This is a genomic window from Streptomyces javensis (assembly GCF_039525925.1).
GTDB lineage: Bacteria > Actinomycetota > Actinomycetes > Streptomycetales > Streptomycetaceae > Streptomyces > Streptomyces asiaticus.
In genome coordinates, this window is record NZ_BAAAIF010000037.1 from 1 (window position 1) to 56,951 (window position 56,951).

Here is a 56,951-nt window from a genome sequence, read left to right on the forward strand (position 1 = left end):
CCCCGGTCTGGGCGAGGGCGCGGCGGGCCGTCGCTCGCGCGCCCGCAGCGCGCACGGCCGCACCACCGGAGCGCGCCGCCCGCGGGGGACGCTCGCCGCGCTGCATCTGTCGGCGACCGTCCGGGCGGCCGCCCCGCATCAGCTGGCGCGCGGACGGCGCGGGCCCGGGCTGCTGGTGCGCCGGGACGATCTGCGCGAGGCGGTGCGCGAGGGCCGGGAGGGCAACCTCGTGCTGTTCGTGGTGGACGCGTCGGGCTCGATGGCCGCGCGGAAGCGGATGAGCGCGATCAAGGGTGCGGTGCTGTCGCTGCTGCTCGACGCCTACCAGCGGCGGGACAAGGTCGGGCTGATCACCTTCCGGGGTACGGACGCCGAGCTGGCGCTGCCACCCACCTCGTCGGTGGACACGGCCGCCGCACGGCTGGAGCGGCTGCCGACGGGCGGACGTACGCCGCTGGCGGCCGGGCTGCTGAAGGCCCGGGAGGTGCTGCGGGTGGAGCGGCTGCGGGATCCCGCACGCCGTCCGCTGCTGGTCGTGGTGACCGACGGGCGGGCCACGGAGGCGCGGCGGTCCGGCGGTCCCACGCCGGTCGAGCGGGCCGGGCGCGCGGCGCGGATGCTCGCGGGCGACGGGGTCGCCTCGGTGGTCGTGGACTGCGAGTCGGGGCCGGTGCGGCTGGGGCTCGCGGGCGCGCTCGCCCGCGAACTGCGGGGCACCCCGGTGACACTCGACGAGCTGCGCGCGGACAGCGTGACGGCGCTGGTGCGCGATGTACGAACCGTTTCGAACCCTCGGAGGGCCGCCTGATGCCGCAAGGACAACCGACCACCGTGCCGGACGACGGGCTGACCACCCGCCAGCGCCGCAACCGTCCGCTGGTGCTCGTCCACACAGGTCAGGGCAAGGGCAAGTCGACCGCGGCGTTCGGGCTGGCGCTGCGGGCGTGGAACCAGAACTGGCCGGTCGGTGTATTCCAATTTGTAAAGTCCGCGAAATGGCGGGTCGGTGAGGAGCGTGCGCTGCGCGTCCTCGGCGACTCGGGCGAAGGGGGGACCGTCGCATGGCACAAGATGGGCGAGGGCTGGTCGTGGGTCCAGCGCGACATGGCTTCCAGCGAGGAGGCCGCACGCGAGGGCTGGGAGCAGGTCAAGCGCGATCTCGCGGCGGAGACATACCGGCTCTATGTGCTGGACGAGTTCGCGTATCCGATGCACTGGGGCTGGGTGGACCCCGACGAGGTGGTGGCGGTGCTGCGGGACCGGCCCGGGACGCAGCACGTGGTCATCACGGGGCGTAACGCACCGGCGCAGCTGCTGGACTTCGCCGATCTGGTCACCGACATGTCCAAGGTCAAGCATCCGATGGACGCCGGTCAGAAGGGCCAGCGAGGCATCGAGTGGTGAGTGTCCCGCGCCTGGTGATCGCGGCCCCCGCCTCCGGCAGCGGGAAGACGACGGTCACGGCCGGGCTGATGGCCGCCTTCGCGGAGCGCGGTCTGGACGTGTCCCCGCACAAGGTCGGCCCGGACTACATCGACCCTGGCTATCACGCGCTCGCGATCTCCTCGGCCGCCTCTTCGGACGCCTCGGGGGCCGGCCGGTCCCGGACCGGGGGCGCGCGCCCGGGCCGGAATCTGGACGCCTATCTATGCGGTCCGGACCGGATCGCGCCGCTGTTCCTGCATGGGGCGGCGGGCTGCGATCTGGCCCTGGTCGAGGGGGTGATGGGCCTGTTCGACGGGGCGGCCGGGCAGGGCGAGCTGGCCTCGACGGCGCATGTGGCCAAGCTGCTGCGGGCACCGGTGGTGCTGGTGGTGGACGCGTCGTCGCAGTCGCGGTCGGTGGCCGCGCTGGTGCATGGCTTCGCCTCCTGGGACCCCGGGGTGCGGGTCGCGGGGGTGATCCTGAACAAGGTCGCCTCGGACCGTCACGAGGCGATGCTGCGCGAGGCGCTGGAGGGGTGCGGGGTGCCGGTGTTCGGCGCGCTGCGCCGGACGCGGGCGGTGCGGGCCCCGAGCCGCCATCTGGGTCTGGTGCCGGTGGCCGAGCGCCATGCGGAGGCGGTCGATTCGGCGGCCGCGCTGGCGGCGCGGGTGCGGGAGGGCTGCGATCTCGACGGGCTGCTGGCGCTGGCGCGCAGCGCACCGCCGCTGTCCGGGCGGCCCTGGGATCCGGAGGAGGAGATACACCGGGCGATGGCCGCCGTCCCCGGTGCCGGGGGCCCGGGCGACGATGCCGGGGGCCGGGGCCATCGGGCGGCGCGGCCGGTGGTCGCCGTGGCGGGCGGGGCCGCGTTCACCTTCTCGTACGCGGAGCACGCCGAGCTGCTCACGGCGGCGGGGGCGCGGGTCGTCCCCTTCGACCCGCTGCGGGACGAGCGCCTCCCCGAGGGCACCGGCGGCCTGGTGATCGGCGGCGGCTTCCCGGAGGTCTACGCCCCCGAGCTGTCCGCGAACGAGCCGCTGCGCACCGCCGTCGCCGGACTCGCCGCGTCCGGCGCGCCCATCGCCGCCGAATGTGCCGGACTGCTGTATCTGGCGCATTCGCTGGACGGGCAGCCGATGTGCGGGGTGCTGGCCGCGAAGGCACGGATGTCGGAACGTCTGACGCTGGGCTACCGTGAGGCCGTGGCCGTCTCCGACACCTCACTCGCCGCCGCGGGGACACGGGTGCGCGGCCATGAGTTCCACCGCACGACCATCGTGCCCGGAGCGGGGCCGGAGCCCGCCTGGGGGCTCGTCCACCCGGAGCGTCGTACCGAAGGGTTCGCACAGGGAGATGTGCATGCCTCCTATCTGCATGTGCACTGGGCCTCGGTCCCAGGGGCGGCGGCCCGGTTCGTCAACAGATGTGCGTCCCCTGCCGGTTGAGCCGAGGCGGTGAGCTGACGTGGAGGTCATCGGCCGGGGCACGGCGTCTCCCCCACCCGCGGCGCCGCTTGTCGTCGGGGTCGGGGCCGGCCGGGGCGTATCCGCCGGCGAGGTGCTCGGGCTGGTCCAGGCCACCCTGGCGGAGGCGGGCCTTTCCCCGTGCGGCGTCGCCGAGTTGGCCACGGTCGAGGCCAAGGCCGGGGAGGCCGGGCTGCTGACGGCGGCCGAACGGCTGGGGGTGCCGCTGTGCGGATACCCGGCCGAGGCGCTGGCCGCGGTGGAGGTGCCGAACCCGTCCGCGGCGCCGCTCACCGCCGTGGGCACGTCCGGGGTCGCCGAGGCGGCCGCGCTGCTGGCGGCCGGTCCGGGGGGCCAACTGCTCGTCGCCAAGCGGAAGTCCAGGCCACACGGCCGCCCCGGGAAGGCCACCTGCGCCGTCGCCAGGGTCCTTCTGACGGATCTCCGTGACGCCGCGGAGATCCGTCAGAAGGACCCCAGCCGCCCGGTGGCGGTCAAATCCGGGCAGGGCGGGCAGCGAAGACCTGCCGTCGACCGCCCCGACGCAGGTCAGTAACGTCTCGGGGCGGAACAGCCCGCCCCCCGCCGACCGTGACACCCGCACCACCTGCACCAAGGAGACCTCGTGACGACCCCGCCCGCCCTGCTCATCGCAGGAATCGGCACGCGAGACGAAAGGCACGCCGCCGCCTTCCAGGCATTCGTCAGGGAGTTGGCCACACGCCACCCGGACCTGCCCGTGGCGGGTGGCCTCACCGGACCGGGCAGCCATCCGCTGTCCGACGCGGTCACCCGGCTCGTCGGAGAAGGGGTGACCCGCTTCGCGGTCGTCCCGATGACGCTGATCCCCGCGGCTCCCCCGAGAGACGGCATCGCCGCCGCGCTGGCCCAGGAGGCGGAGCGGCACGCCGACGCCTCGTTCACCTCCGCCCGGCCGCTCGGCCCGCACCGCACACTGCTGAGCCTGCTGGAGCGGCGGCTCGACGAGGCGCTGGGCAATCGGCCCCGGCTGCCCTCGGACCGCGCGGAGACGACCGTGCTGCTGGTGGGCGACGGTTCGCCGCTCCCCGAGGCCAACGCCGAGGTGCACCGCGCGGCACGGCTGCTGTGGGAGGGCCGTGGCTTCGCGGGCGTCGAGGTGGCCTTCGCCTCGCTCGCCGCCCCGGATGTGGCCTCCGGCCTGGACCGCTGCGCCAAGCTGGGGGCGCGGCGGGTCGTGGTGCTGCCGTACTTCCTGTTCGAGGGTGACGCCCTGGAGCGGGTTCGGCAGCAGGCGGAGGGCTGGGGACTCGCCCACCCCGAGGTCGAGGTGGTCGCGGCCGATGTCATCGGCCCGGCGCGGGAGTTGGCCGATCTGGTCATGGACCGCTATGAGGAGGTGGCCGACACCAGCGAGCGCGCCGGGTTCAGCGATGACGCCCATGCCTTCGCGCATCCGGATGCCCACGCCGATGTCCGCTGAGCCGTCGGCGAACCCGCCCGCGGAAGGGTCCGCCGCCGATGGTGGGTCCGCCGCCGATGGTGGGTCCGCCGGGTTCGATCTGCGACATCACGGGGACGCGGAGGTGCGGGGTGCCGACGCCGCCCTGACCGACCTCGCGGTCAACGTCCGGGCCGGTACGCCTCCGGAGTGGCTCAAGGCCCATATCGCCGCGTCCCTCGACGGGCTGGCCGCCTATCCGGACGGGCGGGTGGCGCGGGAGGCGGTCGCCGCGCGCCATGGGCTTCCGGTCGGCCGGGTGCTGCTGACCGCGGGCGCCGCGGAGGCGTTCGTCCTGCTCGCCCGCGCCATACCGGCCCGACGGCCGGTGGTGGTGCATCCGCAGTTCACCGAGCCGGAGGCGGCGCTGCGGGACGCGGGGCGCCCGGTGGAGCGCGCGGTCCTCGATGAGCGGGACGGCTTCCGGCTGACCCCGGCGGCCGTGCCGGAGGACGCCGATCTGGTGGTGATCGGCAACCCCACCAACCCCACGTCCGTGCTGCACCCGGCCGATGCCGTGGCCGGGCTCGCCCGGCCGGGGCGGACGCTGGTGGTGGACGAGGCGTTCATGGACGCCGTCCCGGGTGAGTCGGAGTCGCTGGCGGCCCGCACCGATGTGCCGGGGCTCGTGGTGCTCCGCAGCCTCACCAAGACCTGGGGCCTGGCGGGGCTGCGGATCGGCTACGTACTGGCGGAGCCGGACACCATCACGGCGCTGGAGCGGGTCCAGCCACTGTGGCCGGTGTCCAGCCCGGCCCTGGCGGCGGCCGAGGCGTGCTGCACCCCGTCCGCCCTCGCCGAGGCGGCCCGCGCCGCCGACCGCACGGCCGCCGACCGGGCCCATCTGGCCGACCGGCTGGCCGAGTTGGCGGAGTGGGCCGAGGTGCGGGTGTGCGGCCCGGCGGCCGGGCCGTTTCTGCTCATCCGGGTGGCGGGCGCGGCGGCGATCCGCACCCGGCTGCGGGAGCTGGGCTTCGCAGTCCGCCGCGGTGACACCTTTCCGGGCCTCGGCCCGGAGTGGCTCCGGCTCGCCGTCCGCGACCGCGCCACGACGGACCGCTTCATCATCGCCCTGACGAAGGCGATGGCCGACACGGCCGCCTGAGCACTCCGCGGGAAGTTCCGCCGGAAGTGGCACGAGGTGGGGTCGTTCATCCGCGGCTGCGTCGTGGCTGGTCGCGCGGTTCCCCGCGCCCCTTCGGGGCGCAATTCGAACCGCGCCGCACCCGCGCCGCCAGGCTCGGCGCCCCCAGGCTCGGCGTCCACGGCCCGACGTGCACGCCCATGCGCGTGGCCGCCCCGGTCCCGGCACCCGCGCCGGGTGGCGCGGGTGCCGGACTCGACGAACCGGCGTCAGGCGGCGTCGCCGCTGGTGGCGGCGGCTCGACGGCGGCGGGCCAGGACGACGGCGCCGCCGCCCACGGCGAGCAGCAGGGCGCCACCGGCCACCAGGTACGGCGTGGCCGAGCTGCCGCCGGTCTCGGCCAGGTGCTCCGGCTTGGGCTCGGGCTTGGTCTGGGAGCCCACGCTCGGGCTGGGCTCGACCGCCGCGGCCCCGGGCGACTCACAGGTCGCCCGGGCGAGGGTGACCTGCCCCTCGACCTCCGAGACATTCAGCTTGAGCGGGTTCACCGAGACCTTCAGGTTGAGCGCCGTGGCCGCCGCCGTGCGCGAGGTGGTGGCCGTCCGCGACAGGTCGAGCCGGACCTGGCCGAGCGACGGCACATCGACCGTGGTGGTGCCGCTCGTGCGCAGGGTGACCTTCTGACCGAGCACGCTGACGCTGCCGAGCAGGTTGGAGTGGGCGGTCGGCCGCTTCCCGACGGCACACACCGCCTTCGAGGTCACCTGCTCGACCGTGATCAGCGGCACCGCGGCCAGGCCCGGGACATGGACCTGGGCGTTGACGAGGTTGGAGTACCCCTCGGCGCGCTGCTTGTCCGCGGCGGCCCGGGCGGTGGCCACATCGGCCCGCAGGACATTGAACGGCCGGCCCCCGTCCACGCCGTCCACGGTCGCGCTGAGCGCCGTCTTGCTGGCGGTCGCGGGCGCGTGCACATCGTTCAGCACGACCGAGAGCGGAGCGCTGACGGTCTTGTTGAGCAGGGAGACATCGAGATCGGTGCGGAGCACGACCGCACCCGCCTTACCGGTGGTCGCACCGGTGTCGGCCTGCGCGTTCGCCGCGGGCAGCAGCCCCAGGACGGAGACCGCGGCGGCGGCGGTGGCGGCCGCCAGACGGCGGGTGGGCATGCCGAAGTAGGTGTTACTGGAACAGGACACGTGAGTGGACCCCCACAGGAGACATGGAGCCGCCGGCGCCTGCCGCGGGGGACTCCACGGGCGCCGACGGCCTCGACCACGCCATATTTGCGCACTGAGGGTAAACAGGCAGACACATGATGTCCGTTCATCCCAAAGGGTGTGGTTCGCCGCCCAGTTCGAACCACGTTCCCTTCCGGCACCCCTCGCCCCACCCGTCCCCCACCTGTCTCCCGCCCGTATCGGCCCCCGAGGCGCCGTCAGGCCCCCGGCGCAGCGGCAGGCCCCCGAGGCGCCGTCAGGCCCCCGAGGCGCCGTCAGGCCCCCGGCACCGCGGCAGGCCCCCGGCACCGCGTCAGCCGACCACCCGTCCCCGGAGCACCACCCGCCGCGGCGTCGTCAGCACCCGCACATCGGCGCGCGGATCCGCGTCGTAGACGACGAGATCGGCGGAGGCCCCCTCGGTGAGCCCCGGCCGCCCGAGCCAGTCCCGCGCTCCCCAGGTCGCCGCCGAGAGCGCGTCGCGCACCGGGATGCCCGCCTTCACCAGCTCGGCGACCTCCTGCCCGACCAGCCCATGGGCCAGGCCGCCGCCCGCGTCCGTGCCGGTGTAGATCGGGATGCCCGCGTCGTAGGCCGCCCGCACCGTCTCGTACCGGCGCGCGTGCAGCCGCCGCATATGGTCGGCCCAGCGCGGGAACTTCGCCTCGCCGCCCAGCGCCAGCCGGGGGAAGGTGGCGATGTTGACCAGGGTCGGCACGATCGCCACGCCCCGCTCGGCGAACAGCGGGATGGTCTCCTCGGTGAGCCCGGTGGCGTGCTCGATGCAGTCGATCCCCGCCTCGACCAGCGGGGCCAGGCTCTCCTCCGCGAAACAGTGCGCCGTGACCCGCGCGCCCAGCCGGTGCGCCTCCGCGATGGCCTCCTCGACCGCGCCGCGCGGCCAGCAGAGCCCCAGGTCACCGGTCTCCCGGTCGAGCCAGTCGCCGACCAGCTTGACCCAGCCGTCGCCGCGCCGCGCCTCCGCGGCCACATAGGCGACCAGGTCCTCGGGCTCGATCTCATGCGCGTAGTTGCGGATGTAGCGCTTGGTACGGGCGATATGGCGGCCGGCCCGGATGATGCGGGGCAGGTCCTCGCGGTCGTCGATCCAGCGGGTGTCGGCCGGCGATCCGGCGTCCCGCAGCAGCAGCGCCCCGACGTCCCGGTCGGTCAGCGCCTGTTTCTCGCTCGTCGAGTCGTCCACCGCCCCATGGGCGTCGAGTCCGACATGGCAGTGGGCGTCGACGAGGCCGGGCAGTACCCAGCCCTCGATCAGCCGGATGTCCCTGGCCCCGGACGGCCGCTCGAAGGTGATCCTGCCGTCGACCACCCACAGCTCGTCCCGTACGCCCCCGGAAGCGTCGCCGGTGTCCGGTCCGACCAGGACCCGGCCCTTGATGTGGAGCACCGCGCTATCCCTCATGCAACGCACTGTACGAGACCGGAGCAGGGCGTTGACCGGCCAATTCCCATCAGCGGGAACGGCGCCACTCGAACAACACGCAGAGCGCTGCTACGCTCACGCAACCCACCGGACGAGCGGCAGTGAGGAGGTCCTCGTGAGCGCTCCCGCCGATGACGCGGCCGCCTCGGGCACCGCGCGAGCCGTACGGATGGACGCGGCGCGCATGACGGGCCCGCCACGGGAACCGGGGGGCCCGGAGGGCGTCTCCCCGCAGGCGCCCGACGCACCGGAGGGCCCCGACGGCTTACCGGCCGATCCACAGGCCGAGTTCCGGGACTTCTTCGAGCGGCACCACGCCGAGCTGGCCCGCCTCGCCCATCTGCTGCTCGGCAGCTCCGACGGGGCGGACGACCTGGCGGCCGACGCGCTGGTGGCGGTCTGGCACCAGTGGGACCGGGTGCGGGCCGCCGACCACCCGGCCGCGTACGCCCGGGGCGTGGTCGCCAATCTGGCCCGGTCCCGGATCCGCAGCCTGGTGCGCGAGCGGCGCCGCGTGGCGCTCTTCTCCTCGCAGCGCCCCGACCGCGTGGACGACCCGGATGTGTCCGCCGTGGTGGATGTGCAGGCCGCGCTGGTCCGGCTGCCGTTCCGCAAGCGCGCGTGTGTGGTGCTGCGCCACGCCTTCGACCTCTCCGAACGGGAGACGGCTCGTACGCTGGGCATTTCGGTGGGCACGGTCAAGAGCCAGACCTCACGCGGCATCGCCGAGCTGGAGCGGCTGCTCGGCCCACCGGACGGCGGGGACGAGGAGGAACTGTCCGCGGCCGGCGAGGCCGACCGGACGGGACGGACGGTACGAACGCTCCGCGCCGGAAACACGGGCCACACGGGCCACACAGGCCACACGAGCCACACCGGCCCGGCCCGGCACTCTGGCCACATGGGCCACGCCGGGCACGCAGGAGGGGGCAGTTGATGATCGAGCATCGCGAGCGCCCCGAGAGCGGCGACCGCCCCGAGGGCCGCGATGTCGTCGCCGAGCTGCGTACGGCCGCCGTCTCCCATGAGCCGGACCGGATCCGGATGCTGGCCCGGGTCACGGCGGGCATGGCGGCCGACGACCGGCGCCGCGCCGCGCGGACGAGCCCGCGCTGGACCCGGGTGGTGAGCCCGGTCGCCGGGCTGGCCGCGGCGGTCGCCGCGACGGGGATCGCGGTGGTGGCCACGGACGGTGCCGATCGGCCGCAGACGGTGCGCACCTCGAGCGAACCCGCCGCGCCCCCGGCGGGCGCGAGCGCCGGCGCGAACAGCGCGAACACGAACCCGGACCGGCGGCCCGGGGACGAGCCGGACGCCGGGACGCAGAGCGATGCTGAGCGGCACACGCCGAGCGCCTATCCCACCGCGGCCGGTCCAAACCACCTCGCCGAGCCGACCGTGCGGTCCAAGGGCGCCATCAACGCCCATTCCAATCCGTACTGGGCGCAGAGCGACATCACGCTCACCATCGGCAGGCCGCTGACCTCGCTGACGGTGGAGCTGCGGGTGGCGGACACCGGGGGCGTGCGGTCCACCGGGGCCTGGACCTCGCTGCCGACCGGCGATGTGACCACCGCCACCCATGTCGAGGACGGTGTGCTGGTCTACCGCTGGACGCTCCGGAAGGGGGCGACCGTGGCCGCGGGCCGGTATGTCCTCGCGGGGCAGTACAACCACGCCGAGGGCGACCGGGACACCGGGCGGGACGCCTACGCGGCCTCGGGCAACGGCGCCTCGGGGGCCTTCGCGGTGCGGGGCGACTTCCCTCAGTTCACCGTGGGAGATTGAATTCATGGCAGCTTGGCCAGAAATTCTCCGCGTTTTTCCGCTACTGCTTCCACATTCGTCTGCCCGCTTTTCTGATTCCTAAACGCAAAATTTTTCACGGGATCCTGCCACCAAAATTCAAGCGGGTCACCGGCCAGTTACGCACATGTGACAGACTCCACATGCGATCCGCTATGCCCCAGTAACTCCCCCACAAATCACCGCCTTTCGGCGAGCGGCCGCGCGCGCACGCGCTCCCGCGTGATAACACATCGACCCCCCTCCACGTAACCCCCCACCACGATGCATTTTCTGATTCTGCTGGGTAAATTGAATTTGCATGACCGCCGCACAAGCAGACCTAGTCCGTAGCGAATTGGATTTGCCGGAGGGCCTGTCTCTCGACACCCCACGCGTCGAGGACGGAGCCGCGATCTGGCGAATCGCTCGCGACTCCAAAACCCTGGACCTCAACTCCTCCTACAGCTACCTCCTGTGGTGCCGCGACTTCGCCGCCACATCCGTAGTGGCGCGCGACGCCGACGGCGGACCGGTCGGCTTCATCACCGGTTACGTCCGGCCCGAGCGTCCCGAGACCCTGGTCGTCTGGCAGGTCGCCGTCGACCACGCCTGGCGTGGCCACGGACTGGCCGCCACCCTGCTGGACGGGCTGGTCAAGCGGGTCGCCGCGATCGGCGTCCGTGGCATCGAGACGACGATCACCCCGGACAACACCGCCTCGAACCGGCTGTTCACCTCGTTCGCGGAGCGGCACGAAGCCCCGCTCGAGCGTGAGGTGCTCTTCCACGGCGGTCTGTTCCCCGACGGTGCGCATGAGCCCGAGGTGCTCTACCGCATCGGTCCGTTCGGCCCGCGCGGCCCGCGCGCCGACCGGACCTGACCCCGACCTCGATCGACCACCCCCGATCCCCCACTCCCTCCTCACCCCCCTCACACCCCTCTCCCAGGAGAACGCTGTGACCATCACCCCGCCCGCCCTGAGCGTCTTCGAGGCCCTGGAGTCGGAGGTGCGCAGCTACTGCCGCGGTTGGCCTGCTGTCTTCGACCGCGCGCAGGGCAGCCACATGTACGACGAGGACGGCCACACCTACCTCGACTTCTTCGCCGGAGCCGGGTCGCTCAACTACGGCCACAACAACCCGGTGCTGAAACGGGCGCTGATCGACTACATCGAGCGCGACGGCGTCACCCACGGCCTGGACATGTCCACCACGGCCAAGCGCGCCTTCCTCGAGTCGTTCCAGAACAACATCCTGCGACCGCGTGACCTGCCCTACAAGGTCATGTTCCCGGGCCCGACCGGCACCAACGCCGTCGAGGCCGCGCTCAAACTGGCCCGTAAGGTCAAGGGCCGCGAGTCGATCGTCTCCTTCACCAACGCCTTCCACGGCATGTCGCTGGGCTCGCTGGCCGTGACCGGTAACGCCTTCAAGCGCGCCGGTGCGGGCATCCCGCTGGTCCACGGCACCCCGATGCCGTTCGACAACTACTTCGACGGCACGGTCGAGGACTTCCTGTGGTTCGAGCGGCTGCTGGAGGACCAGGGCTCCGGGCTCAACAAGCCCGCCGCCGTGATCGTCGAGACCGTGCAGGGTGAGGGCGGCATCAACGTGGCCCGGCCCGAGTGGCTGCGCGCCCTGGCCGAGCTGTGCGAGCGCCAGGACATGCTGCTGATCGTCGACGACATCCAGATGGGCTGCGGCCGTACCGGCGCCTTCTTCTCCTTCGAGGAGGCGGGCATCACCCCGGACATCGTGACCGTCTCCAAGTCCATCAGCGGTTACGGCATGCCGATGTCGCTCACCCTCTTCAAGCCCGAGCTGGACATCTGGGAGCCCGGCGAGCACAACGGCACGTTCCGCGGCAACAACCCCGCGTTCGTCACCGCCGCCGCCACCCTGGACACCTACTGGGCGGACGGCCAGATGGAGAAGCAGACCCTCGCCCGCGGCGAGCAGGTCGAGCAGGCCCTGCGCGCCATCTGCGAGGAGCAGTCCGGCGTCCACTTCCGCGGCCGTGGCCTGGTGTGGGGCATGGAGTTCGAGGACAAGCCGCGCGCCTCGGCGGTCTGCAAGCGTGCCTTCGAACTCGGTCTGCTGGTCGAGACCTCCGGCCCCGAGAGCGAGGTCGTCAAGCTGCTGCCCGCGCTGACGATCTCCCCCGAAGACCTGGACGAGGGGCTGCGGACCCTCGCCCGCGCGGTCCGCGAGACCGCATAACCCTCCCGCACCGCAGAGAAGAGAAAGGCAAGATCTCACCGTGATCGTCCGATCCTTCAAGGACATCGAGGACACCGAGAGGCACATCAAGTCCAAGTCCGGCACCTGGGAGAGCAAGCGCATCGTGCTCGCCCGGGAGGGCGTCGGCTTCTCGCTCCACGAGACCATCCTCTACGCGGGCACCGAGACGTCGATGTGGTACGCCAACCACATCGAGGCGGTGCTGTGCGTCGAGGGCGAGGCCGAGCTCACCAATGACGAGACCGGTGAGAAGCACTGGATCACGCCCGGCACCATGTACTTGCTGAACGGGCATGAGAAGCACACACTGCGTCCCAAGACGGATTTCCGGTGCGTTTGTGTCTTCAACCCGCCGATCACCGGACGGGAGGACCATGATGAGAACGGCGTATACCCGCTGATCACCGAGACCGAGGAGGCATGATCCGATGACCACGGTCACTGACCTGTACCCGACCCGTGGTGCCGTGGAGGTGGCCACACCACGCGTGGACCCGGTGGTGTGGTCCGAGCCCGGGGCTCCGGGGCCGCTGCAACCGTCCGAGCTGAGCGATTTCGATCGCGACGGCTTTCTGGCGATCGACCAGCTGATCACTCCGGATGAGGTCGCGGTGTACCGCGCCGAACTGGACCGGCTGGTCACCGACCCGGACGTGCGCGCCGATGAACGCTCGATCATCGAGCCGAAGTCCAGGGACGTACGGTCGGTGTTCGAGGTGCATCGGATCAGCGAGGTCTTCGCGAACCTGGTGCGCGACCCGCGGGTAGTGGGTCGCGCACGGCAGATCCTGGGCTCGGACGTCTATGTCCACCAGAGCCGGATCAACGTCAAGCCGGGTTTCGGGGCCTCGGGCTTCTACTGGCACTCGGACTTCGAGACCTGGCATGCCGAGGACGGCCTGCCGAACATGCGGACCGTGTCGGTCTCGATCGCCCTGACCGAGAACTTCGACACCAACGGCGGCCTGATGATCATGCCGGGCTCGCACCGCACCTTCCTCGGCTGTGAAGGAGCCACGCCGAAGGACAACTACAAGCGGTCGCTCCAGATGCAGGACGCCGGCATCCCGTCGAACGAGGCCCTCGCCGGCTTCGCCGACAAGCACGGCATCAAGCTGTTCACCGGCCTGGCCGGGTCGGCGACGTGGTTCGACTGCAACTGCATGCACGGGTCCGGCGACAACATCACGCCGTACTCCCGCAGCAATGTGTTCATCGTGTTCAACAGCGTGGAGAACACGGCGGTCGAGCCGTTCGCCGCACCGATCCGCAGGCCGGAGTTCATCGGCGCGAGGGACTTCACGCCCGTACGGTGATGACGCCGTGGGATGACGTGACGTCCGTGATCTGAGGGAAGCCGGAGTACCCCGGCTTCCCTCAGATTTCTCAGCCGGACAGCTTCTCCAGCAGCCGGTCCACATCGGCCGCGGTGTTGTACAGGTGGAAGGAGGCGCGGAGGTTGCCGGCCCGCGCCGAGACATGCACCTCCGCCTCCGCCAGCCGGGGCGCGGCGTCCCCCAGCCCCGGCACGGAGACGATGGCCGAGCCCGGGGCGGCCACCGGCCGGTGGCCGAGCGCGATGACCCCCTCCCGGAAGCGGTCGGCGAGCGCGCGGTCATGCGCCGCGATGGCCTCGGTGCCCAGCTCCTCGATCAGCGCGAGGGAGTGCCGGGCCGCGACGTAGGCGTACACGCTCGGGCTCTCGTCGAAGCGCCGTGCGGAGTGGGCGAGTTCCCGCACCGGGCCGTAGCAGCTGTCCCAGGGTTGCTCGCCCGCGACCCAGCCCGCGAAGACGGGGGTGAGTTCGCCGAGGTCCTCGGGCACGGTCAGGAAGGCGGCCCCGCGCGGGCACATCAGCCACTTGTAGGCCACGCAGACCGTGTAGTCGTCCTCGGCGGCGCTCACCGGGAACCAGCCGGCCGCCTGGCTGGTGTCCACCAGCGTGCGGGCCCCGTGCGCCCGGGCGGCCTCCCGGATGGCCGGAAGGTCCGCGATCCGCCCGTCCGCCGACTGGACCGCGCTCACGGCCACCAGCGCCGTACCGGGACGCACCGCCTCCGCGATCCCCTCCAGCGGCACGCTGCGCAGCTTGAGGTCGCCGCGCACGGCGAAGGGGTTGACCAGGGAGCTGAAGTCGCCCTCGGCCACCAGGACTTCGGCCCCGGACGGCAGCGAGGTGGCGATCATCCCCGCGTACACGGCGACCGAGCTGCCGGCCGCGACGCGCCGGGCCGGTACGCCGACGAGCCGGGCGTAGACGGCGCGGCTCGCCTCGACCGCCTCGAAGGACACGTCGGCGATGGGCTGTCCGGCGGCCGAGCCCTCGAGGACCTCCCGCACGGCGGCTGCGGAGCGTGCGGGGATCAGACCGCTGGACGCGGTGGTGAGATACGTCGTGTGTGGCGCGAATTCGGCGCCCGCCAGGCTCTCCATGCCCATCAACTATGGGACTGGCGCACCCCGGCGTCCATCGCGTTTCCGTGTCGGATGCCTTCAAGCGATCCTTATACATACCCGCTGACCAGCGGCGATTCTGATGGCGTACGCGGCGCCCGGGCGAACGCCGACGCGAATCGGCCGCCGGACGCGCGGGTCAGATCCGCGGGTCCGGCGGCCGGGCCGTCGTTCCGGGGGTCAGCCGCGCTGCTCCCGGACGCCGTTGATCCGCCGCGGCAGCTCCAGCGGGTTCTCGTCGCGCAGCTCCGGCGGCAGCAGGGCGGCCGGGGTGTCCTGGTACGCGACCGGTCGCAGCCAGCGCTCGATGGCGGTGCCGCCGACCGAGGTGGAGGTGGAGGTGGTGGCCGGGTAGGGGCCGCCGTGGTGCTGGGCCGGGGCGACCGCGACACCGGTCGGCCAGCCGTTGACCAGGACCCGGCCGGCCAGCGGGGTGAGCTCGGCGATCAGCTCACCGGCCCGGCCCTCGGTGCCCTCGCCCTCGGCGGCGGAGAGGTGGACGGTGGCGGTGAGGTTGCCCGGGAGCCGCCCGAGCACCGCCCTGATCTCGTCGTCGCTCTCGTAGCGCGCCACGACGGTCACCGGGCCGAAGCACTCCTCGAGCAGCACATCGTGCGGGCCTCCCTCGACCAGCCGCCGCGCCGGGACGGTCAGGAAGCCCGCGCTGACGGTGTGCTCACCGCCGGAGCCGGGGGTGACCGGGGCCTCCACGTCCGCCAGCTCGACGCGCTCCTTGATCCCGGCGACGAAGTTGTCCCGCATCCGGTGGTCGAGCAGGACCCCGGCGTCGGTGTTGCTGACCGCGTCGGTGAGGGACTTCAGCAGGCCGTCGCCCGCCGGTCCGGCCGGGGCCAGCACAAAGCCGGGCTTGGTGCAGAACTGGCCGACGCCCAGCGTCATGGAGCCCGCGAGCCCGGCGCCGATCTGATCGCCGCGCTCGGCGGCCGCGGCCTCGGTGACCACGACCGGGTTGAGGCTGCCCAGTTCGCCGTGGAAGGGGATCGGCACCGGCCGGGAGGCCGCCGCGTCGTGCAGGGCGCGGCCGCCGCGCACCGAGCCGGTGAACCCGGCGGCGGCGATCAGCGGGTGCTTGACCAGCTCTAGGCCCGCGTCGAAGCCGTGCACCACCGCGATCACATCGGCGGGCACCCCCACCCGCTCGGCGGCGCGACGCAGCGCGGAGGCGGCCACCTCGGAGGTGGCGGGGTGGTCGGGGTGGGCCTTGACGATCACCGGGCAGCCCGCGGCGAGGGCGCTGGCGGTGTCCCCGCCGGGCACGGAGAAGGCGAGCGGGAAGTTGCTGGCGGCGTAGACGGCGACGACGCCGAGCGGCAGCTTGTAGCGGCGCAGATCGGGCCAGGGCGGGGTCTGGGTGGCGTCCGCGTGGTCGATCCGGACGTCCAGGAAGGCGCCCTCGTCCACGATGGTCGCGAACGACCGCAGCTGGTAGGTGGTGCGGGCGAGTTCACCGGTGAGCCGGGCGGGGCCGAGGGCGGTCTCCGCGTCGGCGGCCTCGACCAGCTGGTCACGGGCCTCGTCGAGCAGATCGGCGGCGGTGCGCAGCAGAGCGGCGCGCACCGCGCGGTCGGCCAGGGAGCCGCGGGCGGCGTGCGCCGCGCGCACCACGCGGTCGACCTCCTCCGCCGTGGCTTCGACCGCTACCTGCTCACGCTGCTTTCCGGTTCGGGGGTCGACGCTCCACACTGGTGCTGACACCGCGGATTCCTCCTGCTGTGGTGTTACCGCTGCTTGCGTCACACACATCGACGGTGTTCGATATGCTGAACGCTGTCCCGGGTGATGAATTTCCCCTCGGGACTCTATGGCTGGTCGAACAGAGGGGTCAAGGCGATGTCAGCTGCCGAGACAGGCGGGGCCCAGGTCAAATCGGCAGTACGCACGGTCGAACTGCTGGAGTTCTTCGCCGGGCGGCCCGGGATGCACAGCCTCGCCGCGGTCCAGGAGGCCGTGGGCTATCCCAAGTCGAGCCTCTACATGCTGCTGCGCACCCTGGTGGAGCTCGGCTGGGTGGAGACGGACGCCACCGGCACCCGCTACGGGATCGGAGTGCGCGCCCTGCTCGTCGGCACCTCCTACATCGACGGCGACGAGGTCGTGGCCGCCGCCCGCCCCACCCTGGACCGGCTCTCGGACGACACCACCGAGACCATCCACCTCGCCCGGCTCGACGGCACCAATGTCGTCTATCTCGCCACCCGGCAGTCGCAGCACTATCTGCGCCCCTTCACCCGCGTCGGCCGCCGGCTGCCCGCCCACTCCACCTCGCTGGGCAAGGCGCTGCTGGCCACGTACTCCGACGAGCAGGTGCGCAAGCTGCTGCCGGAGACGCTGAGCCAGCTCACCGAGCACACCATCACCGACCGCGAGAAGCTGATCGAGGAGCTGCACCTCATCCGGGAGCAGGGGTACGCGGTGGACCGCGAGGAGAACACCCTGGGCCTGCGCTGCTTCGGCATCGCCATCCCGTACCGCACCCCCTCGCGCGACGCCATCAGCTGCTCGGTGCCGGTGGCCCGGCTCACCCCCACCCATGAGCAGATGATCAAGGACGCCCTGTTCGACGCCCGGGACCGGCTCACCCTCGCGACGCGCCGCCTCTGACCCAGCCGCCTCTGACCCAGCCGGCTCTGGCCCAGCCGGCTCTGGCCCAGCCGCCTCTGACCCATGGGAGGACGTTCGCCTCCACCGCATGGCGGAGGGGGATCGTCGGGCGGGGTGACGCGCCGCGCCCGCCGCGCCGGAAGGCTGGTGGCCATGGCCCAGACCCACACCGGCACCCGCGCATCTGACCTACGCTGTGCGGATGACCGTCGGATTGCCCCGGTGACCGGGGCGTGGTGGCGGCGGGCGGTCCGAACGGTGGTCGGCCGCCGGACCCAGCTGCGCTGGGTCCATCTGGTGCTCGGCGGCGCCCTGCTGATGCCGTACTACCTGCTGACCACCGTCGTCTTCGCGATGCTGGCCCATGGCGCCGATCCCTTCACCTCGCTGCGGTGGCAGCTGGGCACCTTCGCCTCGGCCCTGCCGCTGGCCGCGCCGACCGCGCTCCTGCCGCTCGTACGCCCCTTGGAGGCCACCGCCGCGCGCTCGCTGTGCGGGCTGCCGGAGTCCGCGGAGCTCGCGGCCGGGCCCGCCGGTTCATGGGACGCGCGCGCCCGCACCGCGCTCTGGTACGCGCTGCACCTGGCCATCGGCGGGCTGGTCAGCGGGCTCTTCCTGTCCCTGCTGCCCGCCTCGGCGCTGCTGGTCGCGCTGCCGTTCACCGACGATTCGTACGCCGACGGGCTGGGCTGGCCGGACGCGTTCGGCTCGACCCCCACCGCGCTGGCGCCGCTGGCCGGGGTGGCGCTGCTGGCCATGCTCATGGGGCTCGCCGCGGCCGCCGGGGCGCTGTTCGCCCGCTGTGCGCCCGCGCTGCTCGGACCGGCCCCCGCCGAGCGGGTCGCCGCCGCCGAGCGGCGCGCCGCCCGGCTGGCCTCCCGCAACCGGATCGCCCATGAGCTGCACGACTCGGTCGGCCATGCGCTGAGCGCGGTGACCCTCCAGGCGAGCGCGGCCCGCAAGGTCCTCGACACCGACCCGGACTTCGCCCGGGAGGCGCTGGCGGCCATCGAGGAGACCACCCGGGACGCGGTCGGCGAACTCGACAGCGTGCTGGGCCTGTTACGGGAAGAGGAGGCCGCACCGGCCACCGCCCCCTCCCCCACCCTGATGGACCTGGACGGGCTGCTCGCCCGCACCCGGGCCGCGGGCGTCGCCGTCGAGCTGACCGCCCCGGGCACGCTGGACCGGCTGCCGCCCGTGGTCTCCCGCGAGGCGTACCGCATCGTCCAGGAGGGGCTCAGCAACGCGCTGCGCCACGCGGGCCGGGTGCCGGTGCGGCTCCGGATCGCCGAGGACCCGAAGAAGGTGGAGATCACGATGGAGAACCCGGTGGACGGAACCACCCGGGCACGGACCGCCGGCGGCGGCCGCGGGCTGCGCGGCATCGCCGAGCGGGTCACCCTGCTGCGCGGCACCTGCGCCTGGGACACCGTGGACGGCGTCTGGCGGCTCACGGTCCGGCTCCCGGTGGAGGCGTCCCGGTGAGCAGCCAGCCGTCCCCCCTGCGCATCGTGCTCGTCGACGACGAGCGGATGGTGCGCACCGCGCTGCGCGCGATCCTCTCCAGCGAACCGGATCTGGAGGTCGTGGGCGAGGCCGGAAGCGGCGCCGAGGCCGTGCCGGTGGTCCGTGAACTGCGCCCGGACGTGGTGCTGATGGACGTGCGGATGCCCGATGTGGACGGCATCCGCGCCACCGAGCGGATCCTGGGCACCGTGCCGGACCCGCCGCGCGTCATCGTGGTGACGACGTTCGAGAACGACAGCCATGTGTACGACGCGCTGCGCGCCGGGGCCAGCGGCTTCCTGCTCAAGCGGGCCCGCGCGGCGGAGCTGGTGCAGGCGGTCCGGGTGGTGGCGCGCAGCGATTCGCTGCTGTTCCCGGCCGCGGTGCGGGCGCTGGCCGCCGAGCACGCCGCCGCCCGCGGCCCGGACCGCGAGACGACGGCGCGGGCGCTGCGCGAGCGGCTCTCCGAGCGGGAGGCCGTGGTGCTGCGGCTGATGACCGACGGGCTGTCCAACTCCGAGATCGCGGCCCGGATGGCGGTGGGCCCGGCCACCGTCAAGACGCATGTGGGGGCGGTGCTCACCAAGCTGGGCGTCCGGGACCGCACCCAGGCGGTGATCGCCGCGTATGAAAGCGGTTTCGTCACACCGGGCTGACAATCCGGCAGCCGGGGTGGTCTGCTGTGACGGGTCGGCCGAACGGGCGGACGAGCAGGAGGAGCAGACGCATGGAGTACGTACGGCTGGGCGCGTCGGGCGTGAAGGTGTCGCGGATCTGCCTGGGCATGATGAGCTACGGCAACCCCGAGCACCGGCCCTGGCAGCTGGACATCGACGACGCGCGGCCGATCGTGCGGCGCGCGGCCGAGGAGGGGGTGACCTTCTTCGACACCGCCGACATGTACTCGGTGGGCCGCAGCGAGGAGATCACCGGTGAGCTGCTGCGGGAGCTCTTCCCCAGCCGCGACGACTACGTCCTGGCCACGAAGGTCTACAACCCGATGGGCGAGGGCCCCAACGACCGCGGTCTGTCCCGCAAGCACATCATGGCGGGCATCGACGCCTCGCTGCGGCGGCTGGGCACCGACCACGTGGACCTCTACCAGATCCACCGCTTCGACCACGAGACGCCGCTCGAGGAGACGATGGAGGCGCTGCACGATGTGGTGAAGGCCGGAAAGGCCCGGTACATCGGCGCGTCCTCCATGTACGCGTGGCAGTTCGCCAAGGCCCAGCACATCGCCGAGGCGCACGGCTGGACCCGGTTCGTCTCGATGCAGAACCACTACAACCTGCTCTACCGCGAGGAGGAGCGGGAGATGAACCCGCTCTGCCTGGACCAGGGCGTGGGCGTCATCCCGTGGAGCCCGCTGGCGCGCGGGCTGCTGGCGGGCACCCGCGACCGGGACCGCACCGGCCAGACGGTCCGGGCGGGCAACGATCCGCTGGTGGAGCGGTGGTACGCGGACGCGGACTTCTCCCGTGGACGCCACCCGCGCGATCGCCGAGGAGCGCGGGGTGTCCCCGGCCCAGGTCGCGCTGGCATGGCTGCTCAGCAGGCCCGCGGTCACCGCGCCGATCGTCGGCGCCACGAAGACCCGCCATCTGGAGGACGCGGTCGCGGCGGTCGGGCTGACGCTCGACGAGAAGGAGGTGGCCCGCCTGGAGGCCCCCTACCGCCCGCGCCCCATCATGGGCCACAGCTGACGGGGCGGGGCGGCTCCCGGGACGGGTTCCACGTCGGAGGCGTCCCGGCTCAGGTGAGCAGCTGCTCCAGGGGGTCGATCGCGAAGTAGACCACGAACAGCGCGGCCGTCCCCCACAGCAGCCAGTGCACCTCCCGCGCCTTGCCCAGCACCGTCTTGATCACGACGTACGAGATGAACCCGGCGCCGATCCCGTTGGAGATGGAGTAGCTGAACGGCATCAGCGCGATGGTGAGGAACGCCGGGACGGCGATGTCGATCCGCTCCCAGTCGATGGACCGCACCTGACTCATCAGCAGGAAGCCGACCGCGATCAGCGCCGGGGCGGCGGCCTGGGCGGGCACCACGGTGGCCAGCGGGGTCAGGAAGAGCGCGAGCCCGAACAGCGCTCCGGTGACCACGCTGGCGAACCCGGTCCGCGCGCCCTCGCCGACCCCGGCCGCGGACTCGATGTAGCTGGTGTTGGACGAGGCGGACGCGGCGCCGCCGAGTGCGGCCGCCGCACCGTCGATGAGCAGCACCCGCCCCAGCCCCGGCACCCTGCCCTCGGCGTCCAGCAGCCCGGCCTCGTTGCTCACCCCGACGACCGTGCCCATGGTGTCGAAGAAGTCGGACAGGATGAGGGTGAAGATCAGCAGGACGATGGTGACCACACCGACCTGCTGGAACGCCCCGAAGAGGCTGAAGGAGCCGAGCAGCCCGAAGTCCGGGGTGTCGACGACGCTGTCGGGGAGGGTGGGCACGGTCAGCCCCCATGCCTCCGGCCGGATGTCGGCGATCTCGTTGATGACGATCGCGAGCACGGTCGAGACGACGATGCTGATCAGCAGGGCGCCCTTGGCCCTGCGCGCCATCAGCGCGATGGTCAGCAGCACCCCCACGCAGAAGACCACCACCGGCCAGCCGGTGAGCCGCCCGTCCGCGCCGAGCTGCACGGGGGTGGAGCCGGTGGGGCCCGGGATACGGGAGACGAACCCGGCGTCGATGAAGCCGATGAAGGCGATGAACAGCCCGATCCCCACGCTGATGGCCTGCTTCAGCGGCTGCGGGATGGCGTGCATCACCGCCTCGCGCAGCCCGGTCACCACCAGCGCGCAGATGATCAGGCCCTCCAGGACCACCAGGCCCATGGCGTCGGCCCAGCTCATCTGCGGGGCGATCTGGAAGGCGACGACCGCGTTGAGCCCGAGGCCCGCGGCGAGGGCGAGCGGAAGATTGCCGCCGATGCCCATCAAAACCGTCATCACGGCGGCCACCAGGGCGGTGGCGGTGGCGAGTTGGGTGCCGGAGAGCTGCTCACCGAACTTGTCCTTCGCCCCGCCCAGGATGATCGGGTTCAGGACGAGGATGTACGCCATCGTGAAGAAGGTGGCGAACCCGCCCCGGACCTCCCGGCCGAGGGTGGAGCCCCGCTCGGATATCCGGAAGTAGCGGTCGAGCAGGGGTAGTCCGGGCAGTGGTGGAGCCGGGGCCTTGTCCGTGGTCTGTCTCGCCATGGTCACGCTCCTCGGGGGACGGCGGGCGGGTCGGCGACGTGCCGGATCAGGGGATTGTGCCCGCCAGGAGCGCGATGCAGGTTTTCCCGGGGTTTCAGTTCATCGGCGAACCGATCTCGGTGCGGTCCATGACCACGAGGAAGCCGGTGAGCGGCAGTGAGCCGTTCGGCCGCCGGGGGCCGAAGGCCGTGGAGGGGTCGGTGGTGACCAGCGGCGGGGTGGTCCGGCCGCCCGGCGCCCAGTTGTTCTCCCGCGAGACGGCGAGGAGGCCGGTGTCGGCGCTGCCGCGGCCGTTGGAGAGCGCGAGGTTGCGGGTCAGCTGGGCGCGGGAGCCGGCGACGGCGTAACCCTTGCCCCAGTTGTCGAAGGAGGTGGTGCGCTGGAGCCGGAGGGTCCCGGTGTTGCCGCCCGCGTCGAAGCCGCTCTTGGTGTTGGCCCAGGCGGCGGAGGACCGTACGACATGGGCGGGCGAGGGCGCGCCCCGGCGGTCGGCGCCGAGCTGGAAGCCGCTGCCGTCGCCCTTGAAGTAGGGAATGTGCCAGCGGTTCTGGCCGTTCCCGAAGGCCCAGGAGTGCTCGATGGTGACGGGGCTCGCCCACATCCACAGGTCGAGGCCGTCGTCGCTGTTGTGGAACAGCCGGGATCCGGTGACCACGTTGCCGGTGCCGGAGCCGTGGGTGATGGCTATGCCGTCGGCTCGCTGGCCGCCGGTGGCGTCGTCGTGGTTGGCGTAGGAGTCGAGGTTCCGGATGAGGTTGCCGTTGGTGTCGTCGCCGCGGAGGGTGAGTCCGGTGTCGCCGTTGCCGTGGGTGCTCAGGTCCTGGAAGACGTTGCGCGCGCAGGAGGTGCAGACCAGGCCGCCGCCCGGGGCGTTCCGCAGTTCGAGCCCCGAGACCGTCCAGTAGTCGGCGGTGAGGGAGACCAGGGAGGAGCCCTGGCCCAGCCGGGAGCCGTCGAGCCGGACCTTCTCCGCCCGGTAGGACCGCAGTCGGACGCGCTCGCGGGGGGTGCCGCTGGTGGAGCTGCGCAGGGTCCTGGAGGGGTAGTACGTGCCGCCGCGGACCTCGATGGTGGTGCCCGCCTTGGCGGTGGAGAACGCCTTCTCCAGGCTTCGGTAGGGGGACTTGAGGGTGCCGGTGTTGCCGTCGCTGCCGTTGGTGGCCACATACAGGGTGGTGGGCACGGCGCTCGCGCCCTCCGGCGAAGCCGTCAGATACACCCCGGCCACGGCAGACGCCACGATCACGGCGCTGCCCAACGGCAGCGTGCGATCCTTGCGTCGGCGGTGACGGCCCCGTTTGCGTCTCAGCCTCATGGCAACTCCTGTTCCGCGTCGAGAGAACGGGCCGGAGGATCCGGACCGGCCCGCTCCATGTCGTAGTTGCCGCCAGTCCAGATTAGGTTGCCGGGCCCCCGAGGATTCTTAGATTACGAAATCCCGATCGCATCGCGATAGCTTGCGACAACACTTGATCATTTTGTGGCCGAGGATGTTCGAACGCGACGGAGGTCGTGTCGGTCTGTTGCCTCATGGGCGATAGACCTTGCCCGGTTCCGGGACGGCCGGGGCCATCAGCTGGGAGACCGTCACCACCGTGTAGCCCTCCTTCTTCAACTTCGCCAGTATCCCCGGCACGGCCGGCACCGTGCCCTTGTAGATGTCGTGCAGCAGGATGATCCCGTCGCGCTTCGTCTGGTCCAGCACCCGCTTCTCGATCAGCGCGGAGTCGTTCGTCTGGTAGTCCTTCGCCGTCACGCTCCACAGCACCTGCGCCACACCCAGCTCACGGCAGATCTTGGAGACCCGCTCGTCCGTACGCCCCTGCGGCGGGCGCATCAGCAGCGGCGTACGGCCGGTGAGCTTCTTGACGGCGGTCTGGACGCGGGTGATCTCCGTACGGACCTCGTCGGAGTCGGTCTTGGTCAGGATCTTGTGCGACCAGGTGTGGTTGGCCAGTTCATGCCCCTCGTCGGCGATACGGCGCACCAGGTCGGGGTGTTTCTCGATGTGCTTCTTGCCGAGCATGAAGAAGGTCGCGTGGGCCTTCTCGCGCTTGAGGATCTTCAGCAGCCGGGGGGTGTTGCCGCTGGGGCCCGCGTCGAAGGTGAGGGCGACGCACTTGGCGACGGCGCAGTCGACGGAGTCGTTCGCGCCGTCCTTGTCGCTCGCCCCGTTCTTGTCGCTCGCCCCGCCCTTGCCGTTCGCTCCGTCGCCCTTCTTGAGCACATCCGGCTTGGAGGCGGCCGGTGTCGAGCGGTCGGCGTCCGACGCCGCGTGCTCCCGGGCGCTGCGCGGCGAGGTGGTGTCGTACGACGCACCGCAGCCGCTGAGGCCCAGCGTCAGGCAGACGGCACCGACGAGACTGACACCCAGCCCGGATATTCGACCTTTTCGCCCCATTGATGCCCCCGAAGTCCTCTTGTGGTCAATAGTGGTCGCCATGCCGCCAACGTCCGCCCAAATGCGTAAAGTTGGCAGCACAAACTCCGAGCACTATACATCGCAGGTATACACGGGGTTCATAGAAAGCTAGCTCTGGTGCTTCTTCCAGTCCGCCTGTGCCGCGTTGAGCTCCTTGGCGACCTTGTCGCAGAACGCCTTGGCGGTCATCCGGCCGAGCAGCACCTTCTGGAAGCTGGGCTCGTTGTCGGCCTTGCTGATGTTGTTCCAGTCCGGGAGGTAGTACGGCAGCTGGACGACCTTGGTCCGCGGATCGTTGAGCGACTCCAGCGCGGCCTTGGTCGGCGGGGCCTTCGCGATCCAGTCGTCGTCCGCGGCGCCGACGTTGGCGGGGATGGCGCCGACGTCCTCGTTCCAGAGGCTGTTCATCTCCGGGGAGGCCGCGAACTCGATGAACTTCCAGGCCGCCGCCTTGTTCTTGCTCGCCTTGAACAGCCCGAGGCCGTCGACCGGGTTGGAGACGATGGTGCGCGCCGCGCCCTGCCGGGACGGCGGCAGCGGTACGCCCGCGATCTTGTCCTTGCCGAGCAGCCGCACGTGGTCCACATAGCTGCCGAGGTTGTGCTGGAGCATCCCGATATCGCCCTGGTCGAACTGCGCGACCATCTTGGCGAAGTCGTTGTTGAGGTCCGCGGCGGGAGTGACCTTCCTGAAGAGGGCGATGTACTTCTCGAGCGCAGCGACGTTCTTCGGGTCGTTGAGGGTGGTCTTGTCGCCGTCCCCGCCGTCCCCGCCGTCCCCGCCGTCCCAGAAGGACGAGATGCCGGACTGGGCGTACATCATGTCCAGCGCCTGGGCGATCGAGCCCGCGCCGCCGCGCAGGGTGAAACCGAACTTGTTACCGCCCTTGTCGGTCAGCTCGTCGGCGGCCTTGTAGAAGTTCTCCCAGCTGTCGGGCGCGGACAGCTTCGCCGCCTTGAAGAGGTCGGTGCGGTACCAGAGGGTGCCCTGGTTGGCGGAGGTCGGGACGGAGTACAGCTCCTTGTCGTCACCTCCGGCCGCGCGGACGCTCTCGACCATGTTCTTGATCAGCTTGCCCTTGAGGGCGCTGTCGCCGATGCGGTCGGTCACGGGGTCGAGGGCGCCCTGGGCGACGAGGTTGGCCAGATACGCGGTGCCCACGCCGCCGACGTCGGGCAGGCTGTCGCCGCCGCTCTGGATGGCGGTGTCGTACTTCGACTGCACGTTGGCGATCGGGATCGGGACGTACTTGACCGTGATGTCGGGGTTCTTGTCCTCGAACTTGGCGATGATCTGCTTCCAGATCTTGGTGCGGGGGCCGCCGTTGTTGTCCCAGAAGGTGATGGTGCCTTTTCCGGAGCCTTCCTTGCCGGATGGCGAGCCGTCGTCTCCGCAGGCGGTGGCTGTCAGGGCGAGGGTGAGGGTTGCGGCCAGGGCGGTTGCGGTGCGCATTGCTCTACGGCGCGTTGGTTGCACGGTGTCGTCTCCTTGTGGGTTTGCTTGCGGGTGGTGGTCGCTTGGGGTCGCGCCGTTGTGGCTGGGGCCCGTGGCCATGTGCGGGTCGGTTGTGCCCACCCGTTCCGCCAGGGGGCACCTCCCAGCGGTAGCTGGGGGAGGAACGATTGCCCACAACCGGTGTTCATACCGCCGCGCCCTTGTCTGAGAGGTGGCTCGCCAGGCGGGCTGCTTCCGGGTGGGGCAGGCGTGCGTCGGCTATCGCGGTGACGATGCGGCGGGTGACCGTGTCGGCGGGGGCTATGGGCAGGGGGCGCTGCCAGGTGAGGGCCGAGCCGACGCCCGGGTGGTCGCCGGTGCGGACCCACCACGGGTCGGCCCGGGTGTCGCCGGTCGCGCCGACGAAGACCAGCGTCCAGTCGTCGGTGGCCAGCGCCAGCCAGTCCGCGGGGCGTCCGTGCACCGCCGCCTCGCCCTCGCCGTCGGCACTGAAGACGTGCGCGGGCTCGGGGCGCCGGGGGACGCGCCAGAAGAAACCGCCGCCCGCGTGACCCGCCCCGCCCAGGGCGATCTCCTCGCCCGTCACATTGGTGAGGGCGGAGGTGAAGTCCAGTGCCCAGCACTCCGTTCCGAGGGACCGCACGGCCACCGTGCGCCGCTCCAGCAGCAGTTGCCGCCCACCGGCCGTCCACGACAGCTCTTCCACGAATCCGTCGGGATCGCGCAGCAGCCAGCTGAGGTGACGCTGGTTCCATCCGGCCGCCTCCGGGATGGCCATGGACACCCCGAGGTGGGCCGGGTCCTCGGCGGGCCGCAGCCCGGTGACGGTGACGCCGCCGAGGGTGCGCACGGGGTGCAGATACGGGCGCGGCGCGACCGTGCCCGGCAGTTCGGGGCGGTGCACATAGGTCCCGACGACCCGGTGTTCATGGCGCAGCAGCGTGCACGGGGGACGGCGGGTGAGGGAAGGAGTCAGGGGGGTGGTGGGGGTCAGAGGGTTGGAGGGGGTCAGGGGTGTCATGGGTGCGGGACCTCCGTGGGGGGAGCGGCCCAGGGGGCGCGCAGTTCGGAGTACAGGGCGAGGCGCTCGGCGCCGGCGGTGACCAGTCGGTCGATGCCGGTCACCACGCGCCGCTCGGCCGCTCGCGCGGTGACGCCCGCACCGGGCTCGGTGCGCCAGGCGTCGGCGGGCAGCGGGACCGGGGCGGGGGCGGTGCGGACCGCCTCGACGACGCGCATGAACGCGCCGGTGCGATCCGGGGGAACGAGCAGTTCGGTGCCGTCGCGCAGCCGCGCGACGAGGTTGTCCAGCAGATCGGTGCGCGCGTGGCCGGTGGTCTCGGGCGGCGCCCCGTCGCGTTCGACACGGATCCGGTCCAGCTTGTACCAGAAGGTGATCCGGCCCCGGTCGCCGTGAACGACCACGTAGGGCTCACCGGGCTCCTCCGCGCACAGGGTGACGGCAGCGGCCACGGTGGTGCCGTGGCCGGTGCGGATCCGTACGCAGGAGGTGTCGTCGGCCTCGATGGCATTGGCCCGGTACAGCTCCAGCTCGATACCGGCCACGTTCTCGGCCCGGTCGGCGTCGGCGAGGTGCAGGGCGGTGGCCACCGCGTGGGCGAGGGGGTTGGTGAGGACGCCGTCCACGACGTCACGGCCGTCGAGGGTGCGGTGTCCGGCCCACCGGGCGCGGGTGTAGTAGTCCTCGTCGCGGGCCCATGCCCCGGCCGCGCCGATGCCGCGGATCGCCCCTATGCGGCCGTCGGCGACGAGTTTCCGGATGGCGGGCAGGGCGTGGGAGCCGAGCGACTGGAAGCCGATCTGGCAGACGGTTCCGTATCGGCGTAACCCTTCGCTCAACCGGGTGAATTCGGCGTACGAGGGTGTGGGCGGCTTCTCCAGCAGAAGGTGCGCACCGCGTTCGGCGGCGGCGAGGGCGAGGTCGGCGTGGGTGTGGATCGGGGTGCAGATGACGGCGATCCGGGCGCCGGTGCGGGTCACGAGCGCGGCGAGGTCGGCGGACTGCTCGGGCTCGCCGAGTCCGTCGCCCAGCTCCTCCCGGGTGAGCGGCGCCATGTCGCACACCCCGGCGAGGCGGACCTTTCCCTCGGCGGTCAGCCGGCGGATGTTGTCCAGATGCCAGCGCCCATGCCCGCGGGCGCCCGCCAGGACGACCGGTATCGGTTCCTTCGGTTCCGGGGCCGTGCCCATGCTCGGACCTCCTCGTCCGTTGTTCCGTCGACCGGAGCGGTCAGCCCTTGACCGCCCCCGCGCTGAAGCCGGTGATCAGCCACTTCTGGATGAAGGCGAAGACGATGACCACGGGCACCGCGGCGATCACCCCGCCCGCCGCGAGCGCGCCCAGGTCGACGCTGTCCGCTCCGATGAGGGTGTTCAGGCCGACCGGGATGGTCTGTTTGTCCTGGGAGCTGAGGAACATCAGCGCGAACAGGAAGTGGTTCCAGCTGTGCACGAAGGCGAAGGAGCCGACCGCGATCAGCCCGGGGCGCAGCAGCGGCAGTACCACCGCGCAGAAGGCCCGGAAGCGGCCGCAGCCGTCCACCCATGCCTGTTCTTCCAGTGACACCGGCACGTTCTTGATGAAGCCGCTGATGAGGATGATCGACAGGGGCAGTTGGAAGACCGTCTCCGCGATGACCACGCTCCCCAGCGAGTTGATCATCTGAAGGTTCTTGAAGATCTCGAAGAGCGGCACCAGCATCAGCGCGCCCGGGATGAACTGCGACGCCAGCAGCGCCAGCATGAAGCCCTTTTTGATCCGGAACTCGAAGCGGGCGAGGGCATAGCCCCCGGCCAGCGCGACCGCCGTCGTCATCACCAGTGAGGCAACGCCGACGATCATGCTGTTCTGGAAGAAGATCCCGAAGCTGCGCTCGTTCCACACCTTCTGGAAGTGCGCACCGGTGACCGGCCAGGGCACCAGCGCGTTCGAGCCCGCGGGGCGCAGCGCGAACAGCAGCATCCAGTAGAAGGGGACGAGGGTGAACAGCAGGTACAGGCCCAGCGGCAGATAGATCTGCCAGCGCGGTACGCCCCGGTCGGATCCGCGCCGGCGCCTTCCGCGGGCGGTGGGCGGCGGGGCGGCCGCGGCGGCGGGCAGGGTGCCCTGCTCGGCGAGTGCGGCGGTCACTTGGCCTCGCCTCCGAACTTGCTCAGGCGCAGATAGAGGATCGAGCAGAAGAGGAGGATCACGAAGGCGACGGTGGTCAGCGCGGAGGCGTAGCCGAAGTCATGGCCGTTGATCCCGGTGTTGGCGACGTACAGCGGAAGGGTGGTGGTCTGCCCGGCCGGTCCGCCGCCGGTGAGGGTGTAGAGCAGATCGACGTTGTTGAACTCCCAGACGCCGCGCAGCAGCGTGGAGAGGATGATCGCGTCCTTCAGATGCGGCAGGGTGATGTGGCGGAACCGCCGCGCCCGGCCCGCGCCGTCGACCGAGGCCGCCTCGTAGAGCTCCCTGGGGATGGACTGGAGGTCGGCGAGGAGCAGGATCGCGAAGAACGGGACGCCGCGCCAGAGTTCGGCGACGACGGCGGCCCAGAAGACGGTCCCGGTGTCCGAGAGCACCGAGGTGCCGTAGGTGCCGATGCCCGCGTCCGCGAGATAGCGGCTGATGCCGGTCGAGGGGTTGTAGAGCAGCATCCAGATGGTGGTGGTCAGCACGCCGGACACGGCCCAGGGCGAGAAGACCAGGGCGCGGGCGAGGCCGCGACCGAGGAAGGTCTGGTTCACCAGCAGGGCGAGCGCGAGGCCGAGCAGGAGTTGCGACAGCACCTCGGTGACGACCCATTTGCCGCTGAAGACGAGCGTGTCCCAGAACTGCGGGTCGTCGGTGAGGATCCGGGTGAAGTTGTCCAGGCCCGCGTAGCCGTTCCGCCAGGGCTTGGTGACGTTGTAGTTCCGCAGGCTGTAGTAGAGGACGCTGAGCATCGGATAGGCGATGAAGCCCAGCATCAGCAGCCCGGCGGGGGCGATCAGCAGATACGGGAGGCGGCGGGCCGGTCCTCCCGTACGGGCCGGTCCTCCCCTACGGCGCCGGGTGACCCGGGGTGGTTTCGCCACGGCGTGGGCCATGACTGCTTCTCCGTTCTCAGGGGTGCGGGGTCTGGTGAAGCGCTTACCGAATGTCGTTCGGTATCTCGTGCAAAAAAATTCGCTCAGCCCGCGTAGGGTTCGGGCACCGCCCCCGGGCGGGCCAGGAACCGGAAGTCGCAGCCGGTGTCGGCCTGGGTCATCTGCTCCTGGTAGAGCGCGCCGTAGCCGCGCTCGTAACGGGGCGGCGGGGCCGTCCAACGCGCCCGGCGCCGTTCCAGCTCGGCGTCGTCCACCTCGAGCCGCAGCACCCGCGCCGCGACGTCGAGGGTGATCGGATCGCCGTCGCGGACGAGGGCGAGCGGGCCGCCGACATACGACTCGGGCGCGATGTGCAGCACACAGGCCCCGTAACTGGTGCCACTCATCCGGGCGTCGGAGATCCGCACCATGTCCCGCACCCCCTGCTTCAGCAGATGGTCGGGGATCGGCAGCATCCCGTACTCGGGCATTCCGGGGCCGCCCAGCGGACCCGCGTTGCGCAGCACCAGCACGCTGTCCTCGGTGATGCCGAGACCGGGGTCGTTGATGGTGGCCTGCATCGTCCGGTAGTCGTCGAAGACCACGGCCGGGCCGGTGTGCTTCAGCAACCGGGGCTCGGCCGCGATGTGCTTGATGACGGCGCCGTCGGGGCACAGATTGCCGCGCAGCACCGCCACTCCGCCCTCCTCGGCCAGCGGGCGGTCGCGAGGACGGATCACCTCGGGGTTGTGCACCAGGGCGCCGTCGAGCTGTTCGCGCAGTGTGGAGTGGGCGACGGTGGGGCGGTCCAGGTGGAGGACGTCCGTCAGCCGGGAGAGGAAGCCCGGGAGCCCGCCCGCGAAGTGGAAGTCCTCCATCAAGTACCGGCCGCCGGGCCGCAGATCGGCCAGCACGGGGACGGTACGGGCGATCCGGTCGAAGTCGTCGAGGGTGAGCCGCACCCCGGACCGGCCCGCCATCGCGATCAGATGGATCACCGCGTTGGTGGAGCCGCCGAGCGCGAGCACGGTCGCGACCGCGTCCTCGTACGCCTCCCGGGTGAGGAGCTCCGAGAGCCTGAGGTCCTGCTGGACCAGCTCGACCACGCGTAATCCGGAGGCGGCGGCCATCCGGTCGTGCCCGGAGTCCACGGCCGGGATGGACGAGGCGCCGGGCACGGTCACGCCCAGCGCCTCGGCGGCGGCCGTCAGCGTGGAGGCGGTGCCCATCGTCATGCAGTGGCCGGGCGAACGGGCCAGCCCCCGCTCCAGCTCGGAGATCTCGCAGTCGCCGATCAGCCCGGCCCGCTTGTCGTCCCAGTACTTCCACATGTCGGTGCCCGAACCCAGCACCTCGTCGCGCCAGTGGCCGGGCAGCATCGGCCCGGCCGGGACGAAGACCGCCGGGAGGTCGGCGCTGGCCGCGCCCATCAGCAGCGCCGGGGTGGACTTGTCGCAGCCGCCCAGCAGCACGGCGCCGTCGACCGGGTACGAGCGGAGCAGCTCCTCGGTCTCCATGGCGAGGAGGTTGCGGTAGAGCATGGGGGTTGGCTTCTGGAAGGTCTCGGAGAGCGTGGAGACCGGGAACTCCAGCGGGAAGCCGCCCGCCTGCCAGACCCCGCGCTTGACCGCCTGGGCGCGGTCGCGCAGGTGCACATGGCAGGGGTTGATGTCGCTCCAGGTGTTGAGGATCGCGATGACCGGCTTGCCCAGGTGCTCCTCGGGGAGATAGCCGAGCTGGCGGGTGCGGGCCCGGTGGCTGAAGGAGCGCAGGCCGTCGGTGCCGTACCACTGGTGGCTGCGCAGCTCGTCGGGGCCCTTGCGCGGTCGCCGTCCCGTACTCACACCGACCACCCCTCGACGATCGCGGCGACTTCCGCGCGCCTCGGCTCGGGCAGCGGCTTGCTCGGGGCGCGGACGTCGCGCCGGCACAGACCCATCGCGGCCAGCGCTTCCTTGACCACCGTGACGTTGTTGGCGGACTGCCGCTCGGCCCTGAGGTCCTCGAACCGCCGGATCTGCTCCCACACCTTCATCGCGCCCGGATAGTCCCCCGCGCGCAGCGCGCCCAGCATGTTGAGCGAGACGTTGGGGGCGACGTTGGCCAGGCCCGAGGTGAAGCCGGTGGCGCCGACCGCCCAGTACGAGGGCGCGTACAGCTCGGCGAGCCCGGCCACCCAGACGAACCGGTCAAGACCCGCGTCGCGCGCCACGGCGGCGAAGCGGGTGGCGTCGTGGACCGCGTACTTGACCCCGATGACATTGGGGCACGCCTCGCCGAGCCGGGCGATCGCCGCGCCCTCGATGAGCGGATTGCGCAGATACGGCACCACGCCCAGGTCGGGGACGGCCTCGGCGATGGTGCGGTGGTAGTCGATCCAGCCGTCCTGGGCGACGTACGGATGCACCGGCTGGTGGACCATCACCATGTCGGCCCCGGCGGCGCGGGCATGGCGGGCGGCCTCGACCGCGGTGGCCGCGTCATGGCCGACCCCGACGAGCACGGCGGCCCGCCCGGCGGCCTCCTCGACGGTCAGCTCGGTGACCAGCCGCCGCTCTTCGAGGGTGAGGGCGTAGAACTCCCCGGTGTTGCCGTTCGGGGTGACGGCCTTGACCCCGCCGTCGAGGAGCCGGCGGAGCAGGGCCCGGTAGGCGGCGCGGTCCACGGCACCCTCGGCGTCGTACGGGGTCACCGGGATCGCCACGACGTCCGCGAGCGCCGTCCTCAGCGGTGAGTAGTCCATACGAACCCTTTCTCTCGATGTACGGCATCGGGACGAGCTGTTCGGATGGTGCTGCGCGCTGCGTGCTGGGTGCTGAGTGCTGGATGCTGCGTGCTGGATGCTGAGTGCTGCGTGCTGGGGTCGGCGGCCGGGGCGCCGGGGGCTACTCCCCGTCCGGGAAGGCGCGCCGGACGAAGGAGGCGATGTGCTCGTGCAGTGCGCGGGCCGCGCCGTCGGCGTCGCCGTCGAGCGCGCGGGCGAGGATCTCCCGGTGCTCTCGGGCCTCCTGCTCCCAGGAGGGCACCGCCTGCCAGGCGATGGCGGACACCAGCGCGGCCTGGTCGCGCAGTTCGTCGAGCATCCCGGTCAGCAGGGGATTGCCGCAGGGCAGATAGAGCGCCCGGTGGAAGTCGCGGTTGGCGAGTGACCGCCCGGCCGGATCGGCGGCCGCGTCCGACCGCTCCAGCGCGGCTCCGGCGGCCTCCAGCCCGGCCCGCGCCGCCACGGTCCGGCGCAGCGCCTCGGGCTCCAGGAGCAGCCGCACGTCGTAGACGGCGTGCGCCATCGCGGTGTCCACGGTCCTGACCGTGGCCCCCTTGTACTCGCTCATCACCACGAGCCCCCGCCCCGCGAGCGTCTTGAGCGCCTCCCGCACCGGCGTCTTGGACACCCCGAACTGCGCGGCCAGCTCGGCCTCCACCAACGCCTGCCCGGGCCGCAGCCCGCCGGTGAGAATCGCGTGCTTGACCGCCTCCAGCACGTACTGGGTGCGGGAGGGGATCGGGCTCGGGGCGATGTCCATGGATGCTCTCAGATCTCACATATCGCGTCTCATATATGACATACGAAGTACGACGCGATGAAATTAGGGCGGCCCCAGGGGTTCGTCAACGGTTCTGACAAAAACTGGCCGAGGGTGCCAACGCGGGCCGCGTTCCGCCCTTACGCCCGTTCGGGAGCGTCCGCCGGGTGGCGGTGTTGGGTGATGGCTTCCGGGAGGGCGGGTTCGCGCAGGGGGCGGAGGAGGAGGCAGCCGAGGGCGGGGAGGGCTATCAGGGGGGACAGGGCGGTTTGGAGGGTGGTGGCGTCGGCCAGGGCGCCGATGAGGGGGCTGGCCAGGCCGCCGACGCTGACGGTCAGGCCCAGGGTGACCCCGCTGGCGGTGCCCACGCGGCGGGGCAGGTAGTCCTGGCCGAGGGTGACGTGGAGGGAGAACGGGACGTAGAGCCCGGCCGAGGCGAGGGCCACGCAGAGGTAGAGCGCCGGGCCGGGGACGAGGACGACGCCCGCGACGGCGAGGACGGTCAGGGCGTACGACCACCGGACGACCGGGACGCGGCCGTGGCGGGCGGCGAGCCTTCCGCCGGCCACCGTGCCCACCGCGCCGCCGGCGTAGAGCACGAACAGTGCGACGGTACCGGCCAGTTCGCCGCCGCCCGCGCGCTCGCGCACATACAGGGAGATGAACGCGCTCAGCCCGACGAAGACGATCGAGCGGCACATGATGGCGCCGGACAGCCGGAGGAAGGAAGGCCAGTCGTCCCGCCCCTCTCCCCCGCGGCTCGCCCGCGCGGGCCCGGCCACCGCGCCCGGGGCCCTGAGCGCCCGTAGCGCGGCCGCGCAGAGGGCGGCTCCGGCGACGGCGGGGAGGGCCAGCAGCGGGGAGGCGCGCAGACCGCCGGTGGCGATCACGGCGGCGACCGCGAGCGGCGCGGCGGCGAAGCCGATGTTGCCGCCGAGGGAGAACCAGCTCATCGCGGTGTGGCTGCCCCGGCTGGCGAGCCGGGCCACCCGCGCGGACTCGGGGTGGTACGCGGCCACGCCGATCCCGGAGACGGCGACCACCGCCAGGGTCGCCGGGTAGGAGCCGGTGACCCCGCTCAGCGCCACCCCCGCGCCACCCACCAGCGTGCTCACCGGCAGCAGCCACGGCATGGCCCACCGGTCGGTGAGCGCCCCGAACAGCGGCTGTACGACGGACGACAGCAGCGAGGCGGCCAGTACGACGCCGGAGGCGGCGGCGTAGCCGTAGGCCCGTTCCGAGACGAGGAACGGCACCAGCGCGGCCACCGCTCCCTGGTAGATGTCCACGCAGGCGTGTCCCAGGGACATCAGCGCGATGGGCCCGCGGTGTGCGGTGGTGGTGGTCCGTTTCGTCGACACCCTTCGATCGTGGCGATGCCACCGGGTGTCGCGCTTCCGATAATCCGCCGGGCCGTCCCGGAAACCCGCCATCGGCCGACGGGTCCCCGGGCCGTCCTCAGCTCAGCCCAGCTCGGCCAGGGCGGTGCGGACGGCCGCCAGGTCCTGGTCCGAGGCCAGACCGGCGTGGTACAGCCGGAGTTCGTCCGCGCCCAGCTCCACCGCGTGGGCCGCGTCCCGGGCCAGCGTCGCCGGGCTGCCACCCATCCCCGCCACCACCGTGAAGTTGGCGGCGAGCACGGTCCGTTCGGTCCGGTACGGGACGAACGGCGGCAGGACGCCGGAGCGCGCCGCCTCGCCCCCCGTGCACGGCAGTACGACCCCGTCGGCCTGGGCCAGCACATCCGCCGGGTCCACGCCCACGTTGGCGCCGAGCCGGTGCGGGGCCGGGTCGGCGTGCAGCAGGACCTGGAAGTCCCCGTCCGCCGCAGCCCTTACGGCGGCCACGGCCTCGTCCCGCAGACCGCTGGCGATCCGGTCGCGCCAGGCCGCGAAGAGCGCGGCGTGGTCGGCGCCGAGCAACTTCTCCACCTCGGCCCACTCCCCCGCGCGGTCACCGCCGTCCGCGGTCGTCTCGCCCGCCCACACCGGCCGCAGGGCGCGCACGACGAGCTCGCGCAGCTCCTCGGGGTCGGCGCCGAGCTCGGCGTAGCCCGCCTCGCAGCTCTCGCAGAAGCACAGCGACATCAAGTACTGGCCGGCGCCGCCGAGCGGCACCCCGCCGATCTTGTCGTGGGCGTGCAGATGGGCCAGCCCGTACCAGCCGCAGGACTCCAGCTCGGTGCCGCGGGCGCCGGGCCGTACGGCGGCCTCGGCGGCCAGGTCCACCAGATAGGCGCGCACCTCGGGGCGGGCGATGCACGGCGCCCATGGGTAGCGGTCGCCATAGGCGTTGCGCACCGTGATCCGCGGATGCTCCTCGCCCAGCCGGGTGTTGTGCGCGAGCACCACCCAGGCGTGGACCTCGAGACCGGCGTCGGCCAGCGCGGCGGCCGCCTCCCCGTACGGATCGTCGCCGGGCACCCACGACTGCTCGTACGGCCGCAGCTCGCGCCCCTGCCAGCGCTCCGCGCTCGGCGGGTAGAGCACGGCCGCGTGGCGGGCGGTGACGATGCGGTGGCCGGGGTGGCGCGGGGTCAGGGCCCGGGTGGAGTGGTAGGCGGAGGCCAGCGTCACCTGCTGGACGCCGAGGTCGGCGATGCGGCGGGCGGCGTCCGGGTCCCCGACGACGTCCCAGGGGTAGACGAAGGCGGAAGCCTTCACCGCGCCTCCCCGTCCCCGTTCCCGTCCTTGTCCGCGTCCCCTTCGCCGTCCCCGACCAGCGCCATGCCGCGCTCGATCAGCTCGGCCAGCTCCTTGACGTGGGCGGGGCTGGGCTCGCTCAGCGGCGGCCGCACCTCGCCGACGTCCAGCCCGCGCAGCCGGACCCCCGCCTTGACCAGCGACACCGCATAGCCGCGGCCCTGGTTGCGGAGCTCGACCAGCGGCCGGTAGAAGCCGTCGAGCAGCTTGTTGACGGTCTCGTCGTCGCCCGTCATCAGCGCCTTGTGGAAGGCCAGGGCGACCTCGGGGACGAAGCAGAAGACCGCGGAGGAGTAGAGCGTCACGCCGATGCCGCGGTAGGCGAGGCCGGTCAGCTCGGCGGTCGGCAGCCCGTTGAAGTAGCGGAAGCCCTCGTCGGGGGCGTCGGCCCGCACCGCGCTCACCACGCGCTGCATCAGGTCGAGGTCGCCGATGCCGTCCTTGAGGCCGATGATGCCGGGCACCTTGGCGAGCCGGGCCACGGAGTCCGGGGCCAGGACGGCGTTGTCCCGCTGGTAGACGATGATGTCGAGGTCGGTCGCGCCCGCGAGGGCGCTGTAGTGGCGGATCAGCCCCTCCTGATCGGCCACGACCAGATAGGGCGGCATGGCGAGCAGCCCGTCCGCACCTGCCCGCTCGGCCAGCTTGGCGTACTGGATCGCCAGCGCGGTCCCGTACCCGGCGCCCGCGACCACCGGCACCCGCCCGGCGGCCTCCTCCACGGCGACCGCGACGCAGTCGTGGAACTCCTCGGGCGTCAGGGCGTGGAACTCGCCCGTGCCGCAGCACGCGAAGACGGCGCCCGCCCCCGCCTCGATCCCGGCACGGACGTGCGCGCGGTAGATCTCCAGGTCCAGGGCGCCATCGGGACCGTAGGCGGTCACGGGGAAGAACAGCAGTCCGTCAAGGCGCTCGGCGAGTGAAGCTGAGGTCACGGGCTTCTCCCTGTCGTGTACACCGACCCGCCGTCACCCACCGACGCAGTGTGCACGTTTCTGATCGTCATCTACATTCGTGAACGAGTTCACCGTAAGGCAGCCATCGGCCGCCGGTCAAGGGCGCCAACCGGGTGACACCACTCACCCGACGGTGAATTCACCGGCATCACGTCACCCTTGACGGCCCATGCGTCGATCCTTACGGTGTCCATGAATCTGAACCACATACATGAATAAAAACCGCCTTACGGAGGCTTCGCCCATGCCCGCTCCCCGCACCGTCCTCCTCACCGGCGCCGCCGGCGGCATGGGCACCCTGATGCGCGAGCTGCTGCCGCCGTACGGATACCAGCTGCGGCTGCTCGACCAGCTCCCCATCGAGGGCGAGCCGGACGCGATCACCGCGGATCTGTCCGACCGGGACGCCCTGCGCGAGGCCGTGCGGGGCGTTGACGCGATCATCCATCTCGCGGGTATCTCCCTGGAAGCCCCGTTCGAGAAGATCCTGCGCGCCAATATCGAGGGCACGTACAACGTGTACGAGGCGGCGCGCGAGGCGGGCGTCCGCCGGATCGTCTTCGCCTCCAGCAACCACGCCGTGGGCTTCACCCCGCGCCCGGTGGGGGACGACCCGCTCATCCCGCTCGACACCCCCCGCCGCCCCGACACCTACTACGGGCTGTCCAAGGCGTTCGGCGAGGACCTGGCCTCGTTCTACTGGGACAAGTACGGCATCGAGACGGTCGCCATCCGCATCGGCTCCTGCTTCCCCGAGCCGACGACGGTCCGCATGCTGTCCATCTGGATGAGCCCGGCGGACGGCGCCCGGCTGCTCCACGCCGCCCTCACGGCGGAGAACGTGGGCTATGTGACGGTCTACGGCAGCTCGGCCAACACCCGCCTGTGGTGGGACCTCTCCTCGGCCCGCGCCCTGGGGTACGAGCCGAGGGACGACTCCGAGCCGTACGCCGCGAAGCTGATCGCCGAACAGGGCGAACTGGAGCCGGGCAACCCCGACCACGAGTACCTCGGCGGCGCGTTCTGCACCAACCCGCCCATCTGGCCGCGTTGAGGTTTTCGGGCGGGCTCGTGTGCGCAGGGGCGCCGCTTACCGAGGCGAGGTGGCTTTCGAGCATGGGTCCGGAGGTGGGGGGCGGGGCGCCGCCGCAGGCCGCCGGGCCGGTGGGCGGCTCGGCGACGCGGGAGGAGCGGCTCTCTGTCCGGAGTGCGGACCGGTGATACCCGGGGCGGCCCCTCCGGGCACCCCTTCACAAAACGCTTGATCTGAAGCAACTAATTTGTCAAGCAATTCCGAGAGGGGTACCCGCCCCCGGGCCGTCCAGAGGACGGTCCGGCCCCGACGTCCGATCGACCCGCCGGTCCGGCAACGACCCCGGCTGCCGAACACCGGAGCCGCCACCGGGCCCCACCGGCCCGGCGCCCGGCGGCCATGGCAGGGCCCCCACCCGCCGACCCATGCTCAAATGCGCCGAAGGCGCGAAACGGCGCCGCACCCGACCGAGCCGAGCAACCCAAGCCGCTCACCCCGCCCTCTTGGCCCACTCCTCCACCGTCGTGACCTCGGCCTGGCGGGGGAACACCTTCTCGGTGAGCACCCGGTGGACCTCCTCGTCGGAGTCGGCGCAGCCGTCGGCCAGCACGGTGAGCCGATAGTCGAGGTCGGCGGCCTGGCGCAGGGTGGAGAGGACGACGCCACTGGTCGCAATGCCGCTCAGGACGAGGTGCGTGATCCCACGGGCCCGCAGGACCATCTCCAGGTCGCTGCCCGCGAAGGCGCTGACCCGCTTCTTGGTGATCACGATCTCGTCGGTCCGGGCCGCGATGTCCGGATGGATGGCGGCGTTCGGATCCTCGGGGGTGAAGGCGCCCGCCGGAAGGGCGCTGAATGACGCGTTGCGGTCAGAGACCTCCGGGTGCCCGGACCGGAAGCCGACCACGATGTGCAGGACAGGGATCCCGGCGGTACGGGCCGCCTCCACCGCGCCCACGAGACGCGGCAGATACCCGGAGCCCGCGATCCGGCTCACGATGCCCTCTTGGACGTCCATCACGAGCAGGGCCGTCTTGTTCGCGTTCATGTTCATGTTCATGTTCACGAAGCCTTTCGCTGCGTCGATTGCTGCGCGGAAGAGGAATCGTCGGACTCGATACGGCCCAGCGAGCGGTCCATGAGCGTCAGCGCCAGACACAGACCGGTGATGGCGAGCATGAACCAGGCCAGGCCGTGCAGCCCGCCGGTGTCGGCGCGGGCGCCGAAGAAGGCACCGTTGGCGCTGGAGGCGACGATCGCGCCGAGGTAGAAGAAGGTGCGGAGCAGCCCCGCCGAGGAGCCCATCCGCTCCGGATCGGCCTGGTGGTACACCGAGTTCTGTAGGGCGAGGTTGATCAGCCCCTGCGGTACGCCGAAGACGAGCCCCACGACGACCAGCAGCCAGATCGCGCTGTGCGGCTGGAGCGGGAGCAGCAGGACGCAGCCGACGATCTGCCCCACGGCCCCCACCAGCAGCTTGCCGCGCACGGCGGCGCGGCGGCCGGTGGCGCCGGACACCGCGATGCCGGTCAGGAACAGCGGCAGTTGGGCGAGCCCCGCCTGGGAGGCCGTCAGCCCCCGGCCGTCCTGGAGCCACTGGGTGTAGCCGTACAGAAAGACGTACGAGACGACGGAGACGAGGAGCGCGCGGGCGTAGGTGAGCAGCAGGGGCGGATTTCCGCCGAACACCCGCAGATCGATGAACGGCTCCGCCGCCCGCAGCTCCCGCACCGTGAACCCGGCCGCCGCCACCGCCATCAGCACCGGCAGGTACCACCGGTCGGCCCGCGGCTCCATCAGGAACAGCAGCAGCGAGACGAGCATCGCGGCGAACAGCCCCATGCCGATCAGATCCAGCCGGACGCGCTCGCCGGTGCGTTCCGCCAGGGGCCGCTCCTTCGGCAGCCGCCGTACGCCGAGGATCAGACCGGCCGCCGCCAGCGGGATGTTGACGGCGAACGTGCTGCGCCAGCCGCCCAGCCCGATCAGCAGTCCGCCCAGGGGCGGTCCGATGACCGCGATGGTCTGACTGGCGACCGCGAGCGTGGCGAGGATCCCGGCGGGGCTCTCCTGGCCGGTCCGCCGGGCCTCCCCGCGGATGAGGTACATCGCGGCCGGATAGCCCGCGCAGGTGCCGAACCCGAGCACCACCCGCGCGACGATCAGCGTCCCCAGGTTGGGGGCGAGCAGACCGATCAGCCCCGCGATACCGGTCAGGGCCGCCCCGGCGAGGAAGAGTCGGCGCGGCCCGTAGAGGTCGATCAGCCGGCCCATGACCGGCTGGCCTATCGAGGTGGCCAGATAGAGCGCGGAGACCAGCCAGGCCGTCTGTGCCGGCGGCGCCCCGAACGCGGCGCCGATCGGCACCAACGACACCGAGATGATCGAGGAGTTGACGGGGTTCAGTACCGAACCCAGCACCATCGGGGCGAGCAGCCGCCGGTCGAAGGCGCTCCCCGTGTCCGCCCTGCCCTTCCGTCGCGTCAGCCGCTCGATCATGCGCGGCTGAGCCGGTCCAGCAGGGCCAGCGCCTTGAGGATGGTCTTCCGTTCCGCTTCCGTATAGCCGCTCTCCAGCGTCCGGGCGAGCCATTCCTCGCCCGCCCGCCGCTTGTCGTCCAGGAACGCGCTGCCGGTCTCGCTCACCGAGACCAGCTGCCGCCGCCCGTCAGCGGGATCGGGGCGCCGCTGGATCAGCCCGCGCTCGTCCAGTACGGCGAGCGTGGCCGCCATCGACTGCGGCCGTACGCGCTCGGCCGCCGCCAGCGCGCTGGCCGAGGCGGGGCCCTCCTTGCTGAGCCTGCTGAGCGCGGACGTCTGCGAGGGGGTGAGTTCCTCGAGGTCGTACGACTCCTTGATCCGCCGCCGCAGCCGGCCGACCACCACTCGGATCTCATGCGCGGCGCGCACGGCGGACACGGACATGTCGCCAGGGGTCTCTGCCATGCCCCGCACGATATTTCCTTCAGCCCAAACTGTCCAGTTCAAACTGAACAGTCTGGGCTGTCTACCTACCCGGCGAAGGCGTCGAAGTGCGGGTCGTCCCCGCCCGGGTCAGGCCGCCCGGGCCCGCTCCAGCGCCCGTTCGGCCAGCTCACGCGCGGTGCCGACCGGATCGGCGACCACCGAGAGACCGTTCAGCACCGTGGCCCCCTCGTGGAGCAGCAGCAGCTCGTCCGCCAGACCGTCGGGGGCCGCCGCGCCCGCCTCCTCGCACAGCTGCCGCAGATAGCCCCGCAGCCAGTGCTTCTGGTCGGCGATCACCTGCCGGGCCGGATGACCGGGGTCCGGCAGTTCGGCCGCCGCGTTGACGAAGCCGCAGCCACGCGGGTTCTCGCGGCGCACCCACTCCGCGAGCGCGTCGAACGTGGCCAGGGCGCGCTCCGCCGGGGGCGACTTCTCGACCTCGGCGGTGAGCCACGCCCGCCACCGCTCATCGCGCTCCCGCAGATACGCGGCGACCAGCGTCTCCTTGGAGCCGAAGCGGTCGTACAGCGTCTTCTTGGTGACTCCGGCGCGCTTGGCGATCAGATCCACGCCGACCGCGTGGATTCCCTGCCCGTAGAACAGCTCGGCGGCGGTGTCGAGAATGCGGCGCCCTGCGGGGGTGAGCACGTCTCCGCGCGCTTCCATGCCCTGATCGCCTCCTGGGGTTGACGGAGGGGTATACCGATCTGTTTATTCTAGTGGGTGAAGGAGTAAACAGACCGGTATACCCGGCGTCGATTCGCAGTCCCGACCAGATAGCCCAGACCAGAGCGAGGACCCCATGCCCGTCAGCGCCGCCGTCACCGCCATCGGCCTCGTCGTGATGTGGAGCTCCGGCTTCATCGGAGCCGAGCTCGGCACGCGGGAGGCCGCCGCCGACACCCTGCTGATGTGGCGCTTCCTCGTGGCGGCCGCGGTCCTGGGCGGCGCCTGGGCGCTGCTGAGGCGCCGCAGGCCGCGCCCGCGCGCGATCGCCGAGCAGGCGGTGATCGGAGCGCTTTCACAGGGCGGCTATCTCGGCGGGATCGTCTGGTCGGTCGGGCTCGGCGTGCCGTCCGGCACCGCCGCGCTGATCGCCGCGTTGCAGCCGCTCGCGGCGGGCGCGCTGGCCGGGCGGCTGCTCGGGGAGACGGTCAGCCCGCGGCAGTGGGCGGGGCTGGCCATCGGCCTCGGCGGGGTCGCGCTCGTCGTCCAGGGCGATCTGTCGACGGGTCCGACCGCCCCGGCCTGGGCGTACGGGCTGCCCTTCGCCGCGATGGCGGCGCTGCTGACCGCGAGCTTCCTGGAGCGCAGGGTGCGGGCGCCGCTCGACCCCATGGACGCCATACCGCTGCACTGCCTGGTGAGCGCCGTCCTGTTCACCGGGGTCGCCGTGGCCGGAGGCCATGCCGCGCCCCCGGCGGGCGGGGGCTTCTGGGCCGCCGTGGCCTGGACGGTGCTGCTCTCCACGGTCGGCGGCTACGGCTTCTACTGGCTGAGCCTGCGCCGCAACGGCGTCACCCGCACCAGCGCGCTGATCTACCTCACGCCCCCGACCACGCTGGTGTGGGCCTACGCGATGTTCGGGGACGCGCCGGGGTGGACGGCCGTCGCGGGCATGGCGGTGTGCGTGATCGGGGTGGTGGCGGCCACCGCGCGCCGCCGTCCCGATCGGTCGGCGCGGCTCGCGGAGGATCCAGTCCGTGATCGAACGGTGCGGCGGGTGCCGGCCGAATAGCTCGCGGGCCCGGCGCGCCCGCCGTACGCCGAACCGGGCCGGCCGCGGCGGGGCGGGGCGGGACAGGTCATGGGAGAAGCCACTCCGCAGGTCAAGGAACCGTAAAGCGGGGACGTTCGTTACCCCGGGCATGACCGCTATGACACCCGGCTCGAACCTCCCCCTCCCCGTCGCGCGCGTGGCGGTTGACGTCACCGCTCCGGTGCGGCTCGACGTATCGGGCCTGCTGCTCACCGCCAACGGCAAAGTGCGTTCCGACGACGACTTCGTCTTCTACAACCAGCCCACCGGACCGGGTGTGACCCACCGCGCCGGAACGGCGGGCGCGGGCGACACCATCACGGTGGACACCGCCGCCGTCCCCGCCGACATCGAGAAGATCGTGGTGACCGCGAGCCTGGACGCGCCCGGGGCGACGTTCGCGGGCACCGAGCCGACCGCCACCGTGCGCGGCGCGGACGACGGTGCGGCGATCGCCACCTTCACCCCGCCGCGGCTGGGCAACGAGACCGCGCTGGTGGTCGTGGAGGTGTACCGGCGCAATGGGGCGTGGAAGGTGCGCGCGGTCGGGCAGGGGTACGCCAACGGTCTGGCGGGCATCGCCACCGACTTCGGCGTGACGGTCGAGGAGCCCGCCGCCCCGGCCGCCCCCACCACCCCCACCGCTCAGACGCCGCCCCCGCCGAGCGGCCCGCCCGCCGGTTTCCAGCCCCCGCCGCCCATGCCGTCCGCTCCCCCGGCCGCGGCGCCCGCCGCCGCGGCGGCCCCGGCCACCGGGAAGATCAACCTGGACAAGGGCCGGGTCAGCCTCCAGAAGAACCAGACGGTGTCCCTGGTCAAGGGCGGCCGCCCGGTGCTCAGCTCGGTGCGGATGGGCCTGGGCTGGGAGCCCGCCTTCCGCGGCAAGGACATCGACCTGGACGCGTCCGTGATCGCCTTCGGTGTCGACCGTAAGAAGATCGACGCCTGCTTCTTCGGCAAGCTGGCCATCCTCAACGGCGCCATCCAGCACTCCGGCGACAACCTCACCGGAGAGGGCGGGGGCGACGACGAGTCCATCACCGTCCACCTCGGCGGCCTTCCGCCCGAGGTCACCGGCCTGGTCTTCACGGTCAACTCCTTCTCCGGCCAGAAGTTCACCGATGTGGCCAAGGCGTACTGCCGCCTCCTCGACGCCCAGACCGGCGAGGAGCTGGTCCGCTTCGACCTCACCCACGCCGAGCCGCGCACGGGCGTGATGATGGCGAAGATGATCAAGCAGTTCTCGGGTGAGTGGGAGATGACCGCGATGGGCGAGTACGTGGACTCGCGCACCGTCCGAGGCATGGCCAAGCCCGCCGGCAAGGCCCTGTGAGCCGACCCGCCGCCACACGCCGGGGCCGTCAGCGCGGCGCGGGCGCTCCCGCGACGCCGCGGACGCCCGGGGCGGCATCGCCCGACAGCCCCGCCACGCGGGCCAGGCGGCGGTAGGAGTCCAGCAGGGCCTCGCGGTCGTAGGTGCTCGTCGTGACCAGCACCTCGTCGGCGTCGCTGCGCTCGATCAGCTCGTCGAGCGCGGCGGCGACCTCGTCCTCCGTGCCGTACAGCTGGCCGCGCAGACCGCGTTCGTAGAAGCCGCGCTCCTTCTCCGTCATCTCCCGGGTCTCGATCTCCGAGGCCGGGGCCAGGGGCGGGAAGACGCCATGGGTGCGGGAGTGGGCCATCGCCCATGCCTCGGGGAGCAGCAGCCGACGGGCCTCCTCCGTAGTGTCGGCGACCGCGACATTGCCCGAGACGACGACGTACGGGGCGGAGGACCACGCCGAGGGGCGGAAGCCCGCGCGGTAGCGGTCGATCGCGCGCAGCATCTCGTCCCGGCCGCGCGGATCGCCGATGACCAGGGACAGTCCGGCCCGCGCCGCCAGGTCCGCACCGGCGCCGGTGGCCAGCACGAAGACGGGCGGCCGCAGCCCCTCCGCCGGGTGGGCGTGGACCTGGGGGTGGGCGCTCTGCTCACCGGTGAACCAGCCGAGCAGCTCGTCCAGTTGGGCGCCGAAGTCCCGCGCGGCGTCCTTCTCGGCGCCCAGGGCGCGGCGGATGCCGTCGGTGAAGCCGACGGAGCGGCCCAGGCCCATGTCGATCCGGCCCGGGAAGAGGGATTCGAGCACCCCGAACTGCTCGGCCACGACCAGCGGGCGGTGGTTCGGCAGCATCACACCGCCCGTGCCCACGCGGATGCGGACCGTCGCCGCCGCGACGGCGGACGCGAGCACCGTGGGCGCCGAACCGGCCACGCCGGGCACGCTGTGGTGCTCGGAGACCCAGAAGCGGTGGTAGCCGAGCGCCTCGGCCCGCTGCGCGAACCGTACGGTGTCGCGCAGCGCCTGCGACCGCTCCCGCCCCTGGCGGGTGCGGGAGCGGTCCAGGATGGAGAAGGGGGTGGTGCGCAGGCGTGAGGTCACGCTCACGTCAACGCATGCCCCGGCCGGGACGATTCCCCCCGGGCCATGGGCCTCAGCGCTGGCGGCGCCAGGGACCGGTGATCGCGAGCATGATGCCCGGCACCTGGATGTTGGCGTACAGCGTCGAGCCGTCGGGCGAGAAGACCACACCGGTGAACTCGCTGAACTCCGGCTCCTCCGCACTGCCGATGTTCAGGTCGTTGCGCGCGATCGGGTACGTCCGGCCGTCCTCGGTGGCGCCGAAGAGGTGCTGGATGCCCTCGCCGTCCTCCGCGATCACCAGACCGCCGTACGGCGAGACCGTGATGTTGTCCGGGCCGTCGAAGGAGCCGTCCTTCGACGGGTCGGGGTTGACGCCCAGCAGCACCTTGAGGGTGAGGGTGCGGCGCTTGGGGTCGTAGAACCAGACCTGGCCGTCGTGCTGGACCGGGCTCTCGTCACGGGCGTACGAGGAGACGATGTACGCGCCGCCGTCCGCCCACCACATGCCCTCCAGCTTGCGGGCGCGGGTGATCTCGCCGTCCTTGAACTGCTTGCGCACCGACACCGACTTCGCGTCGCGGTCCGGCACCGGCTCCCAGTCCACGCCGTAGACCGTGCCGGTCTTGGTGGCGCGGGACAGGTCGTCCACGAAGTTGCCGCCCGAGTCGTAGCACTTGGGCGCCTGGAGCACGCCCGCGTCGTCCTTGAGCGTGTCGAGCCTGCCGCGGCCGTGCTCGAAGCCGTGCGGCGGGACCCAGCGGTAGAGGAGGCCGTTCGGTCCGGAGGCGTCCTCGGTGAGGTAGAGGTGGCCGCGTTTGGGGTCCACGACGACGGCCTCGTGGGCGTACCGGCCCAGGGCCTTGATCGGCTTCGGGTTCCGGTTGGCCTTGCGGTCGTGCGGGTCGACCTCGAAGACGTAGCCGTGGTCCTTGGTCATGCCTTTCTGGCCGGCCTTGTCCTCGGTCTCCTCGCAGGTCAGCCAGGTACCCCAGGGGGTGCGGCCACCGGCGCAGTTGGTCGAGGTGCCCGCGATGCCGACCCACTCGGTGACGTGGTCGCCGTGCTTGGCGACCTCGACGACGGTGCAGCCGCCGGAGGCCGCCGGGTCGTAGACCAGGCCCTCGGTCAGCGGGACCGGGTGCGGCCAGTTGGCGCGGGGGCCACCCAGCTCGTGATTGTTGACCAGCAGCGTCGCACCGCGCGAGCCCTCGAAGGTGGCGGTGCCGTCGTGGTTGGACGGAGTGGACTCTCCGGACTCCAGCTTCGTCTCACCGGTACGTGTAATGATCTTGTAGCGGAAGCCCTCGGGGAGGGCCAGGATGCCCTTCGGGTCCGCGATGAGCGGACCGTAGCCGAGCGGGGAGCCGCCGTGCCCGTGGTGGCCCTCGATGCCCGCGACGCCCTCCTCGGTCGCCTCGGCGGCGAGCGCGCCGGGTGCGGTGGCGAGCACCCCCGCACTTCCGACCAGGGCGAACCCGGCCCCGGTGTACGCGGAACGCCGCGCGAAGTCTCTTCGGCTGAGCGACATGTCATCTCCCGAACGCAGGATGGTGTCCTCCGGACTGCGGCCATACGTTCCCGTCCCCGACCGAACATCAGTTGAACGGCACGCGACATCAACGGACGAATGGCCGCCGGTCCCCTATACGGCGCGCAAAGCGTTACGGCTCTACGCAACGCTCGGCTCCCCGGCCGCCGGACGCAACGCGCCCCTCACGGCGCGCCCCCGAGACGGCGCGGGCCCCGGGGTCCAGGGGCGATGCCCCTGGTATCGGGAAGAGGGGAGGAGGGGAGCAGCCCGCCGCAGGCGTCACCCCCGGCCGGGGTGCGGTTATGCCCTTGAGCGGGCCTTGAAGGCGGCCTTGCGGGCCTCCTTGGCGGCCTTCTTGTCAGGGTGCAGGCGCCCCATCGCCTCCAGCACGTCCGCCGTCGCCGGGTGGTCCACCCGCCAGGCCGAGTCGAAGAAACTCCCCGACTGGTCCACCAGGCCCCGCACCAGATCGCGCAGTTCCGCCGAGTCGCCCTCGGAGGCGAGCTGGGCCGCGAGGGTGTCCACGGTGAGCCAGAAGACCATCTCCTCCGACGGCTCCGGCACGCCCACCACCCCGTGCTCGGCCAGCCAGACCCGGGCCAGCCCGCCCAGGTGGCGGTCGTCGAGCACCTCGCGCAGGGCGGGCTCGGCCTCGGCCCCGACCAGCGAGAGGGTCTGCTGGCAGGTGAGGCGGCGCAGCGGCGCGTCCTCGTCGTCGCCCCGGGCGGCGGCCAGCAGCTCGCGGGCGGCCTCCTCGGGCGTACGGCGGGCCAGCCACTGCTCGGCCTCGGCCCGCGCGGCGGGCTCGGGGTGGCCGGGGAGGGCGTCCAGCAGGATCTCGGCGCCCTGGTCGGCCAGGTCGCCGACGGCCGGGGCGGCGATGCCCGCCTCGAGCATCCGGGCCCGTACCGCGTAGACGCCGAGTGGGGTGAGCCGGACCATGCCGTAGCGGGAGACGTCCTCGTCCTCGAGCTCCTGGACCGTCTCGGGCTCCTGGATCAGGCCCTCGCCGTCGACCTCCTGGATCAGCGCCTCGTCCACCGGCTGGTACTCGACGAGGCCGGTCGGGGCGAGCAGCCGGAACTGGTCGTCCAGCCGCACCATCGCCTCGGAGACCTCTTCGAGGACGTCGTCGGTGGGCTCGTCCATGTCCTCGGGGACGATCATGGAGGCGGCGAGCGCGGGCAGCGGTACGGGGGCCGTGGCGGCCTCCTCGTCCAGGGCGGTCAGCAGATAGAGGTTGCCCAGCACCCCGTCGAGGAACTCGGCCTCCTCCTCCGGGTTCCAGTCGAGCGCGTCGAGGTCGAGCTCACCGCTCTCACCGATCTGGGCGGCGATGTCGCTCAGATCGGGGGCGGCGGCGTCGGCCAGCACCGTCTCGAAACCGTCGAGCCAGATGTCCAGGATGTCGCGCGGGCCGCCCTCGGTGATCAGCCGCAGCTCCTCGCCGCTGGTCGCGACGGCGGAGAACTCGTCCTCACCCGTCGCCTCACCGTCCGCGTCCGCACCGGCGTCCTCGCCGTCGGCCCCCGCCGGCTCCTCGATCTCGACCAGCCCGGTGTCCACCGCCAGCTGCCACGCCTGCGCCGCGTACAGCGGCCCGTCCTCGTCCCCCGCGAGCTCCAGCAGCTCGGTCGCCTCCCGCAGCTCGCCCTCCGGCAGCGCCCCGCCCGACGCCACCGGCTTCCCGTGCTCGGCCCAGCGGGCGAGCCGGACCGCGCGGGCGAGCAGCGGTGCGGCGAGTGCGTCCCGCGCGAGTTCCGCGTCGGTGCGAAGCCGCACGGGCGGCATGGTGGGGCGCTCTTCTGGCATGGGCGGACGTCACTCCTCGAGGGCACGGAAGTCGCGGGCGCGGAGGTCGCGGGCGCGAATGCGGGGCTATGCGGCTGTGGGGCTGTGGGGCTGTGGGGCTGTGGGGCCATGGGTCCACGGGACCGTGAAGCCATGGGGGTACGGCGATGCGGGGTGTACCGGCGCGGGTGCGCGGATACGGCCCGGACCCCAGCGTAGACCGAACGGGACGGCACTTTCGTCCCGATGTGGTCCGCGCCCCGTCCCGCGCCCCCTCCCGCACCACATCCCGCTGCCCCCGTTCATGTTTCCGTCCCGCTTCCGCCATGCCCGGGCCACCCGTCCTCCCTTGACAACTTCCGTGGCGAGGAAAGAGATTGACGCGCGTAGAGGCGTATTCCTCGCCGTTCACTCCTTTCCGGAGGCCACCACCATGTCCCTTCGCGCCCCGCGCGGACCCGTCGCCCTCACCGCCGTCGCCGCCGCCCTCGCGGCCGGGCTGCTCGCGGTGGACTCGCCGGCCTCCGCCGCCGAGATCCGCATCCATGACATCCAGGGCAGCACCCGGATATCCCCGCTCGCCGGACAGCAGGTGAGCGACGTGCCCGGTACGGTCACGGCGATACGCGCCTTCGGCTCCTCGCGCGGCTTCTGGATCCAGGACACCCGGCCCGACAAGGACGCGGCCACCAGCGAGGCGATCTTCGTCTTCACCGGGTCGACCACGCCCTCGGTCGCCGTGGGCGACTCGGTGCTGGTCTCCGGAACGGTGTCCGAGTACTACCCGGGCGGCAAGGACGCCGGCGGGCAGTCGCTCACCGAGCTCTCCAAGGCGACCTGGACGGTCCGGTCCTCCGGCAACGCGCTGCCCGCCGCCTACCGGCTCAACCCCTCCACGATCCCCGACCGCTACACCCCGGACGCCGGCGGCGACTCCATCGAGGGGCTGACGCTGCGGCCGCGCTCGTACGCCCTGGACCGCTACGAGTCGCTGGAGGGCATGCGGGTCTCGGTCGAGAACGCCCCCGTGGTCGGCGCGACCAACACCTACAAGGAGCTGTGGGTCACCGCCGAGCCCCACCACCAGCGCACCGCGCGCGGCGGCGCCCTCTACGGCTCGTACCGCGACCCGAACGCGGGCCGGGTGAAGGTGGTCTCGCTGCTGCCCTACGCCCAGCACCCCTTCCCCGTGGCGGACGTCGGCGACGCGCTGACCGGCACCACGGCCGGGCCGATGGACTACGACAACTTCGGCGGCTACACGATCGCGGCCACCGCGATGGGCGAGCTGGCCGACCACGGTCCGCAGCGGGAGACCACCCGCAAGCAGAAGGCGGACGAACTCTCCATCGCCACCTACAACGTGGAGAACCTCTCCCCCAAGACCGCCCAGTCGAAGTTCGACCGGCTGGCCACCGGTCTTGTGGAGCACCTCGCCTCGCCGGACATCGTCGCCCTGGAGGAGGTCCAGGACGACAACGGCGCGACGAACGACTCGGTGGTCGGCGCCGAGGCCACGCTGAAGAAGCTCACCGACGCGATCAAGGCGGCGGGCGGCCCCGCGTACGAGTGGCGGCAGATCAACCCGGTGGACGACCAGGACGGCGGCGAGCCGGGCGGCAACATCCGCGTGGCGTTCCTCTACAACCCCGAGCGGGTCTCCTTCACCGACATCCCGGGCGGCGACTCCACCACCCCGGTGAAGGTCGAGAAGAAGGGCGGCAGGGCCACGCTGTCGGCCTCCCCCGGCCGTATCGACCCGGCGAACGGCGTCTGGAAGGACAGCCGCAAGCCGCTGGTCGGGCAGTTCTCCTTCCGGGGCCGCCCGGTGTTCGTGGTCGCGAACCACTTCAACTCCAAGGGCGGCGACCAAGGCCTGGACAGCCGCTTCCAGCCCCCGGCCCGCTCCTCGGAGACCCAGCGCACCGGGCAGGCCACGGCGGTCAACACCTTCGTCAAGGCGCTGCTGAACGCCGACCCGAAGGCGTCGGTGGTCGTCGCGGGCGACCTCAACGACTACCAGTTCTCGCCCGCGCTGGCCGACCTCACCAAGGGCGGTGTGCTGACGGACCTGGTGACCCGGCTGCCGAAGGACGAGCGCTACGGCTATGTCTACAACGGCAATTCACAGGTGCTGGACCACATCCTGACCAGCCGCGCGCTGCGCCGTGCCGACTACGACATCGTGCACATCAACGCCGAGTTCTCGGACCAGTCCAGCGACCACGACCCGCAGGTGGTACGAGTGCGCCCCTGAGCGGAACACTCCCGGTGCGGGGGCCGCTGCCCCCGCACCGGGCGACGCATCCCAATGGGCGCGCCAACCTCAGTTGTGGCTGTGGAGCGCCTCGTTCAGCCCGCCCCAGGAGCCGGTCCGGGGCAGCGCCTCGACCGTGCCGGTGATGGAGTTGCGGCGGAAGAGCAGGTTGTTGACGCCGGAGAGCTCCAGGGCCTTGGCGATCTTGCCGTCCGGGAGCGTGACGCGGGTGCCCGCCGTCACATACAGCCCCGCCTCGACGATGCAGTCGTCGCCGAGCGAGATGCCCAGGCCCGCCTCGGCACCGAGCAGGCAGCGCTCGCCGATGGTGATCGTCTGCTTGCCGCCGCCGGAGAGGGTGCCCATGATCGAGGCGCCACCGCCGACGTCGGAGCCGTCGCCGACCACGACGCCCGCGCTGATCCGGCCCTCGACCATGGAGGTGCCGAGCGTCCCGGCGTTGAAGTTGACGAAGCCCTCGTGCATGACCGTGGTCCCGGGGGCGAGGTGGGCGCCGAGCCGGACCCGGTCGGCGTCGCCGATGCGGACGCCGGCGGGGACGACGTAGTCGGTCATTCGGGGGAACTTGTCGACACTGGTCACCGACAGCTGCGACCCCTCGGCGCGGGCGGCGAGCCGGGCCCGCTCCACCTGGTCGGCGGCGACCGGGCCGAGCGAGGTCCAGGCGACGTTGGCCAGCAGGCCGAACTGGCCGTCCAGGCTCAGGCCGTGCGGCTTGACCAGGCGGTGGCTGAGCAGATGGAGCCGCAGGTAGACGTCGTGCGCGTCCTGCGGCTTCTCGTCGAGCGAGGCGATGACCGTGCGGACGGCGACGACCTCGACGCCGCGCCGGGGGTCCGGTCCGACCGCCTTGAGGGCGGTCTCGCCCAGCAGCCGCGCGGTGCGCTCCGCGTCGAGCCGCTCGGTTCCGGCCGGACCGGGCTCTGCGGTCAGCTCGGGGGCCGGGAACCAGGTGTCCAGGACGGTGCCGTCCTCGGTGAGGGTGGCGAGACCGGCGGCGACGGCGCCGGTGGGGGCGGTGGTGGATGCATCGGTCATGGTCAGAACGCTAACCGGAGCCGGGCCCGGGAGGCGAACCGGTCTCAGCGACCGACATCGCCTCACCGGACGGCCGCCCCGGCCCACCCGGTCCCCCGGTCCGCCTGGTCCCCCGGTCCACCGATCCGCCCGGCCCCCGGTCCGCCTGGTCCCCCGGTCCACCGTCCGCCCCAGCCCACCCCGGTCCGGGCCTCAGGGCCGCTGCCCCTCCTTGTCCACCAGCGCCCGGTCCACCAGCGCATGCGTGCTGAGCACATCGCCGGCCTTCCAGCCATCCTTGTCATCGTCGTCCGGCTCGGCGTCGTAGCCCGCGATGCCCCGCTCCCCGAGCGGATCGAAGGTCCGGGGCTCGTACAGCAGTTGGAACTCCGAGAAGCCCTTCTTCCGCACGGTGCCGAGGCCGATCGCCACCGCCTTACGTCCGAGGTTGTCCGTCACCTCGGCGGCCGTGATCCCAGGAACGGTCGCCATCGCCCTGAGGACCCTGGCCCGCCCCTCGGGATCGGTCGGGAACGCCTGGCTCAGAACGCCGAGCAGCCGGAAGTCGTACTGGGCCAGGGTCTCGGAGTCCGGACGGCCCTCCTCCAGCGTGCGGACCTTCTTCTTCACCCGCGCCGGGTCGTCCGGCAGCGAGCGCAGCAGGCGGTACTCCTTCCGGGCCGAGTACGAGGGGTCGTCGTACGCCTTCCAGGACTCGGACTCCTGCGGCTTCGGCCCTCCGTCGATCCGGCCCGCCTCCACGAGCCTGGTGTAGATCCACTGGCCGTCCCGGGGCGCGGGGACGGGCGTCTGCTCCACGATGTCCGCCGCCCACCGCAGCAGCTTCGCCGCGTCACCGACGCTCTTTCCGTCCGCGACACTTCCCAGCTCGGCGGTCGCGGTGTAGCCGGGCCGCGCGCCGGGGTCCGACACCCGGGCGCCCCCGGTCCCTCCCCCCACGACGTCGGTGACCAGCAGGGCGGCCACCGTCAGCGTCGCGGCGGCACCGACGGCGGCGAGCCGCCAGTCGGCGCGGAAGCGACGCCGGCGGACCGTGCCGGTGGCGGCCTCATGGAGCCTGACGCGCCCGGGAGCAAGCCGGGCCCGGTCGGGGCGGGGGGCGTCGGCGCGCAGCGTGCGCACCGGGCCCAGGTCCTGCTGGAGATCATCCATAGCTGGCCACCTCCGTGGCATCGCTGACGACGGTGGGATCGTTACCGAGGGCGGACCGCACCTTGCGGCGCGCGCGGTTGAGCCTGGAGCGGACGGTTCCGACAGGGATGCCGAGGGCCTCCGCGACCTCCTGGTAGCTGAGGTCGGCCCAGGCGACGAGGAGCAGGACGTGCCGGTCGCGGGCGGACAGCCCGGCGAGGGCGGTGGCGAGCGGCCGGCGGGTGGCCTCGGCCGCCATCCGGCTGTCGGCGCGTTCGACCCAGGACTCGGCGACCGGGTCGGTGCCGGTGCGGGCCAGCGCGCGCAGCGCTCTCACCTCGGCGCGGCGGTGCTTGCCGATGAGGTTGGCGGCGATGCCGTACAGCCAGGGCCTGGCGGTGGCACGCCCCTGGTCGTAGCGGGCCCGGCCGCGGAAGGCGATCAGAAAGGTCTCGGCCGTGATGTCGTCGGCGGCGCCGTCGCCGAGGCGGCGGGCGGCGTAGCGGTGGATGTCCGGGGCGTACCGGTCGTAGAGCAGCGCGAAGATCTCGGGCTGCCCAAGCGACTGCGCCACGACCGCCGCGTCGTCGTCCGGTGTGGTGTCCGGGGCACGGTGCGACGGTGGATCGGGGTCGGTCACAGGGTCTCCGTATCCGTTGCGTCAAGGTGCGGGGATCGATGTGTCACCCCCTGTTCCCCGCTGGCGGGATACGGGTTCACGGGCCGCCGCGTCAGCCGGTCACCAGCCGCTCGAGCGCCGCCCGCACCTGGGCCCGGTCGTACGGGAGGTCCGCCAGCAGCACCTGGAGCGTCAGCCCGTCGATCAGGGCCACCACCGCCCGCGCCGTGGCCACGTCGGGCACCAGTCGCCCCAGCATCCGGGCCATCTCGTCCAGGCACTCGGCGGCGAGCGGCCGCAGCCCCTCATGGCGCAGGGCGGCGAAGTACAGCTCGTACTCCAACTCCATCCGCGCCCGGTCGCCCGTGAGCTGCTCCTCCAGCCACCGGGCCAGCTCGTCCGCGGGCGGCGCGGCCGGATCGACGCCCTCCACCCAGCGCCGCACCTCCGCCAGCCACTCCGCGTTGATCTGGCGGAGCGCCGCGATCAGCAGATCGTCGAGGGTCGCGAAGTGGTAGGTCGTCGAGCCCAGCGGCACATCGGCCGCGGCGGCCACGGCCCGGTGGCCGAGCCCCCCGATGCCGCGCTCGCGGACCACGGCGACCGCGGCATCGATGATCCGCTGCCGCCGCTCGGGGTCGTACCGGCGGCCCATCAGTGGGCGCCGTTCAGATTGAGCACCACCACCCCGGCGATGACCAGCAGCACGCCCAGCACCTTCGCGGCGGTCATCGCCTCCCCCAGGAAGAGCATGCCGATCGCGGCGATGACGGCGGTCCCGGCCCCGGACCATATGGCGTAGGCGGTGCTGACGGAGATGGACTTGAGCGTGTGCGCGAGCAGCACGAAGGACAGCAGATAGCCCGCGGCCGTGGCCAGCGAGGGCCAGAGTCTGCTGAAGCCCTCGCTGTACTTCATCGAGGTGGTCGCCAGGATCTCGGCCAGGATGGCCCCGGAGAGCGTCACATATGCCATGCGTACAAGCGTACACAACGATGCGTACGAGCGTACACAACCACCCCGCGCCGGGGTTACGGACATGCGAGCGGCCCCCGTGCCGAAGCACGGGGGCCGCTCGGAAAAGCGCGGGAGGCGTCAGACGTTGAAGCCGAGCGCGCGCAGCTGCTCACGCCCATCGTCGGTGATCTTGTCCGGGCCCCACGGCGGCATCCAGACCCAGTTGATCCGCAGCTCGTTGACGATGCCGTCGGTCGCGGACTTGGCCTGGTCCTCGATGACATCGGTCAGCGGACAGGCCGCCGAGGTGAGCGTCATGTCGATGGTGGCGATATTGCCGTCGTCGACATGGATGCCGTAGACCAGACCGAGGTTGACCACGTCGATGCCCAGCTCGGGGTCCACGACGTCGTACAGGGCCTCGCGGACCTCTTCCTCGCTGGCGGGCTTGGTGGTGGTGGCGGCGTTCTCAGTCATGCGGTCTTCCCTCCGGCGGTCTCGCCCAGTGCCTGCGCCGTGGCGTCCTTCCACGCCATCCAGCTCAGCAGGGCGCATTTCACCCGGGCCGGGTACTTGGAGACACCGGCGAACGCGATCGCGTCCTCCAGCACCTCCTCCATGGCGTCGTCCGGCTCGGCCTTGCCCTTGGACTGCATCAGCTCCAGGAAGGTCTCCTGGATCCTGCGGGCCTCGGCCAGCTCCTTGCCCACCAGCAGCTCGTTGAGCACCGAGGCGCTGGCCTGGCTGATGGAACAGCCCTGCCCCTCGTAGCTCACGTCCTCGATGGTGTCACCGTCAAGCCGCACCCGGAGCGTGATCTCGTCACCGCAAGTGGGATTGACGTGGTGTACCTCTGCGTCGCCGTTCCTCAGCCCCCGGCCATGGGGGTTCTTGTAGTGGTCCAGGATCACGTCCTGGTACATCGAATCCAGCTTCACGCGGCACGCCCCTACCCGAAGAAGTTCCGTACGTGCTCCAGGCCCTCGACCAAGGCGTCGACCTCGGCCGGCGTGGAGTACAGATAGAACGACGCTCGGGTGGTCGCCGGAATTCCGTAGCGCAGGCATACGGGGCGGGCGCAGTGGTGACCGACCCGGACCGCGATCCCCTGCTCGTCCAGCACCTGACCCACATCGTGGGGGTGGATGTCACCGAGCGTGAAGGAGATCGTGGCACCGCGCTCCTCGGCCGTGGTGGGGCCGATGATGCGCAGGTCCGGCACCTCCAGGAGCCTGCCGACCGCGTAGTGCGTCAGGGCGTGCTCATGGCGGGTGATGTTGTCCATGCCGATCGAGGTGAGGTAGTCCACGGCCGCGCCGAGGCCGACGGCCTGGGCGATCGGGGGGGTACCGGCCTCGAACTTGTGCGGCGCCGGGGCGTAGGTGGACGAGTTCATCGAGACGGTCTCGATCATCTCGCCGCCGCCGAGGAACGGAGGCAGGTCCTCCAGCAGCTCCTGGCGGCCCCACAGCACCCCGATACCGGTCGGGCCGCACATCTTGTGGCCGGTGAAGGCCACGAAGTCGGCCTGGAGCGCCTGCACGTCCAGCAGCATGTGCGGGGCGGCCTGGGAGGCGTCGATCACCACGAGGGCGCCGACGTCCTGGGCGCGGCGGACGATCGCCTCGACCGGGTTGACCGTGCCGAGGATGTTGGAGACCAGCACGAACGAGACGACCTTGGTCTTCTCGGTGATGATCTGCTCTATCTCCGACAGGTCGAGGCGGCCGTCCTCGGTGAGGCCGAACCACTTCAGCTTCGCGCCGGTGCGCTGCGAGAGCAGCTGCCACGGAACGATGTTGGAGTGGTGCTCCATCTCGGTGATGACGATCTCGGTGTCCTGGTCCACCCGGTAGGGCTCATCGGCCCAGCCGAGCATGTTGGCCACCAGGTTCAGCGACTCCGACGCGTTCTTGGTGAAGATCACCTCGTCGCGGCTGGGAGCGTTGATGAAGGCGGCGACCTTGTCGCGGGCGCCCTCGTACAGCGCCGTGGCCTCCTCCGCGAGCACATGGACGCCCCGGTGCACATTGGCGTTGGAGCGCTCGTAGTAGTCGTTCAGCACGTCCAGCACCTGGCGCGGCTTCTGCGAGGTCGCCGCGTTGTCCAGGTAGACGAGCCGCTGGCCGTCGTGGACGACCCGGTCCAGGATCGGGAAGTCCTTGCGGATCGCCTCGGTGTCGAGGAGGCCCGGCAACTGTGTCACTCGGACGCGCCTCCCTTCACGTACTCCTCGTAGCCCTCTTCCTCCAGCTTGTCGGCGAGCTCGGGACCGCCGGACTCGGCGATCCGGCCCGCCGCGAAGACGTGGACGTGGTCGGGCTTGATGTACCGCAGGATGCGGGTGTAGTGGGTGATCAGCAGGGTGCCCACCTGGCCGGACTCG

The 56,951-nt window shown here is 71.9% G+C and carries 52 protein-coding genes and 2 pseudogenes (1 of these 54 running past the window's edge); 20 read left to right on the forward strand and 34 right to left on the reverse strand.

Features of this window, described 5'->3' with window-relative positions; genetic code table 11:
• The 6 genes from ABD329_RS28155 to cobC all read left to right on the forward strand — a co-directional run.
• A partial coding sequence (locus ABD329_RS28155; RefSeq protein ID WP_344317094.1) for a vWA domain-containing protein occupies positions 1-808 on the forward strand: 808 nt, incomplete at its 5' end.
• Positions 808-1,404: a cob(I)yrinic acid a,c-diamide adenosyltransferase gene (gene cobO / locus ABD329_RS28160; protein WP_198282186.1), complete on the forward strand. Its 597-nt coding sequence runs from the start codon at positions 808-810 to the stop codon at positions 1,402-1,404. The genes ABD329_RS28155 and cobO, both read left to right, overlap by 1 nt.
• Positions 1,398-2,870: a cobyrinic acid a,c-diamide synthase CobB gene (locus tag ABD329_RS28165; protein WP_344317096.1), complete on the forward strand. Its 1,473-nt coding sequence runs from the start codon at positions 1,398-1,400 to the stop codon at positions 2,868-2,870. Before cobO ends, ABD329_RS28165 begins: the two co-directional genes overlap by 7 nt.
• Before the next feature lie 19 nt (positions 2,871-2,889).
• Positions 2,890-3,444 (forward strand): cobalamin biosynthesis protein, encoded by a 555-nt coding sequence (locus tag ABD329_RS28170; RefSeq protein WP_198281513.1) that lies wholly within the window; start codon positions 2,890-2,892, stop codon positions 3,442-3,444.
• Positions 3,445-3,513: 69 nt separating this feature from the next.
• Complete coding sequence (locus ABD329_RS28175; RefSeq protein WP_198281512.1) at positions 3,514-4,350, forward strand: sirohydrochlorin chelatase; 837 nt, start codon at positions 3,514-3,516, stop codon at positions 4,348-4,350.
• Positions 4,340-5,473 carry an Rv2231c family histidinol phosphate aminotransferase CobC gene (gene cobC, locus ABD329_RS28180; protein ID WP_198281511.1) on the forward strand — a complete coding sequence of 378 codons (1,134 nt, stop codon included), beginning with the start codon at positions 4,340-4,342 and terminating at the stop codon, positions 5,471-5,473. The genes ABD329_RS28175 and cobC overlap by 11 nt, the downstream gene beginning before the upstream one ends.
• A 248-nt stretch (positions 5,474-5,721) precedes the next feature.
• On the opposite strand, the gene ABD329_RS28185 is transcribed toward cobC, so the two are convergent.
• Positions 5,722-6,621 carry an SCO1860 family LAETG-anchored protein gene (locus tag ABD329_RS28185; RefSeq protein ID WP_198281514.1) on the reverse strand — a complete coding sequence of 300 codons (900 nt, stop codon included), beginning with the start codon at positions 6,619-6,621 and terminating at the stop codon, positions 5,722-5,724.
• 364 nt (positions 6,622-6,985) lie between these two features.
• Complete coding sequence (locus ABD329_RS28190; protein WP_198281757.1) at positions 6,986-8,095, reverse strand: amidohydrolase family protein; 1,110 nt, start codon at positions 8,093-8,095, stop codon at positions 6,986-6,988.
• 205 nt (positions 8,096-8,300) lie between these two features.
• Here ABD329_RS28190 and ABD329_RS28195 point away from each other — a divergent pair.
• The 6 genes and pseudogenes from ABD329_RS28195 to thpD all read left to right on the forward strand — a co-directional run.
• Positions 8,301-8,909, forward strand: a pseudogene (locus ABD329_RS28195) (SigE family RNA polymerase sigma factor); the annotation flags it as partial.
• Positions 8,910-9,052: 143 nt separating this feature from the next.
• The gene (locus ABD329_RS28200; protein ID WP_198281759.1) at positions 9,053-9,904 is read left to right on the forward strand and encodes a hypothetical protein; all 852 of its coding nucleotides are present in this window, start codon (positions 9,053-9,055) and stop codon (positions 9,902-9,904) included.
• A gap of 319 nt (positions 9,905-10,223) precedes the next feature.
• Positions 10,224-10,784, forward strand: a complete 561-nt coding sequence (gene ectA / locus ABD329_RS28205; protein ID WP_198281760.1) for a diaminobutyrate acetyltransferase — start codon at positions 10,224-10,226, stop codon at positions 10,782-10,784.
• Between the two features lie 76 nt (positions 10,785-10,860).
• On the forward strand, positions 10,861-12,123 hold the full coding sequence (gene ectB / locus ABD329_RS28210) for a diaminobutyrate--2-oxoglutarate transaminase (RefSeq protein WP_198279561.1): 1,263 nt from the start codon (positions 10,861-10,863) through the stop codon (positions 12,121-12,123).
• A gap of 40 nt (positions 12,124-12,163) precedes the next feature.
• Positions 12,164-12,568: an ectoine synthase gene (locus ABD329_RS28215; protein ID WP_198279560.1), complete on the forward strand. Its 405-nt coding sequence runs from the start codon at positions 12,164-12,166 to the stop codon at positions 12,566-12,568.
• A gap of 4 nt (positions 12,569-12,572) precedes the next feature.
• Positions 12,573-13,460, forward strand: coding sequence for an ectoine hydroxylase (thpD, locus tag ABD329_RS28220; protein WP_198279559.1), 888 nt, complete (start codon positions 12,573-12,575; stop codon positions 13,458-13,460).
• A gap of 70 nt (positions 13,461-13,530) precedes the next feature.
• Here the strand turns inward: thpD and ABD329_RS28225 are convergent, their stop codons facing one another.
• The gene (locus tag ABD329_RS28225) at positions 13,531-14,577 is read right to left on the reverse strand and encodes an aminotransferase class V-fold PLP-dependent enzyme (protein ID WP_198279558.1); all 1,047 of its coding nucleotides are present in this window, start codon (positions 14,575-14,577) and stop codon (positions 13,531-13,533) included.
• Between the two features lie 201 nt (positions 14,578-14,778).
• Positions 14,779-16,314 carry an aldehyde dehydrogenase (NADP(+)) gene (locus tag ABD329_RS28230; RefSeq protein ID WP_344317097.1) on the reverse strand — a complete coding sequence of 512 codons (1,536 nt, stop codon included), beginning with the start codon at positions 16,312-16,314 and terminating at the stop codon, positions 14,779-14,781.
• 135 nt (positions 16,315-16,449) lie between these two features.
• Between ABD329_RS28230 and ABD329_RS28235 the strand changes: the two genes are divergently transcribed.
• From ABD329_RS28235 to ABD329_RS28250, 4 genes and pseudogenes are all read left to right on the forward strand, one after another.
• Positions 16,450-17,220 (forward strand): IclR family transcriptional regulator, encoded by a 771-nt coding sequence (locus ABD329_RS28235; RefSeq protein WP_020872266.1) that lies wholly within the window; start codon positions 16,450-16,452, stop codon positions 17,218-17,220.
• Between the two features lie 222 nt (positions 17,221-17,442).
• On the forward strand, positions 17,443-18,708 hold the full coding sequence (locus tag ABD329_RS28240) for a sensor histidine kinase (RefSeq protein ID WP_344317098.1): 1,266 nt from the start codon (positions 17,443-17,445) through the stop codon (positions 18,706-18,708).
• Positions 18,705-19,385 (forward strand): response regulator transcription factor, encoded by a 681-nt coding sequence (locus ABD329_RS28245; protein WP_309142836.1) that lies wholly within the window; start codon positions 18,705-18,707, stop codon positions 19,383-19,385. The genes ABD329_RS28240 and ABD329_RS28245 overlap by 4 nt, the downstream gene beginning before the upstream one ends.
• A gap of 71 nt (positions 19,386-19,456) precedes the next feature.
• Positions 19,457-20,435: pseudogene (locus tag ABD329_RS28250) on the forward strand (aldo/keto reductase).
• A gap of 49 nt (positions 20,436-20,484) precedes the next feature.
• Here ABD329_RS28250 and ABD329_RS28255 read toward each other — a convergent pair.
• The 14 genes from ABD329_RS28255 to ABD329_RS28320 all read right to left on the reverse strand — a co-directional run bounded on the left by ABD329_RS28255 (position 20,485) and on the right by ABD329_RS28320 (position 37,039).
• Positions 20,485-21,930: an NCS2 family permease gene (locus ABD329_RS28255; RefSeq protein ID WP_344317099.1), complete on the reverse strand. Its 1,446-nt coding sequence runs from the start codon at positions 21,928-21,930 to the stop codon at positions 20,485-20,487.
• Between the two features lie 94 nt (positions 21,931-22,024).
• Positions 22,025-23,245, reverse strand: a complete 1,221-nt coding sequence (locus ABD329_RS28260; RefSeq protein ID WP_198281032.1) for a right-handed parallel beta-helix repeat-containing protein — start codon at positions 23,243-23,245, stop codon at positions 22,025-22,027.
• A gap of 213 nt (positions 23,246-23,458) precedes the next feature.
• Positions 23,459-24,331 carry a polysaccharide deacetylase family protein gene (locus ABD329_RS28265; protein ID WP_198281034.1) on the reverse strand — a complete coding sequence of 291 codons (873 nt, stop codon included), beginning with the start codon at positions 24,329-24,331 and terminating at the stop codon, positions 23,459-23,461.
• A 129-nt stretch (positions 24,332-24,460) separates the two neighbouring features.
• Complete coding sequence (locus ABD329_RS28270) at positions 24,461-25,804, reverse strand: ABC transporter substrate-binding protein (protein ID WP_198281033.1); 1,344 nt, start codon at positions 25,802-25,804, stop codon at positions 24,461-24,463.
• A gap of 187 nt (positions 25,805-25,991) precedes the next feature.
• A complete protein-coding gene (locus ABD329_RS28275) occupies positions 25,992-26,828 on the reverse strand; it encodes a DUF6807 family protein (protein ID WP_344317100.1) in 837 nt (278 codons plus the stop codon).
• The gene (locus tag ABD329_RS28280) at positions 26,825-28,018 is read right to left on the reverse strand and encodes a Gfo/Idh/MocA family protein (RefSeq protein ID WP_344317101.1); all 1,194 of its coding nucleotides are present in this window, start codon (positions 28,016-28,018) and stop codon (positions 26,825-26,827) included. The genes ABD329_RS28275 and ABD329_RS28280 overlap by 4 nt, the downstream gene beginning before the upstream one ends.
• Before the next feature lie 40 nt (positions 28,019-28,058).
• Complete coding sequence (locus tag ABD329_RS28285) at positions 28,059-28,958, reverse strand: carbohydrate ABC transporter permease (protein WP_344317102.1); 900 nt, start codon at positions 28,956-28,958, stop codon at positions 28,059-28,061.
• A complete protein-coding gene (locus ABD329_RS28290; protein ID WP_344317104.1) occupies positions 28,955-29,899 on the reverse strand; it encodes a carbohydrate ABC transporter permease in 945 nt (314 codons plus the stop codon). The genes ABD329_RS28285 and ABD329_RS28290 overlap by 4 nt, the downstream gene beginning before the upstream one ends.
• 83 nt (positions 29,900-29,982) lie before the next feature.
• The gene (araD, locus tag ABD329_RS28295; protein ID WP_344317105.1) at positions 29,983-31,722 is read right to left on the reverse strand and encodes an L-arabinonate dehydratase; all 1,740 of its coding nucleotides are present in this window, start codon (positions 31,720-31,722) and stop codon (positions 29,983-29,985) included.
• Positions 31,719-32,621 (reverse strand): dihydrodipicolinate synthase family protein, encoded by a 903-nt coding sequence (locus ABD329_RS28300; RefSeq protein WP_344317107.1) that lies wholly within the window; start codon positions 32,619-32,621, stop codon positions 31,719-31,721. The genes araD and ABD329_RS28300 overlap by 4 nt, the downstream gene beginning before the upstream one ends.
• A 142-nt stretch (positions 32,622-32,763) precedes the next feature.
• A complete protein-coding gene (locus tag ABD329_RS28305) occupies positions 32,764-33,402 on the reverse strand; it encodes a GntR family transcriptional regulator (protein ID WP_344317108.1) in 639 nt (212 codons plus the stop codon).
• A 140-nt stretch (positions 33,403-33,542) separates the two neighbouring features.
• Entirely contained in the window at positions 33,543-34,712 is a 1,170-nt protein-coding gene (locus ABD329_RS28310; protein WP_344317114.1) for an MFS transporter, read from the reverse strand.
• A 153-nt stretch (positions 34,713-34,865) separates the two neighbouring features.
• Complete coding sequence (locus tag ABD329_RS28315; protein ID WP_198281564.1) at positions 34,866-36,065, reverse strand: hypothetical protein; 1,200 nt, start codon at positions 36,063-36,065, stop codon at positions 34,866-34,868.
• Positions 36,062-37,039, reverse strand: coding sequence for a 5-dehydro-4-deoxyglucarate dehydratase (locus tag ABD329_RS28320; protein ID WP_198281563.1), 978 nt, complete (start codon positions 37,037-37,039; stop codon positions 36,062-36,064). Before ABD329_RS28320 ends, ABD329_RS28315 begins: the two co-directional genes overlap by 4 nt.
• A gap of 265 nt (positions 37,040-37,304) precedes the next feature.
• Between ABD329_RS28320 and ABD329_RS28325 the strand changes: the two genes are divergently transcribed.
• A complete protein-coding gene (locus ABD329_RS28325; RefSeq protein ID WP_198281562.1) occupies positions 37,305-38,114 on the forward strand; it encodes an NAD-dependent epimerase/dehydratase family protein in 810 nt (269 codons plus the stop codon).
• A gap of 469 nt (positions 38,115-38,583) precedes the next feature.
• Here the strand turns inward: ABD329_RS28325 and ABD329_RS28330 are convergent, their stop codons facing one another.
• From ABD329_RS28330 to ABD329_RS28345, 4 genes are all read right to left on the reverse strand, one after another.
• A complete protein-coding gene (locus ABD329_RS28330; RefSeq protein ID WP_425574392.1) occupies positions 38,584-39,141 on the reverse strand; it encodes a cysteine hydrolase family protein in 558 nt (185 codons plus the stop codon).
• Between the two features lie 14 nt (positions 39,142-39,155).
• Positions 39,156-40,592, reverse strand: coding sequence for an MFS transporter (locus ABD329_RS28335; RefSeq protein ID WP_198281257.1), 1,437 nt, complete (start codon positions 40,590-40,592; stop codon positions 39,156-39,158).
• Entirely contained in the window at positions 40,589-41,017 is a 429-nt protein-coding gene (locus ABD329_RS28340; RefSeq protein ID WP_198281258.1) for a MarR family winged helix-turn-helix transcriptional regulator, read from the reverse strand. Before ABD329_RS28340 ends, ABD329_RS28335 begins: the two co-directional genes overlap by 4 nt.
• 129 nt (positions 41,018-41,146) lie before the next feature.
• Positions 41,147-41,725 (reverse strand): TetR/AcrR family transcriptional regulator, encoded by a 579-nt coding sequence (locus tag ABD329_RS28345; RefSeq protein ID WP_198281256.1) that lies wholly within the window; start codon positions 41,723-41,725, stop codon positions 41,147-41,149.
• A gap of 136 nt (positions 41,726-41,861) precedes the next feature.
• On the opposite strand from ABD329_RS28345, the gene ABD329_RS28350 reads away from it, so the two are divergent.
• Entirely contained in the window at positions 41,862-42,797 is a 936-nt protein-coding gene (locus ABD329_RS28350; RefSeq protein ID WP_198281255.1) for a DMT family transporter, read from the forward strand.
• Positions 42,798-42,936: 139 nt separating this feature from the next.
• Positions 42,937-44,151, forward strand: coding sequence for a TerD family protein (locus ABD329_RS28355; RefSeq protein ID WP_344317115.1), 1,215 nt, complete (start codon positions 42,937-42,939; stop codon positions 44,149-44,151).
• A 28-nt stretch (positions 44,152-44,179) separates the two neighbouring features.
• On the opposite strand, the gene ABD329_RS28360 is transcribed toward ABD329_RS28355, so the two are convergent.
• From ABD329_RS28360 to ABD329_RS28370, 3 genes are all read right to left on the reverse strand, one after another.
• Positions 44,180-45,238: an LLM class flavin-dependent oxidoreductase gene (locus tag ABD329_RS28360; protein WP_198281277.1), complete on the reverse strand. Its 1,059-nt coding sequence runs from the start codon at positions 45,236-45,238 to the stop codon at positions 44,180-44,182.
• A gap of 52 nt (positions 45,239-45,290) precedes the next feature.
• A complete protein-coding gene (locus ABD329_RS28365; protein WP_198281278.1) occupies positions 45,291-46,748 on the reverse strand; it encodes an alkaline phosphatase PhoX in 1,458 nt (485 codons plus the stop codon).
• Between the two features lie 303 nt (positions 46,749-47,051).
• Complete coding sequence (locus ABD329_RS28370) at positions 47,052-48,563, reverse strand: hypothetical protein (RefSeq protein ID WP_198281279.1); 1,512 nt, start codon at positions 48,561-48,563, stop codon at positions 47,052-47,054.
• 412 nt (positions 48,564-48,975) lie between these two features.
• Between ABD329_RS28370 and ABD329_RS28375 the strand changes: the two genes are divergently transcribed.
• Complete coding sequence (locus tag ABD329_RS28375; protein WP_198281984.1) at positions 48,976-50,799, forward strand: endonuclease/exonuclease/phosphatase family protein; 1,824 nt, start codon at positions 48,976-48,978, stop codon at positions 50,797-50,799.
• A 69-nt stretch (positions 50,800-50,868) separates the two neighbouring features.
• On the opposite strand, the gene dapD is transcribed toward ABD329_RS28375, so the two are convergent.
• From dapD to sufC, 9 genes are all read right to left on the reverse strand, one after another.
• The gene (gene dapD / locus ABD329_RS28380) at positions 50,869-51,858 is read right to left on the reverse strand and encodes a 2,3,4,5-tetrahydropyridine-2,6-dicarboxylate N-succinyltransferase (protein ID WP_198281983.1); all 990 of its coding nucleotides are present in this window, start codon (positions 51,856-51,858) and stop codon (positions 50,869-50,871) included.
• Positions 51,859-52,050: 192 nt separating this feature from the next.
• The gene (locus ABD329_RS28385; protein ID WP_198276404.1) at positions 52,051-53,010 is read right to left on the reverse strand and encodes a hypothetical protein; all 960 of its coding nucleotides are present in this window, start codon (positions 53,008-53,010) and stop codon (positions 52,051-52,053) included.
• Positions 53,003-53,629, reverse strand: a complete 627-nt coding sequence (locus tag ABD329_RS28390) for an RNA polymerase sigma factor (RefSeq protein ID WP_198276405.1) — start codon at positions 53,627-53,629, stop codon at positions 53,003-53,005. Before ABD329_RS28390 ends, ABD329_RS28385 begins: the two co-directional genes overlap by 8 nt.
• Positions 53,630-53,720: 91 nt before the next feature.
• A complete protein-coding gene (locus ABD329_RS28395; RefSeq protein WP_198276406.1) occupies positions 53,721-54,263 on the reverse strand; it encodes a TetR/AcrR family transcriptional regulator in 543 nt (180 codons plus the stop codon).
• Positions 54,263-54,583, reverse strand: a complete 321-nt coding sequence (locus ABD329_RS28400; protein ID WP_198276407.1) for a DMT family transporter — start codon at positions 54,581-54,583, stop codon at positions 54,263-54,265. The genes ABD329_RS28395 and ABD329_RS28400 overlap by 1 nt, the downstream gene beginning before the upstream one ends.
• 120 nt (positions 54,584-54,703) lie before the next feature.
• Positions 54,704-55,042: a metal-sulfur cluster assembly factor gene (locus ABD329_RS28405; RefSeq protein ID WP_037949638.1), complete on the reverse strand. Its 339-nt coding sequence runs from the start codon at positions 55,040-55,042 to the stop codon at positions 54,704-54,706.
• Entirely contained in the window at positions 55,039-55,503 is a 465-nt protein-coding gene (gene sufU / locus ABD329_RS28410; RefSeq protein WP_037949640.1) for a Fe-S cluster assembly sulfur transfer protein SufU, read from the reverse strand. The genes ABD329_RS28405 and sufU overlap by 4 nt, the downstream gene beginning before the upstream one ends.
• Before the next feature lie 11 nt (positions 55,504-55,514).
• Positions 55,515-56,771 (reverse strand): cysteine desulfurase, encoded by a 1,257-nt coding sequence (locus ABD329_RS28415; RefSeq protein ID WP_198276408.1) that lies wholly within the window; start codon positions 56,769-56,771, stop codon positions 55,515-55,517.
• A protein-coding gene (gene sufC / locus ABD329_RS28420; RefSeq protein ID WP_037949644.1) for a Fe-S cluster assembly ATPase SufC crosses the window boundary here: on the reverse strand, positions 56,768-56,951 show its end. 581 nt of this gene lie beyond the right edge of the window; the window shows 184 of its 765 coding nt (coding positions 582-765); its start codon lies beyond the right edge, outside the window; the stop codon is at positions 56,768-56,770. Before sufC ends, ABD329_RS28415 begins: the two co-directional genes overlap by 4 nt.

Coding starts and splice junctions, on each gene's coding strand:
- cobO (WP_198282186.1), top strand. CDS start 808: ATGCCGCAAGGACAACCGACCACCGTGCCGGACGACGGGCTGACCACC.
- cobC (WP_198281511.1), top strand. CDS start 4,340: ATGTCCGCTGAGCCGTCGGCGAACCCGCCCGCGGAAGGGTCCGCCGCC.
- ABD329_RS28185 (WP_198281514.1), bottom strand. CDS start 6,621: ATGCCCACCCGCCGTCTGGCGGCCGCCACCGCCGCCGCCGCGGTCTCC.
- ABD329_RS28190 (WP_198281757.1), bottom strand. CDS start 8,095: ATGAGGGATAGCGCGGTGCTCCACATCAAGGGCCGGGTCCTGGTCGGA.
- ABD329_RS28200 (WP_198281759.1), top strand. CDS start 9,053: ATGATCGAGCATCGCGAGCGCCCCGAGAGCGGCGACCGCCCCGAGGGC.
- ectA (WP_198281760.1), top strand. CDS start 10,224: ATGACCGCCGCACAAGCAGACCTAGTCCGTAGCGAATTGGATTTGCCG.
- thpD (WP_198279559.1), top strand. CDS start 12,573: ATGACCACGGTCACTGACCTGTACCCGACCCGTGGTGCCGTGGAGGTG.
- ABD329_RS28225 (WP_198279558.1), bottom strand. CDS start 14,577: ATGGAGAGCCTGGCGGGCGCCGAATTCGCGCCACACACGACGTATCTC.
- ABD329_RS28235 (WP_020872266.1), top strand. CDS start 16,450: ATGTCAGCTGCCGAGACAGGCGGGGCCCAGGTCAAATCGGCAGTACGC.
- ABD329_RS28255 (WP_344317099.1), bottom strand. CDS start 21,930: ATGGCGAGACAGACCACGGACAAGGCCCCGGCTCCACCACTGCCCGGA.
- ABD329_RS28260 (WP_198281032.1), bottom strand. CDS start 23,245: ATGAGGCTGAGACGCAAACGGGGCCGTCACCGCCGACGCAAGGATCGC.
- ABD329_RS28265 (WP_198281034.1), bottom strand. CDS start 24,331: ATGGGGCGAAAAGGTCGAATATCCGGGCTGGGTGTCAGTCTCGTCGGT.
- ABD329_RS28270 (WP_198281033.1), bottom strand. CDS start 25,804: ATGCGCACCGCAACCGCCCTGGCCGCAACCCTCACCCTCGCCCTGACA.
- ABD329_RS28275 (WP_344317100.1), bottom strand. CDS start 26,828: ATGACACCCCTGACCCCCTCCAACCCTCTGACCCCCACCACCCCCCTG.
- ABD329_RS28280 (WP_344317101.1), bottom strand. CDS start 28,018: ATGGGCACGGCCCCGGAACCGAAGGAACCGATACCGGTCGTCCTGGCG.
- ABD329_RS28290 (WP_344317104.1), bottom strand. CDS start 29,899: ATGGCCCACGCCGTGGCGAAACCACCCCGGGTCACCCGGCGCCGTAGG.
- ABD329_RS28300 (WP_344317107.1), bottom strand. CDS start 32,621: ATGGACTACTCACCGCTGAGGACGGCGCTCGCGGACGTCGTGGCGATC.
- ABD329_RS28305 (WP_344317108.1), bottom strand. CDS start 33,402: ATGGACATCGCCCCGAGCCCGATCCCCTCCCGCACCCAGTACGTGCTG.
- ABD329_RS28310 (WP_344317114.1), bottom strand. CDS start 34,712: ATGTCCCTGGGACACGCCTGCGTGGACATCTACCAGGGAGCGGTGGCC.
- ABD329_RS28325 (WP_198281562.1), top strand. CDS start 37,305: ATGCCCGCTCCCCGCACCGTCCTCCTCACCGGCGCCGCCGGCGGCATG.
- ABD329_RS28330 (WP_425574392.1), bottom strand. CDS start 39,141: ATGAACGCGAACAAGACGGCCCTGCTCGTGATGGACGTCCAAGAGGGC.
- ABD329_RS28335 (WP_198281257.1), bottom strand. CDS start 40,592: ATGATCGAGCGGCTGACGCGACGGAAGGGCAGGGCGGACACGGGGAGC.
- ABD329_RS28340 (WP_198281258.1), bottom strand. CDS start 41,017: ATGTCCGTGTCCGCCGTGCGCGCCGCGCATGAGATCCGAGTGGTGGTC.
- ABD329_RS28345 (WP_198281256.1), bottom strand. CDS start 41,725: ATGGAAGCGCGCGGAGACGTGCTCACCCCCGCAGGGCGCCGCATTCTC.
- ABD329_RS28350 (WP_198281255.1), top strand. CDS start 41,862: ATGCCCGTCAGCGCCGCCGTCACCGCCATCGGCCTCGTCGTGATGTGG.
- ABD329_RS28355 (WP_344317115.1), top strand. CDS start 42,937: ATGACACCCGGCTCGAACCTCCCCCTCCCCGTCGCGCGCGTGGCGGTT.
- ABD329_RS28365 (WP_198281278.1), bottom strand. CDS start 46,748: ATGTCGCTCAGCCGAAGAGACTTCGCGCGGCGTTCCGCGTACACCGGG.
- ABD329_RS28370 (WP_198281279.1), bottom strand. CDS start 48,563: ATGCCAGAAGAGCGCCCCACCATGCCGCCCGTGCGGCTTCGCACCGAC.
- ABD329_RS28375 (WP_198281984.1), top strand. CDS start 48,976: ATGTCCCTTCGCGCCCCGCGCGGACCCGTCGCCCTCACCGCCGTCGCC.
- dapD (WP_198281983.1), bottom strand. CDS start 51,858: ATGACCGATGCATCCACCACCGCCCCCACCGGCGCCGTCGCCGCCGGT.
- ABD329_RS28385 (WP_198276404.1), bottom strand. CDS start 53,010: ATGGATGATCTCCAGCAGGACCTGGGCCCGGTGCGCACGCTGCGCGCC.
- ABD329_RS28395 (WP_198276406.1), bottom strand. CDS start 54,263: ATGGGCCGCCGGTACGACCCCGAGCGGCGGCAGCGGATCATCGATGCC.
- ABD329_RS28400 (WP_198276407.1), bottom strand. CDS start 54,583: ATGGCATATGTGACGCTCTCCGGGGCCATCCTGGCCGAGATCCTGGCG.
- ABD329_RS28405 (WP_037949638.1), bottom strand. CDS start 55,042: ATGACTGAGAACGCCGCCACCACCACCAAGCCCGCCAGCGAGGAAGAG.